This window comes from Polaribacter sp. P097 (assembly GCF_036864555.1).
Classification (GTDB): domain Bacteria; phylum Bacteroidota; class Bacteroidia; order Flavobacteriales; family Flavobacteriaceae; genus Polaribacter.
In genome coordinates this window covers 980,418-1,038,088 of the sequence record NZ_JAZETJ010000001.1, presented here as the reverse complement: position 1 = coordinate 1,038,088, position 57,671 = coordinate 980,418, and the positions used below count along the sequence as shown (strand labels likewise).

Genomic DNA, 57,671 nt, shown 5'->3' with positions numbered 1-57,671 from the left:
CTACTAAATAAGATTCTGCATCTGTAAGTTCGTTTATGGTTTTCATAAATGGAATAAGTGCTCCATTGATCCAAGTAACAAATCCGAAGATAAAAAATAGCCCTGCAATAATTATAATTGGAACTAGTGTACTGTTTTTTTGTGCTGAATTAGCCATATGTTTTAGATTGTGATTGATTGATTTTACGTGAGCTTATTTTTCTTTATCGTCATTAATATTAAAAATGCGCTCTTTAGTTTGTTTTACATAGTTTCTACCAATAGGAATTTTTCTATTCGAAATTTCTACAGTATTGCCTTCTAAAGCAATTACCTTGTTTACAGAAATGGTGTAAGACCTGTGAATACGTATAAAGTTAGATTGTGGTAATTCTTCTGTAATTGCAGTTAAAGATTTATGTACAACATAGTCTCCTATAGTAGTAATAACTTTAATGTAGTCTTTTAAGCTTTCTATGTAAAGAATATCATTAAGGTTAATTTTAATCAACTTTTTATTTACTTTTAAGAAGATGTGTGGCTCTTGTTGTAAAGTAACATCTGCTTTTGCGTTGTTTAAATATACTTGTTGATATACTTTGTTAATGGTTTTTAAAAATCGATTAAATGGTATTGGTTTTACTAAATAATCTAAAATATTTAGTTCGTAACTTTTTACAGCATACTCTCTATAAGCGGTTGTAATTACAATTAGTGGTTTGTAAGTTAGGTTTTCTATAAAGGTAAAACCTGTCATTTTTGGCATGTTAATGTCTAGAAAAATAAGGTCTATTTTTTCTTGCTCTAAAACACGATAAGCATTTAATGGATTATTAAATGTTTCTACGATTTCTATATGATCAAAATTTTTTAAATGATTTTCAATCACAGAAATTGCCAATGGTTCATCATCAATTATAATACACTTAATTTTCATTTAATGGGGATTTTTAAAAAAAGATTGTACGTATTTTCTTCAATTTGAGTCTCTAAAACATAATTATTAGAAAAGAGCAAATTTAATCGTCTTTTTGCATTTTCATTGCCAATTCCGTTGTTTGTTTTTAAAGAAATTTCTGGATTAAATGTATTGGAAATTGTAAACTCTAAATAATGGGTTGGTAAAATGGTAAAATTGATTTTTATTTCTAATTTATCTGTGCCTTTCATTCCATGTTTAAAGCAATTTTCTACAAAAGACAAAAACAATAATGGTGGTACATCTACATCTTCTATATCTCCTGTAATATCTACTTCTGCATCTACCCTGTTTTCAAAACGCAAGCGTTCTAAATCTATATAATTATTAATATGAATTATTTCCTCCAACAAATTGGCTTTGGTACTATTAACATCATACAAAATATACTGCATCATGTCAGATAATTTTATGACCAGCCTTGGAGCATTATCGCTCTTTTTAAGGGTTAAAGCATACAAATTGTTTAACGTGTTAAAAAAGAAATGAGGCTGAATTTGGGTTCTTAAATATTTAAGCTCTGTACTTAATTGTAGTTTTGCTAGCTCTTCATTTCTTCTTCTTTCTATAGACCAATCTATAACCAGTTTAATCGCAGTTACAAAACCAATTACATACAATTCACCCAATACAACTGCTATAATATGATTTACTACCATAAACTGAGCTGGGCTATCTGCCTCTGGCCAAATATCTTTAGTAACCAATAAATAATTTAAACCTGTTCTTACTAAATAAACCAAGGCTAACATTGCCACTAAAGACATAATGTACGTCCAATACTTTTTTCGTAAAATAAATTTAGGAATTAGGTAGTAAATATTGATGTATACAAAAATGATGTGAATAGGAAATTCTACTAAATTCGATTTTGTAGAATACCAATAATCGTTAAAATAACTACCCCATCTTAAAACATTAAATAAAAAATATCCCAACCAAAACATCACGTGATATTTGATTGCAAAAGCGTTTCTCGGTTTTTTATTAAATGATATGATAATGGTTGTATTAAATGGTTTTTTTTGCTAAAAATGCATTAAGTTGCGACAATATTAATAATATATTTACTATTTGACAATAAAATTGCCAATACATTATTTTAAGAAAAACGCTAATAGATAAAACAAAGTTGTTTGTCTGTAAAAAGATGTTGTTTAGATATTTTTTTTTAAAACAAATTTGATAATGAATAGTTTGGCTCAACTTAAAACATAAAATAATTAAATTATGAAACACAATTTACGATTACTTTTCTTGTTTTCTTTTTTAGTGTTATTTGCCCAAACTTCTTTTGCGCAAACAAAAGAAATTTCAGGAACTGTAACTTCTAAAACCGATAACATTCCACTTCCAGGAGTAACAGTTATAATAGAAGGTACAACTGTAGGTACAGAAACTGATTTTGATGGAAAATATACATTGAAAGCAAATGTAGGAGACGTACTAGTTTACTCTTACTTAGGAATGAAAAGCCTAAAGAAAACAGTTGCAAACCAAACAACCATTAATGTAGCATTAGAAGATGATGCAGACCAATTAGACGAAGTTGTAATTACTGCTTTTGGTATAAAACGTGAAGCAAAAAAACTGGGTTATTTAGTTCAAGAAGTAAATAGTGAAGACTTAACAGTAGCTGCAGATCCAAATATGGCAACAGCTTTAAGAGGTAAAATTGCAGGGGTAGAAATTAGATCTGGAGCAACAGGCCCTGGCTCATCTACAAATATTACTATTAGAGGTATTAGCTCTCTAAGTGGTAGTAACCAACCCTTAATTGTTATTGATGGTGTTGTAGTTAGTAATACCAACATTGGTCAAGGAGATTTTGCTGGTGGGTTCGATTTTGGAGATGGTTTCTCTAACTTAAACCCAGATGATATTGAAAGAATATCTGTTCTTAAATCAGGTAACGCAACTGCATTATATGGTTATAGAGGTGCAAATGGGGTAATCTTAATTACTACAAAATCTGGTAAAACTGGAAAAGTAAAAGTAGATGTTAGTTCTGCTGCTTCTTTTGATAATGTATTGGTTAGCCCTAAATTTCAAAACCAATATGGTCAAGGAAGATTTGATACTGCTACAAATACATTAGAATATAATATTATTGATGGTGGTAGTTGGGGTCCAAGATTAGATGGTACACAAAGAGTACGTTTTGACGGAGTTGGTACTGCAGAATATTCTGCAAATCCAGGAGACTTTAAAGACTTCTACAGCACTGGTACAACATTTACAAATAGTGTTATTGTATCTCAAGCAAAAAACGGAACAGACTTTAAATTATCTTATGGTAATTTATCAAATGAATCTATACAAAAAGGAGCTACTTTAAACAGACATAATTTTGGATTAAAAGCCGGAATTGATGTTAACGAAAAAATTAGAGTTTCTGGTAAAATAGATTATACTAGACAAAAAGGAGAAAATAGACCAGAGCTAACAGATGGCCAGTCTAATACTATAAAAGCCCTTTCTACAAAGCCTAGAAATATATCTAATAGTTTATTAGCTAATAACTTCTTAAAAGCAGATGGTACACCCAATAATTGGGCAGGTAGCTTTACCATGAACCCATATTATGCTACAAATACTTTATTAAATGAAGATGAAACTAACAGATATATTGGTTTAATTAGTTTAGATATAGACTTGTTAGAAGGTTTAAAATTAAATGCAAGAGCCTCTCAAGATTTATCATTCACAAATGCTTTTATTTATAGAGAAAAAGGTGCTTTTGATATTGCTCCTAATGGTAAATTAGATGAGTTTAACACTACATCAAAAACTACAAGTTATGATTTACTTTTAAACTATAATACAGAACTTAGTGATGATTTTTCATTAACAGCTGCCTTTGGTTTAAACCAAATTAACAGTAGTTTTAAATCGATTGTAACTGTAGGAGAAACTTTTGTACAAGACAATTTCTTTTCTTTCAACAATTTTAAATCTAAAAACATCAATCCGTCTTTAGTAAGAAGTAAATCAAATTCTGTTTTTGGTTCTGCAACTTTTGGCTATAAAAATTATGCCTTCTTAGAAGTTACAGCACGTAATGATTGGTCTTCTACTTTACCTATAGATGATGCCTCGTTTTTCTACCCATCTGTTGGTGGTAGTGTAGTACTTAGTGATGCTATACCAAGTTTGGTAGATAATAATTTTTTTAGTTATTTAAAATTAAGAGCAGGTTATGCAAAAACAGGTAATGCTACAGACCCTTATAATTTACAGAATACTTATTTAATTTCTTCATCAGAATACAACAACCAATTATTTTATTTCTTCGGCGTAAATGAAGAAGGTGCAGGTGCAGGTGCTTCTTTAAGAAACCCTAACTTAGTAGCAGAAATTTCTACCAATGTTGAGTTTGGTTTTGATACTCGTTTTTTTAACGATCGTCTAACATTCAATGCTACCTACTATAATATTGATACAAAAAATCAAATCTTAGAGCTTTCTTTACCACCATCAAGTGGTGCAAATCAGCAAGTAATTAATGCTGGTTTAATTAACAATAAAGGTTTTGAATTAGGCTTATCTGCAGATGTTATTAAAAGCAAAGACTTTAACTGGACTACCAATGTTAACTTCTCTAAAAACATTAGTAAAATAGAAAAATTAGCTCAAGGTATAGAAGTTCAAGTAAGAGAGCGTCAATTTAATGATGTTGTACAAGTTGGAGGTAAATTAGGAGACCCTCTTTGGTCTTTATTTGGCTCTACTTATGAAAGAGATACTAATGGCAACATTATGTACGATTCTAATGGTTTGCCAATGGTTGGTGGAATTGATAAAATAGGTTCTACAAATCCAGATGCATTAGCAAACTTAAGAAACACATTTACCTATAAAAACTTCTCATTATCTGTGTTATTAGATGCTAAGTTTGGTGGAGATGTATTCTCATTCTCAGATATGGTTCGTGCAACTTCAGGTACAGATGAAATTACTTTAGAAGGTAGAGAATATTTTACTGGAGGAAATGGAATTTTAGTACCAGATGGAGCTGTTATAGACGGAACTTTAGATCCTGATGTAGCTGCTAGAGGTGTAAATCCACAAGAATACTGGGGACGTTTAGGACAAATTTCAGAACGTTGGGTACAAGATGCAAGTTTTGTAAAACTAAGAGAGTTATCTATTAGTTACAACTTCCCTAACACAGTGTTAGACAAACTAAATATTTCTAGATTATCGTTAAGTTATTTTGGTAGAAATTTAGCAATCTTACATAAAAACACAGCAAATTTTGATCCAGAAACTGGGTTTAATAATAGCTTTAGTGGTGTTGAATATTTTGGATTCCCATCAACATCTAGTCATGGAATCAAATTAAATGTATCATTCTAAACTAATAAAAAGATGAAAATATTAAAATTTATAGCTATTAGTTTTATAGCATCAACACTTTTTTTGGGTTGTACAGATGGTTTTGAAGAAATCAACACAGACCCTTATAACCCAACAGAAGCACCTGTACAAGGTATAATGGCTGCTGTTCAGTATTATGAATTTGCAGAACCAAGGTTTCTTACTTGGAGAGGTAATTTAATTTACTCAAGTCAGTTTGCGAACCAATTTAGTTACAATTACGCTGGTGCTTGGTTTGGTGCAGATGCTTTTCAAAACAACCAAGGTTGGACAAATGCAATTTTTGACAACTCATATAAAAAGGTTACTCTAAGTAGCAGAAATCTTTTAAAAACCTACACAGAAACTAACGATGTTAATGGTGTAGCAGTTTCTAAAATTATGATGTCTTGGTTTTTTCAAAAAATGACAGACATTTATGGAGATATTCCTTACAGCGATGTTATTGGTGCAGAATTAATCTTAGAAAACCCTAAACCAACTTACGATTCTCAATCATCAATCTATAAAGGTATCATAGATGATTTAAAGGTTCAAATTGATGCAATTGGTAGTTCTACTACAATCATTGCAGGTGCAGAAGGAGATTATGTGTATCAAGGAGACCCTCAAAAATGGAAAACCTTTGCCAATACTTTAAGATTAAGAATGGCATTAAGAGGTAGAGATGCATTTATTGCTGATGGAGATCAGGCTTATATAGATCAAGTAATTTCAGAATGCTTAGCAAGCCCTTTAATTGACGAAACCAATCAAGCTCTTTTAAAGCGTTCAGAATCTGCTTTAATTTTATCATTCTTAGATGGTGGTTTTGAAGATGTGTATCATGGTTTTGGTGGTATTGGTTCCAAGTTTACCATCGCAAAAAGGTATCTAGATTTAATGGATAACAATAATGATCCAAGGTTAGAAAAAGTAGCAGTACCATCTGCTGTTGGTAACGCTTACCAAGGTTCAGCTATTGGTTCAAGAACTCAAATTGCCAGAGATGAATTGGTAACACCTTCATCATTAATTATAGGGAATTCTACTACTGAAGTAGCAGACATTGTCCCTGTAAAAGTATTATCTGCAAGTGAGTCTTATTTCTTACAGGCAGAAGCAGCAATGCTTGGTTATGGAGGTAATGCAAATACTTTATACCAAGAAGGAATTAGAGCCAGTATGAATTTTTGGCAAGTAAATGCTGCTGATGCAGCAGACTTTATTACTAACGAACCTATTGCAAATTTATCTGGTTCTAATGAAGATCAACTTAAAATGATCTGGAACCAAAGATGGTTAAATTCTTTAATGAATGGTTATGAAGCATGGGCTCTTGTTAGAAGAACCAACTTAATTCCAGATTTAACAGACAACACTAACTTTTGGGTTACACAACCTAATAATGGCGCTATTCCTAAAAGGTTACCATATTCAAGTACAGAAGCAGTTTCTAATGCAGATAATGTAAATGCTGCAATTACTGCTCAAGGACCAGATGAAATGACCACTGCAATTTGGTGGGATAGAAACTAAAACAATTATAATTTGTCTTTATTGATTTAGCAAACGGAGGACAACGTTTTTCGTTTGCTTTTATTAAAAACGTATTACCTATAAAATAGAATTATTGTGAAAGTTACAGATTGTAAAAGTATAGCTTACACTCCTGCAGGAAAATTTGAGGAAACTCGTTTCGAAAAAATACACAATATTATTTTCGAAAGTTCTGACAAAGCATCTATTCTTGTAGCGCAAGAAATAGCCAATTTAATAAGAGCCAAGCAAAGTAAAAACAAACCTTGTGTTCTTGGTTTAGCTACTGGTTCATCACCAATTAAGGTGTATGAAGAGTTAATAAGAATGCATAATGAAGAAAGCTTAAGCTTTGCTAACGTTATCACCTTTAACCTAGACGAATATTATCCTATGGATAAAAGTAACATTCAAAGTTATTTTTATTTCATGCATGAACACCTTTTTAATCATATAGATATTCTACCAGAAAACATTAACATTCCAGATGGTAATGTAAGTACAGAAGATTTATACCAATCTTGCATAGATTACGAAATGAAAATTAAGGCTTTTGGAGGGTTAGATTTTCAACTATTAGGTATTGGTAGAACAGGTCATATTGGTTTTAATGAACCAGGTTCTCATTTAAATTCTGGTACAAGAAGTATTACTTTAGATCATATTACACGTGTAGATGCAGCACCTGCTTTTTTAGGTATAGATAATGTGCCAAGAAAAGCAATAACTATGGGTATAGGTACTGTACTTGCAGCAAAAAGAATTGTTTTATTAGGTTGGGGTTCTAACAAAGCAAAAATTTTAAAAGAAACTATAGAAGGTGAAATTACCTCAGAAGTGCCTGCAACTTACCTTCAAAATCATAACAATACAACCTTTATTATAGATGAAGGTGCTTCATCCGAATTAACTCGTGTAAAAACACCTTGGTTAGTAACATCTTGTGTTTGGAATGATGCTTTAAAAATGAAAGCTGTGCTTTGGTTAGCAGAACTTTTAAATAAATCTATTTTAAAATTAACAGACAAAGATTATAATGATTATGGTATGTCTGGCCTTCTAACAGAAGAAGGTACATCTTACAATTTAAATATTAAGATGTTTAACAAGCTACAAAATACCATTACAGGTTGGCCAGGAGGAAAACCAAATGCAGACGATTCTAAAAGACCAGAACGTGCTAGTATACCTAAAAAACGAGTAATTATTTTTAGTCCTCATCCAGATGATGATGTAATATCTATGGGAGGTACTTTTGATCGATTAGTAACTCAAGGTCATGAAGTACATGTTGCCTACCAAACCTCTGGTAATATTGCAGTTTCAGATGAAGAAGCTTTAAAGTTTGCGGAAGTAACACAAACTCTTTGCCCAGATTGTAAAGAGACACAGAGCATTATTAAATTTCTAAAAATTAAAACAGAAAATGATATCGATTCTGAAGAAGTTAGAAATTTAAAAGGCTTTATAAGAAGAAGCGAATCTTTGGCTGCTACCAGGTATTTAGGCTTAGAAGATAAAAATGTACATTTTTTAGATCTTCCTTTTTACGAAACTGGTACTATTAAAAAGAAAAATATCTCAGAACAAGATATTAATATCATGTGTAATTTAATTGATGATATAAAACCTCATCAAATTTATGCTGCAGGAGATTTGGCAGATCCTCATGGCACACACAAGGTATGTTTAGATGCTATTTTTGAATCCCTAAACGTGCTAAAGCACCAGACATATATGAACGATTGTTGGGTTTGGTTATACAAAGGTGCTTGGCACGAATGGGAATCTTATCAAATTGATATGGCTGTGCCTATGAGTCCAGATCAAGTACTTAGAAAACGGCATGCCATATTTTTTCATCAATCACAAAAAGATGGAGTGATGTTTCAAGGAAGCGATTCTAGAGAATTTTGGGTTCGTGCAGAAGATAGAAATAGATTAACAGCCAAAAAATATAACGAACTAGGCTTGGCAGATTATGCTGCTATAGAAGCTTTTAAACGTTATCATTTTTAAATAAAAATCAGATGTTTTTGTTCTTGTTCAGTTTTTGAATTGTTGAATTATTAAATCATTGAATTAAGAGCAATTACATTCTGATAATTATCTAAAACTGCAAATGCACTTTTAGACCATCACCAAAAAATTACATAAAAAGTGAACTTGATTTCAATTAAAATTAAGTTCAGCAACAATCATATGAAAAAATTTATCATTATTCTTTTAATTGTACAGTGTTCAAATCTGTTTGTTCAGGCGCAAGATGTGCTCTCAAACAAATACGATTTAATGCCTTGGCCTAAAGAAATTACTGAGTACTCAGACCAATTTACAATAGATCAAAATTTAACCATTGCTATAAATTCAAAAAAATCTGAACGAGTTGATAAAGCTGCTGTTCGTTTTTTAAGAAGGTTGGCTCACAGAACTGGTGTTTTTTTAGATAAAGGCTTTCCTGTTTACAATCAAAAAGGAAATATTAATTTAATTTATGATACTGCAAGTGCGTTAAACTTAAACACAGACGAAAGTTATGTTTTAGAAATATCTAAATCTAAAATAGATATAACTGCAAAATCTGATGTTGGAATTTTAAGAGGTTTAGAAACCTTATTACAGCTTACACAATTCAACAAAAAAACATATTATTTTCCAAATGTAACCATTAATGATGCTCCAAGATTTGTATGGAGAGGGTTAATGATAGATGTTTCTAGGCATTTTCAGCCTATAGCTGTAATTAAAAGAAATTTAGAGGCTATGGCTTCTGTTAAAATGAATGTATTTCACTGGCATTTAACAGACGATCAAGGATTTAGAATAGAATCTAAGGTATATCCAAAATTACAAGAGTTTGCTTCTGATGGTCTTTTTTATACCCAAAATCAAATTAAAGATGTTGTCGCTTTTGCCAACAATTTAGGAATTAGAGTAATACCAGAAATTGATGTACCTGGACATGCATCTGCAATTTTAACAGCATACCCTGAGTTAGGCAGTAAAGACAACTACACCTATTCTATAGAGCGTTTTGCTGGTGTTTTTGACCCAACTTTAGATCCTTCAAAAGAAATTACTTATACATTTTTAGAAAATTTATTTACAGAAATTACACCCCTATTTCCTGATGAATATTTTCATATTGGTGGTGATGAAAATGAAGGAAAACATTGGAGTGAAAATGAAGAAATTAAAAAGTTTAAAGAAAAACATCAACTTAAAAACAACCACGAACTACAAACTCATTTTAACATCCGATTAGAAAAAATTCTAAATAAACTAGGTAAAAAATTAATGGGTTGGGATGAAATTTTAACCCCTAACATGCCAACCACAGCAGTTATACATTCTTGGCGTGGAGAAAATGAAGGTGTTGCAAATGGCGGCTCTTTAATTGAGGCTGCAAAAAAAGGCTATCAAACAGTACTTTCAAACGGCTTTTACATAGATAGAATGTTGTCTGTTGAACATCATTATGCAGTAGATCCTATTGGTGATATTAAATTAAGTAAAGAAGAACTTTCTAAAATTTTAGGTGGTGAAGCTACAATGTGGAGCGAGCTTGTTACACCACAAACTATAGATTCTAGAATTTGGCCTAGAACTGCTGCAATTGCAGAGCGCCTTTGGTCTACAAAAGATGTGAAAGACATACATAATATGAAAAAACGCCTTTCTGTAATCTCTTATCAATTAGAAGAATTAGGGCTAACTCATATTAAAAATAGAGATGTTATTTTAAGAAGTATTAGTCATAATCAAGACATTTCTTCTTTAGAAGATTTGGTTAAAATTTGCGAGCCTTTAAAAATTTACGCAAGAAATAAAGATGGTATAGAATACAAAACCTATTCTTCATTCAGCTTATTTGCTGATGCTTGTACTGCTGATGCCCTAGATGCTAATATCTTTAATAAAAAAGTAACAAACTTTCTAAAAGTACAAAACAGGTTAAATACAGCTAACATACTTTCCTTCTTAGAAAAATGGGCTAAAAACTACGATACTTTTTCTAAATTAGAGAAGAATCCGAAAATGAGTGTTTTAGAAGATTTGTCTAAAAACTTATCTACAGCTAGCACTATTCTTAAAGAAGCTATTGAAAGTAAAAAAATTAACAACGATAGTCTGCTGGTGCTTAAAGAAGCAATTGCCTATTTAAAATTACCAGTTGCAGATACAGAAGTCGTTATTGTAACTGCTTTAGAACAACTTGAAAAGCATTGCAAAGCAAATTATAAAAAGTAAAAAGTATGATTTTAGTTGCTGATAGTGGCTCTACAAAATGCGATTGGATTCTATACAACAACAAAGAAAGTAATCCTTTAAAAATTAGAACAAAAGGTTTAAATCCTGCTGTGCTTAATAAAAAGAATTTTCTAAAAATTGTGGCATCTAGCAAAGAATTAGAAAGCATTAAAGATCGAGTTCAAGAAATTAAATTTTTTGGAGCTGGTTGTGGCTCTAAGACTAATCAGCAAAAAGTAAATGAAATTTTAACATCTTACTTTACCAATGCAAAATGCACTAGCAAAGAAGATACAATGGTTGCTGTTTTAGCTACCACTATAGAGCCTGCTGTGGTTTGTATTTTAGGTACAGGTTCTAATTGTTGTTATTTTGACGGACAAAATATACACATGAAAACCCCTGCTTTAGGCTATTTATTAATGGATGAAGCTAGTGGAAATTATTTTGGTAAAGAATTGCTTAAAAGCTATTACTATTTAACCATGCCAAAAGAATTGGCAAGCCTATTTAATACAGAGTATTCATTAAATGAAAAAGATGTTTTAAAAGGCTTGTATCAATCTAAAAGACCAAACAAATATTTGGCTGGTTTTGCCCCTTTTTTATTTAAATACCAAGAACATAAATTTATAAATGATTTACTGTTAGATGGCTTTAGAACATTTGTAAATCATCATGTTTTAAAACATCGAGAGGCTTTAAAACATGTACCTGTTCATTTTGTTGGCTCTATAGCTTTCTATGGCCAAAAACAAATAAAACAAGTGTTAGCAGAAAGAGGAATTACAGGTGGTGTTTTTATAAAAAACCCTTTAGATCACATTGTGGAACATAAAATAAACATCCATTGAAAAAAGTAGAACCTCACTTTTTTACAACTCAAAAAACCTTTCAAAATAAAAGTGTTTATAAGCGTTTTTTAAATTGGTTGAGTGGTGAATTTGATTTGTATTTACAAGATAACTCAGATTGTTTTACAGTTTATTTTCCTTATAAAAAATTGTCTGTAACCCAACTAGAAAAGGCAGATAGCTCTTTTGTTGCTCAAATTAATGTAGAGGCAAAAATTAGTCAAGAAGGTGTAAAACTAATAAATGCAGTAGATTCTTTGTATTTGCATTTGTTAAAAATGAATAGCTAAACACAAAAGTTTAACTTATTTAAGGACTAAAACTTCACTGAAAAACAGAAAGTGGATATACCTATCTTTTAATTATTCTTATTGTAATTATCATAGAGATATAGTGGTAGTGCTAGAGAAAAGCCAACAATAAATAAAGAAACCAAATACTTTATAAATTGATTTTTTTTGATTGCTTTTACTCTTAATCTATAAATAAGAAAAATTAGAAAAGATGTAGCTGCAATAGTTAAATCCGCATTTAAAATATTCATTGCATAATTCTGGTTAATTTGTTCAAAAAATAGTGAAGTAGACCATTCCCAATTGTTTGTTTCAATAAATTTAAAAATGTAGTAATAAGGATAAACTATTCCTGCAATACATAATAAGGCAAAGACTTTTTTCATACAATAAATTATTTTTATTGGTTTAAATAAATTTGTGATATGAAAGATAAGCAATATTTAATTCTGACTCATAACTAATACTGTATATAAGGTTTATGTGTTTTCTTTTAATTATCTCGTGATAAAAAATCAGCAGTGCAATATAACAATGGTTAACAGGCAACAAATAGTGGAATTATAAAATCTCAAAAAAGATTAAAAAAGAGGATTTTATAGGGATAGAAACCAAATAAAAAACCTTAATAAGCTGATTAACAGCTAATTAAGGTTTCTAAAAGTGGTCCCACATGGACTCGAACCATGGACCACCTGATTATGAGTCAGGTGCTCTAACCAACTGAGCTATAGGACCAATAATTTAGGGTGCAAATGTACTATTAATTTTAAATTATTCGCAAATAAAATTAAAGAATAATTACACTGTTCTATTCATTAACCAAGTACCAAAGTTTCTTAGGTTTGTTTTGTTTGCTTCAGAAATATCCATTTGATCTAAAGTGTCAAATGCTTTTTGAGTGTATTTCTCTATTTCTTTAGACATAAGGTAGGGTATATCATTCATTTGATAAATTCGTGTAACCTCTACTACCTTAAAACCATTATCTTTTAATTTTTTTCTGTAGAAATACTTTAATTTCTTTTTGGTATCCTTATCTGCAACTTCCAATGTTTTAAGGTACAAGAAGGTTTTTTTGTTCTCCATGATATCTCCACCAATTTGTTTACCAAAAGATTCTGGATCTCCAAAAGTGTCTAAATAATCGTCTTGGAGTTGAAAAGCCAACCCTAAGTTTAAACCAAAATCATAAATAAGATCAGCATTTTTATCATCACTCTCAGCAACAATAGCTCCCATTTTCAAAGCTGCTGCAACCAATACAGATGTCTTTAGACAAATCATATTTAAATACTCATCTATAGTTACTTTTTTACGTGTTTCAAAATCAACATCCAATTGCTGACCATCACAAACTTCTAAAGCAGTTTTACTAAATAATTTGGCCAATTTTTGAAAAACTTCTGGCTTGTAATTTTCAAAATATTTGTAAGCCAAAATTAACATTGCATCTCCAGAAAGAATGGCTGTATTAATATCCCATTTTTCATGAACTGTAGCTTTACCTCTTCTAAGAGGTGCATCATCCATAATATCATCATGCACCAAAGTAAAGTTATGAAAAACCTCTACTGCTAATGCAGCTGGTAATGCTTTATTATAATCTGCTCCAAAAATGTCTGCAGCCATTAAGGTTAAAACAGGTCTAATTCGTTTACCCCCTAATTTTAAAATATAATCTACTGGTTCGTATAAATTTTTAGGCTCTTGAACCCAATCTTTAGATTCTAAATAGGATAAAAATTCTTCTTGATAATGCTTAATGTCCAAATCTTTAAATTTTTATGTAAAAATAATGTAAAGAATTCGTAGAAATTAAATGTTATGTTAAAAAATCATTAAAACTTTGGAAACTATTTTTGTTTCTAAAGTTTCCTGTTGTACTTTTGCACCCACTTTATGAAAGATAAAATTTTAGAAAAATCGCAAGAACTGTTCTTAAACCTTGGTTTTAAGAGCGTTACTATGGATGAAATAGCCAACTCCTTAGGTATTTCTAAAAAAACTTTATACAAGCATTACTCTAACAAAACGCAATTAGTAGAACAGGTTACAGATCATCTGTTTGATAATATTTGTTGTGAGATTGATAGTGTTTATGATTTAGACCTAAACCCTATTGAAGAACTTTTTGAGATAAAAAAAGTGGTTTTACAGAATTTGAAAGATGAAAAATCGTCTCCTCAATATCAACTTCAAAAGTATTATCCAAAAATATATCTTGAACTAAAAAACAAGCAATTTGGGGTTATGCAAGGTTCTATAAAAGAAAACTTAAGTACAGGCATAGACCTTAATTTATATAGAAATGATATAGATATAGAGTTTATTTCTAGGTTATATTTTCATGGTTTAGTTGGGGTTAGAGATAGAGATTTGTTTCCTCTTCAACAATACTCTATGAACGATTTAATTACCAACTACTTAGACTATCATTTAAGAGGAATTGCCACAGATAAAGGAATAGAAGAATTAGAAAATCAATTAAACAAACAATCCGTTATTTATGAATAAATATTTTTATGTATTCTGCTTTCTAGCGTTTACATTAAATAGTAAAGCTCAAGAAGGCCCAATTAGCCTTTCTTTAGATAAAGCCATAGAATTGGCTTTAGAAAACAGCTATAATACAAGAGCAGCTGTAAACGATATTGCTTCTGCAGAGAAAAAAGTTTGGGAAACTACCACTATTGGTTTGCCTCAAATTAATGGAGCTATCGATTATCAAAACTTTTTAAAACAACCAATTACTGTTGCAGATATTAATGGTGATGGTGTAGATGAAGAGTTTGTTTTTGGTACAAAGCAGAATGTAAATGCGTCTGTTACCTTATCTCAACTTTTGTTTGATGGAACGTATTTAGTGGGTTTACAATCTGCCAAAACTTTCTTAAAAATATCTGAACAAGCCAAAGAAAAAACAGAATTGGTTACTAGAGAAGCTGTTATTAATGCGTATGGTAATGTTTTAATATCCGAAAACAGTATTTCTATTCTAAAAAACAACATTAAAATTCTTCAAAAAAATTACGATGATGCTAAAAAAATCTATGAAAACGGATTGAATGAAGAAGAGGATGTAGAACAATTAGAAATAACTTTAGGAGATGTAAAAAATCAACTAAATAGCGTATTAAGACTAAATGAAATTGCATATCAAATGCTAAACCTATCTCTAGGTAATTCTATTGATACTGAATTGGTTTTAACAGACACTTTAGATTCTTTAACCGAAGAAAACATCTCTATAAATTTAGTAGGTGAAACCTTCTTAATAGAAAATCATATTGATTATAGAATTGCCGAAAATGATAGAGAAGCAAAGCGATTAATGATGAAATTAGAGCAAAGCAAAAACTTGCCAAGTTTAAGTGCTTTTGTAAACTATGGTACACAGGCTTTTTCTAACGAGTTTAGTTTCTTTAGAGGCAGTCAAAGATGGTTTCAATCTTCATTGTTAGGTGTTAGTTTAAAAGTGCCAATTTTTAGTAGTTTGGGTAGAAGCTCTAAAATTGCACAAGCAGAAATTGCTTTAAACACGGCAGATTTAAGGTTAGAAGAAACCAAACAGCGTTTAGAATTACAAGCTAAAAAAGCAAAAAGCGATTACCAACTAAGTATAGAAAGCTATCAAACAGCAAAGAAAAATTTAGGGTTAGCAGAAAGAATAGAAAAGAAACAGCGAATTAAGTTTTTCGAAGGTATTTCTTCTAGCTTTAACTTACTACAAGCACAAACGCAATTATACACACAACAACAAAATTACATTCAATCTATGCTTAACGTTATTACTAACAAAGCAGCATTAGAAAACGCATTAAACATACCTATTAAATAATTAACCAAGATGAAAAAAATATATTCATTAGTACTTACAACCCTAATTTTATTTTCTTGTGGAGATAAAAAAGAGCAATCTATAGATAATGTAATTGCAACCAAAGACATTAAGCAAATTCGTACTAAAAAAGCTGAATTAGATCAAAAAGTGCAAGCACTTTCTAACGATATTAAAAAACTAAACACAGAAATAGAAGCGTTAGATACTATTAAAAGAGTGCCTTTAGTTACTGCAATTACTATAAAAAATGAAGTGTTTACACATTTCTTAGAATTACAAGGAAACGTAAAAACTAAGCAAAATGTCTTGATTTACCCAGAAATGCCAGGAACTTTAGAAACTGTTTTGGTAAAAGAAGGCCAAAAGGTGTATAAAGGACAAGTTTTAGCAAGAATCGATGATGGAGGTTTAGCGCAACAAGTAGCACAGCTAGAAGCAACAACTGCATTAGCAAAAACTACCTATGAGCGTCAAGAGAAATTATGGAACCAAAAAATTGGCTCAGAAATTCAATTTTTACAAACTAAAACTAACTACGAAGCTACAAAAAGCCAGTTAGCACAATTAAAAAAGCAGCTAGGCAAATCTACAATTAGAGCACCTTTTGCTGGTGTTATAGATAACGTATTTAAAGATCAAGGAACTGTAGTTTCTCCTGGTCCTGGTTCAGAAGTTTTTAGAATTGTAAACTTAGGTAATATGTTTATTGAGGCTGATGTGCCAGAATCTTACATTTCAGATATTGTACCTGGTAAAGAAGTAGAAATAGAGTTTCCTGTTTTAGGAACTACATTAGATACTAAAGTACGTCAAACAGGTAATTTTATAAATCCTGCAAACAGAACTTTTAGAGTAGAAATTGGTGTGCCAAATCAAGATAGAAGCATAAAGCCAAACTTAACTGCAAAACTTAAAATAAACGATTATACTAGCCCAGAAGCTATATTAATTCCACAAAGTATTATTTCAGAAAATGCAGAAGGTGAGCAATATGTTTACAAAATAACAGACTTAAACAACGAATTTGGAACTGCAAAACAAGTAGTTGTAAAAACAGGGAAAACACAAGGTGATGTTATAGAGATTTTAGAAGGTATTACTGTTGGTGATAAGCTAATAAAAGCAGGTGCTAGAAGCGTTAAAGATGGACAAGAAATTAAAATTTCTAAATCTTAATTAAAAAGAAGATGAATAAAAATCAACAAAATAAAACAGATAAAGAATTTAAGCTTTCTTCGTGGGCCATTAACAATAAAACCACAATGTATGTAGCTATTTTCTTGATTCTTGTGCTTGGTATCTCTGCCTACTTTAGTATGCCTAGAGAAGATTTTCCAGAAATTAAGGAAACAAAAATTTACATCAGTACTTTATATCCTGGAAATACAGCAGAGGATATAGAAAAGTTAATTACAGATCCGCTTGAAGATCAATTAAAAGGGTTAAGTGGTATTGTAGAAATAACCTCTACCTCTCAAGAAGATTATTCTATGATCATTGTTGAGTTTGATGATGATATGGATGTAGAAGTTGCTAAGCAACGTGTAAAAGATAAGTTAGATACAGAAAAAGCCTCTGAAGACTGGCCAACATTTAATGGTGCAAAAGTAGATCCTAATGCGTTCGATTTAAGTATGTCTGAAGAAATTCCATTTTTGAATATTAATATTTCAGGAGATTATCCACTTCAAAAATTAAAAGAATTTGCAGAGTATTTACAAGATGATATTGAAGATTTATCTGAGGTAAAACAAGCAGATATTAGAGGAGTACAAGACAAAGAAGTAGAAATTGCTGTAGACATCTATAAAATGATGGCTGTAGAAGTTAGTTTCGATGATATTACAAGTGCCATTCAAAGAGGTAATGTTACATCATCTGCAGGTAATTTAATTGCAAGTGGCCAAAGAAGAACTATTAGAATTCTAGGTGAGATTGATAAGCCATCAGACTTAGAAAACTTTGTTATAAAATCTGAAAGAGGTAATTCTATTTACCTAAAAGATGTTGCAACTGTAACTTTTAGAGAAAAAGACAAAACTACGTTTGCCAGAAAAGAAGGGAAACAAGTAGTAATGTTAGATGTTAAAAAACGTGCTGGTAAAAACATGGTTGCTGCTGCAGAAGAAGTAAAAGTAATTGTAGAAGAAGCCAAAGCATCATATTTTCCTTCTAACTTAGATGTAACCATAACCAATGATTTATCTGATAAAACTATTGGTCAAGTAGATGATTTAGTAAACAACATCATTTTTGGGGTTATTCTAGTAGTTATCGTTTTAATGTTTTTCTTAGGCTTTAAAAATGCACTATTCGTTGGTTTTGCAATACCAATGTCTATGTTTATGTCTCTTATGATTTTAGGAGCATTAGGTTATACACTAAACACCATGATTCTTTTCGGATTAATTATGGGGCTAGGAATGCTGGTAGATAATGGTATTGTGGTTGTAGAAAATGTATATCGTTTAATGGATGAGGAAGGTATGAGCAGAGTTGAAGCTGCCAAAAAAGGTATTGGAGAAATTGCTTACCCTATTATTATTTCTACTGTAACAACAGTTGCAGCCTTTGTTCCTTTAGGTTTATGGCCAGGATTATTTGGTCAATTCATGATATATTTCCCTATTACTTTATCAGTAGTTTTAGGTTCTTCTTTAGTAGTTGCAATTTTCTTTAACTCGGTTTTAGTATCACAATTCATGACTACTGAAGACAAAGAAATGCCACTTAATAAAATAATAAGAACCTCAGTAATAGTTGCAGGAATTGGAATTATAATTTTAATTTTTGGTGGTGCTTATAGAGCTTTAGGTACAGTAATGATTTTTACTGCTATTATGCTTTGGGTATACAGATTAATTCTAAGAAAAGCTGCCAATTATTTTCAAAGAAACACCCTAGTTTGGCTAGAAAATTTTTACGAAAAAATGTTGAAAGGAGCTTTAAAAGGCTGGAAACCTGGTTTAATTACAATTGGAACATTCTTACTCTTATTTGCTGCTTTTGGTGGTTTTGGCTGGTCTCTTTCAACGCAAAGAACAAAAGTGGAATTCTTTCCAGATAACAAACCAAATCAGGTTGTTGTTTATATTGAATATCCAGAAGGAACAGATATTTACGAAACCAATAAAATTACGAAAGAAATAGAACAACGTGTATACAGTGTTCTAAATCAAGATATGTATATGGATGGTGATCGTAACTTTATGGTAGAAAGTTCGGTTTCTCAAGTGGGTGAAGGTGCAGGAAATCCTCAAACAGATGGTGGTTCTGCTGCAGAAATGCCACATAAAGGTAAAATTACAGCTTCAATGCGTCAGTACAAATACAGACGTGGTTTAGATAGTGAAGAATTGCGTCAAAAAGTACAAGAAGCACTAACAGGTATTTATCCTGGAGTATTAATATCTGTAGAAAAAGACGCAAATGGCCCACCAACTGGTGCGCCTATTAACATTGAATTAGAAGGTAACAATTATGAAGAATTAATTGCTACTGCAGAAAGAATGCGTGCATTTGTAAATACTAGAAATGTACCTGGAATAGACGAATTAAAAATAGATGTGAATAAAGATAAACCATCTATGAAAGTAATTGTAGATCGTAAAAAAGCTGGTGAGCTAGGTGTTTCTACTGGGCAAGTTGGCCAACAATTACGTAATGCAATTTTCGGTGCAAAAGCTGGTATTTACAAAGAAGATGGAGATGATTACGATATTAACGTTCGTTTTGAAGAAGACATCAGGTATAATAAATCTGCCTTATTCAATCAAAAAATCACGTTTAGAGATATGGCTTCTGGCCAAGTAAGAGCAATACCTGTATCTGCTGTAGCTTCGCAAACCAATAGTTCTGGGTTTAGTGCCATTAAGCACAGAGATACCAAACGTGTGGTTACTGTTTACTCTCAATTAGCACCTGGTTATGTAGATGCTGCTGCTGTAGTAAATCAGATTAAAGAAGAAATGAAAAACTTTGAGGGTAAACCAGAAAACATCAATATAGATTATACAGGTCAAATTGAAGAACAAAATAAGCAACAAGCCTTTTTAGGTGGAGCATTCTTTAAAGGTTTAGCCTTAATTTTCTTTATTTTAATTTTCCAATTCAACTCGGTTTCAAAACCAGGAATCATTATGATTGCTATTTTCTTAAGCTTTATCGGAGTTTTTGGAGGTATTGTTTTAACAGGTTCTTCTTTTGTTATTATGATGACAATGATGGGTATTATATCTTTAGCTGGTATTGTAGTAAACAATGGAGTTGTACTATTAGATTATACACAACTTTTAATTGATAGGAGAAAAGAAAAATTAGGTTTAGAAGACAATGCTTACCTACCTAAAAAAGACTTGTTAGAAGCAGTAGTTAAAGCTGGTAAAGCAAGGTTAAGACCAGTATTGTTAACAGCAATTACCACTATTTTAGGTTTAATTCCTTTAGCAATTGGTTTAAACATAGATTTCTTCTCGTTATTTAGCGAGTTTGATCCTAAAATTTATATGGGAGGTGATAATGTTATTTTCTGGGGACCATTAGCTTGGACAGTTATTTACGGTCTTTTTGTAGCAACCTTCTTAACATTAATTGTTGTTCCAATTTTATTTTACTTAATTACCCAATTTAAAATGTGGTTAAGAAAGAAAACAGCAAATAATGAAGAAAAGGCTGAATTGGCTTATACAGAAAATGTAAGAATTGATGAGAAAAATCAAATCTAAACACTTATAATATTATATAAAAAATGGCTGAAGTTAAACTTCAGCCATTTTTTATTTCCCTGTTTTACTACCAATCCAAATGTTGCCTATTTTTTGAAAGTAGGTAGTTTCTCCTTCCTCATTTTCAAAAGTTCTATAAGACGATTTTATTCTACGTTTAAAATGCTTTAATAATTCGTTACTATCTCCTTCATTCACAAATTCAATTTCATCTTGTACATCTGTAGATGTAAAATAACCTTCTTCATGAGCATAAATCCAGTTAAAATCATCTAATTTATCTGCCAATTTCCCAAAATTTTGTAGCGGAATTTTTTTCTGTTTTTCTGGTCTATAAAAAGAAATCTTATAAAAATCTAATAAACCATCAATGGCACAAACTACTTGAGAGCGTTCTAAATTATTCTCAAAAAGCCATAGCACTATATGATAAGGTTTGTTTAATGTTTTAAGTTGAGCATCCCAAGCATCAAAAATTTCTATAAAACTTTCGATAATTTTAGTACGAATTTTTCCTTTTGGGGTTGGTATTTCTGAGCCAGTAACAGAAATATCACAAAAAGGACTAACATAAAACTTACTATAATATCTTTTATGATGCTCTAATTGCTCTAAATCTAATTCTTTATGATAATCTTTCCATGCATCTATTTGCTTAAAAATTTTGGCATGCCCTCTAACCTTTCTGTATCTAATCATATCAACAAATCTGTGTCTTCATGTAAATATATTTATTAAATATTAAAATAAACACGATTTTGTTTTTCGTAATTTTGATACATGTTTAAACCACAAAAAAAATCGTTTACTGTAGATGAAATTAAGCGCAAAATCGAGCAATTTTGTGTGTATCAAGACAGGTGCCATAAAGAGGTTGAACAAAAAATGCGCGATTATGAGCTAATTCCTGAGGCTAGAGAAATGATTTTGCTTAGCCTTATGCAAGATAATTTTTTAAACGAAGAGCGTTTTGCAAAAAGTTTTGCTAGAGGTAAATTCAGAATTAAAAACTGGGGAAAACAACGTATCATTAGAGAACTTAAGTTTAGAGAAATTTCTGCCTACAACATAAAAACAGCACTCAAAGAAATTGATGAACAAGAATATTTAGATACAATTTATAGAATTACAGAAAAAAGAAGTCAGTCTATTTTAGAGACAAATAGCTACAAAAAAAAGAAAAAACTTATCGATTTTTTAATGAGAAAAGGTTTTGAAAACGAGCTTATTTTTAAAACCGTAAATGATATTCTAGAAGAAACTAATTAAATGAACTCTGAAAAATAGAATCATTTTTTCTTTTAGCCATAATTACTTCTTTAATATCTTCATTAGGTATTGCCACAGATAAAATATAGTGTTTTAACGTCCATCCGTTTTCATTTCTTTCTAATACTCCAGAACCTCTACATGCACCCATCCAAGTTTTTAATAATTCATCAAACCAAGCTATAGAACCATCTTCATTAAAGTACACATTACGTTCTAAACTTTTAAAATCCCAAGCTTTACCTTTATCAAAATAAGGTTTACTAAACCCTTCAAACTCATCTTTTGTCCAATTTTCTGAGGCATCTGTACCAATAAATATTGATGTAGAATCTAATTTAGAGAAGTAGTTTTCATAATTGGCCTCAGTTGCTGCCAAATGCCAATCATCCATAAAAGTATTTACAGCTTGTTTATCTTTCGTAAAATTTACTTCAATAGTTGGCTTATTGTCCTTGGTTTTACAAGCAAATAAAATTACGAATGCAACAAAGTAAAAAGCTAGTTTTCTCATTGGTTTTTGGTTTTTTCTTCTAATTTTCGCTGTAAATTTTCATTGATTGATTTTTTAGAAACACTATCTATTTTAGTAGAATCTAAGCCAATATATTTAACATCAATATCTATGGCATCTTCAAACCTTTTCTTAGATAAAATGGTGTTTATTTTATCGTTTACAGCAGAAAATGAATTTATTATTTTTTTAGTTTGTTCATCAACTTCAGTGGCTGTAATTGCAGGTATATCTCTCATATCTACAAGCCTCAAGGTTTCATTGTGCAAAATATTTAATCGAGCTTTAAAAGAAGGTATATTAAACATTTCTGGTTTCGATTCTTTTTTTAAAGAGGCAACCAAACCCTCTAACTCTATAGAATTACTCAAAATTTCTTTTGCAGATACATTTTGAAATCGACCTAAAAATTCATCTACAGCCTTAAGTTCAGCCCAATCCTTGGTTTCTTCTTGGTAAATTGGAGATATTTTTTTTGCGGTGGCATATTTACGCACAATACTCATTGAAGGTTTGTCTTTATTTTCAACAATGGTATCTTCTTTAGTTTCATTACAAGAAATGATACAAAATAAGCCTAAAACGTAAATTATGTTTTTCAAAAGAATAAATTTGATTTGTAAAAATAAACAAATTTTAATGGTATAAATTATATAAAAATTAATAAAGTTGAGTTAAAATAATTGCGGATTTATCAGCACAATAAACGTTTAAGATATTCTATTTACGAATAACAAAATTAAGTACCTTTGTTGTTGAGAACTATTCAATTTTAAACAATGAATCCTGTAATTTTAGTTTTAGGTGCAAGTGGCCAAATTGGTACAGAATTAACGCAGAAATTGCGTAAAATTTATGGCAACACAAATGTTATTGCTTCAGATATTAGAAAAGGTAGTGATGAGCAAATGTCTTCTGGTCCTTTTGAAATTATTGATGCTACAGACAAACAAACCATTTTAGAAACAGTTATTAAATACAAGGTTACTCAAGTGTATTTATTAGCTGCAATGCTGTCTGCTACTGCAGAAAAAATGCCACAAAAAGCATGGAATCTAAATATGAATTCTCTTTTAGCTGTATTAGATTTAGCGAAAGAAAAACACATTGAGCAAGTATATTGGCCAAGTTCTATAGCTGTTTTTGGGCCATTAACCCCTAAAGAAAATACGCCTCAACAAACAGTAATGCAACCTTCTACAGTTTACGGTATAAGTAAAGTTTCTGGAGAGTTTTGGTGCAACTATTATCATGAAAAATTTGGGGTAGATGTAAGAAGTTTACGTTATCCAGGTATTATTTCTTGGAAAACAAAACCTGGAGGAGGAACCACAGATTATGCTGTAGACATTTATTTTAAAGCATTAGAAGAACAAAAGTTTGAGTGTTTCTTATCAGAAAATACACGTTTACCAATGATGTATATGAACGATGCTGTAGATGCAACCATACAATTAATGCAAGCAAAACCAGAAGATGTAAAAATTAGAACTGCTTATAATTTATCTGCCATAGATTTTACGCCTCAAGAAATTGCAGAAGAAATTAAAAAGCACATTCCTAATTTTGAAATTTCTTATAATCCTGACTTTAGACAAGCAATTGCTGATAGCTGGCCTTCATCTATAGACGATTCTGAAGCTAGAAAAGACTGGAATTGGAAACATAACTTCGACTTAAAATCTATGACAGAAGATATTCTTAACAACTTAAAAGAGCAGTAATTATTTGCTGTAAGATTTAAAAGAAATTTCGTCTAAAAAAGTGAAATTAGCACAAAACGAAATGAAAGAAATTATAACAAAAAGTCTAGAAAATACATACACTTATTTAGAATATAAAAATTTGGTTAAACACCTTTTGGCTGAAGGTAAATCTACGGGTCCAAATCAATCTGAAGCGTTAACAAATTACAGTTTGTTAAACGATAAGAGAATGAAACGTTTAGATAAAACCATAAAACTTACAGAAAACACGCAATTAGAAATTGCTAAAGTTACAGCACCACAAACTTGGCTTGTAATTACAGAAGGTTGGTGTGGAGATGCAGCACAAAACTTACCAGTAATTGCTAAAATGGCTAGTTTAAACTCTAATATTGAGCTAAAACTTGTATTAAGAGACGAAAACCTAGAGTTGATGGATTTATTCCTTACAAATGGTGGTAGGTCTATTCCTAAATTAATCATTTTAGACAACGATTTAAATGTATTGAACACTTGGGGTCCAAGGCCAAGTATTGCTACAAAAATGGTAGCAGACTATAAAGAAGAACATGGAGTTTTAGATGCCAATTTTAAACAAGACCTACAGGTTTGGTATAATAAAGACAAAGGCAAAAGCACACAGAATGATTTCGTAGAAATGATACAAAAATCATTTGTAAAAGAAGCCTAACATTTTTAAAAACCGCAAACTAAAATTAATAAGTTTGCGGTTTTTCTTTGCTTATCTTTGCAAAAAAAAGAACCATGTTTGTTGATTATACTGATATTTCTGATGATGCCAAGGTTTGGATCTATCCTTCTAGTAGAAAATTTTACAACACAGAAATTGAAGAGCTTGAAAATAAAATAAAGTCTTTTATAGATAGCTGGCAAAAAGAAGATGAAAACTTTAAAGCCTCTTACCAATTTTTACACAATAGGTTTATAGTTTTGGTTGTAGAATACAATGAAACAGCAATTTCTAACTCAGCAATGGATGCTTCTGTTTCCTTTATATTACAGTTGCAAGAAACCTACAAAGTAGATCTTTTAGACAAGATGAATGTGTGTTTTAAACAAGGTAAATTTGTACAGTATAAAGAGTTAAAAGACTTTAAAAAACTACTAAAAAATAAAGCTTTAACTGGTAAGTCAATAATTTTTGATAACCTAGTTAACAATAATTACGATTTCAAAAATTTCTGGGAAATGCCAATTGAAGATAGTTGGTACAGTCGATTTTTATAACATTTATGCTACTAGTAAATCAAATCTCTTTCAGTTATTCTAAATCTAAAATAGTTTTAGATAATTTTAATTTTACCCTAAAACAAGGAGAACATCTTTGTGTTATGGGAGAAAGTGGTTGTGGTAAATCTACCCTTTTAAAAGCTATTTATGGTTTGCTAGATTTAAATAAAGGCAACATTTATTGGAATAATGAACAAATTCTAGGGCCAGAATTTAATCTTGTGCCAGGTTTTGAGCGTTTTAAATACGTAGCCCAAGACTTTGATTTAATGCCTTATATCTCTGTATCAGAGAATATAAAAAAATACTTATCACGTTTCTATCCTGAAGAAAGTGAACGCAGAACGCAAGAGCTTTTAGAAGTGATAGAAATGAAAGCTTTCGAAAATACCAAGGTTAAAAATTTAAGTGGTGGGCAAAAGCAAAGAGTAGCTATTGCTAGAGCATTAGCTAAAGAACCTGTTCTTTTGTTGCTAGACGAACCTTTTAGTCAAATAGATAACTTTAAGAAAAACACGCTTCGAAGAAATTTATTTACCTATTTAAAAGAAAAAAATATTGCTTGTATTGTTGCTACTCATGACAAAAATGATGCGCTCTCTTTTGCTGATTTTTTAATGGTAATTAAAAACAATACCATTTTAGTAAATAATAATCCAGAAGAAATTTATAAGAATCCGAAAGAGAAATATGTAGCTTCTCTGTTTGATGACGTAAATGAATTAACTATTAACAATAACAAACAGTTACTTTATCCTCATCAAATAAAAATTGTTGACAAATCTGACTTGTTAGCTGTAGTTACCAATGCTTATTTTAAAGGAGAATTTTGGTTGATAGAAGTTGAACATAAGAACCAAACACTTTTTGTAAATCACTTACAATCAATTGCAAAAGGCACAACTGTTTATTTAGGCACAAAAAAAGTCACCTAAATATAAAATTAAGGTGACAAAAATTATAAACGATTCCATAATGACCCCTTAAAAAATTTACACCTTATGAAAAAGTTGGGGGATTATAATTTTTTCAAATTGGTATTACTACAAAATTAATAGGTTTCCCTATTCAGAAAATGTAATTCTTTGATTATTAACTGTAAAAATGGGAAAAAATTAAACTTTCTCTGTTTTTTTAAAGGTTTCTGGAGTGTAAGAAGTATGTTTTTTAAAGTACTTATAAAAGTTAGCAGGATCGTTAAAACCAAGCTTAAATGCCACCTCTTTTGCAGACATATTTGTATGAAGTATGTTCCTTTTAGCCTTTATAATAACTACCTCGTCTATGAATGCTTTTACTGGTTTATTGCTAATAAAGTTAACAATGCTATTTAATTTTTTTGATGAAAAACCCATCATATCTGCATAATCTTCTACCTTTTTTGTTTTATGGTAATTCTTTTCCACCAAGTTTTGAAACTTGATAAACTCTTGTAAATTATTATTAAGCTCTACTTTGTTAAAACCTCTAGATTTAATTCTGTGCACTAGTGATAATAATACATGCAACAAACTTCTATTAATTCTATTTGAATATTCGTCTGAAATAAAGGTAGCTTCCATTTCTAAACCCTGAGCTAATTTTATAATTTCAACCAATTCTTGATTTTCTATTTGCGTTTTTGGCGATGTTAAAAGCTCATTAAACGCTTGTATAGATTGTGCAACTTCAGCATCATTTAAATACCTGTTTAAGAAATCTTCTTTAAAAAATATTAAGTACCCTTTAGCATCACTTTTATAAAAACGATGCACTTGATTTCTTCTAATGGCTAAAAGTGTTCCTTTAGAATATTCGTAATCTGTATAATCTATATTGTGTTTTCCTTTACCCTCTGTAATTAACAATAATGTATAGTAATTTAGACTATGAAAGGTAGTCATTGTTTCTAATGGAGGATGCTTAAAAAGCTCTTGTAATCTTGCTGTACAAAAGTTTGGCTCAGTATGTACAGCACAATATTTATTAGGTAATTGTGTAATTGGCATAGTTGGGGGAGTTTACTATTAGTATAAAAGTACAAATTATTTAATAAATACTATTTCTACAGTTTTATTATTAAAAGAAAAATTCTCTTTTTCAGCTTTTCCAAGCAACATTTTACCAATAGGTGATGAAACCGAAATTGCAAAATAATCTTCTTTATCTACAGAAATTTTACCTGCAGAAATGCTTAAGAAATAGTTTCCAATATTGGTAAAAACTAAGCTACCTAAATGTGCAACTTTGGTAGATTTATAAATATCAATCTTAGATAAAATAGTATTCATTTCAGAAATTCCTGCTAATTGCTGACTCGCTTTTTCCATTTCTAATTGCAACATGGCTCTACCTGTTTCATGCTTATCGCCTGCAGAACTTTTTGCTTCAGAAGTTAACGCTTTTTGGTTTGATGATATGGTTTCTTGTACAGTTTGTAACCTATTGTTTACAAACGTATTGCAAGATTCTAAAAGTTGTTCTTTAAGTTGCATTATAGATGAAGTATTGCATAAGCACCATAATTTCCATGATGAGCTGTAGAAATAGAGGTTGGCAGTTTTTTGTTCGATTTTGTAAGATAAGGTATCCCTATTTCATTTTTATTGATGCTAATATCATCAGTAAAATTAGCCAATAAGCTTTGATTAGTTATTGTTGATTGTTGGCGTTCATCAGCAATAAAAAATGCTTTCTGAATAAGGTTTTTAGACGTTTTTTGCACAACCCAAGAATGGATGTAATCTATAGTAATAATGTAGTTTATTCTAAATTCTACATCTAAAAATTTAACCAAGGCTTCATTCTTTGAGGTGATACAACAATTAAATTTTTTAGGCGCAAAAAAGCGTTTATTATTACTTTTTATATAAGATTTGTAAGCAGCTTCTTTCATGCTCCAAAAAAGCCAAACCAACTCAAATGGTTTTTCTGAATTTCGAATTGCTTTTATTTCAGAAGCTGAAAACTGTTTCTCTAAAAACCCTTTACGTTGCCAATTGCTTTGCTTTTTTGCAAGCTTTAGATCTACGATATCATTCCCTATCATTTTGCGGCTAGCTTGGCCTCTATAATTTCAATTGCAGCTTTTACAGATAGCATTTTTTCCATAGAATCATTATCTATTTCAATATCAAATTCATCCTCTACATCTAAAACAACATCAACTAAATTGGCCGAATTTATTTTTAAATCTTTAATAAAATCTGTGTTCTCAGATAAATTGTTAAAAGCAGCTTCATCTTGCACGTAAGGCTTTACAATTTCTTTCAATTTTGCAATAAGTACTTCTTTTGTCATGGATTAAAATCAAGAATATTTTTTAAAGATAACACAAGCATTTACATCGCCAAAACCAAAACTTGCTTTTGCTATAATATTTAGTTCTTTATTTATGAATTTTGTGGGTATTTTTTCTGTGGATATTAAATTGGATATTTCAGGATGCACATCTTCACAATTGATATTTGGAAACACAAATTGATTTTTAATTTGTAAAACGGAAGCCACAGATTCTATGGCTCCAGAAGCAGCTAAACAATGCCCAATTTGTGACTTTAATGAGTTGATAAAAGGAAAATCTTGCCCTTTTCTTTGCAGTGCTTTGGTCCAATTTTCTATTTCTAAACTGTCTTTACTTGTAGCAGTTAAATGCCCATTTATAGCATCAATATGCCTTGCAGAAATAGAAGCATCTGTTATAGCATCCTCTATACATTTTTGAACGGCATCTGCATTTGGTGCAGTTAAAGTACCACCATTTCTTTGTCCTCCAGAATTAATATTACCACCTAAAACCTCTGCATAAATGGGTGCATTTCTTTCTAAAGCACTCTCTAATGATTCTAAAACTAAAGCTCCTGCTCCACTTCCTGGCACAAAACCAGAAGCTGTTTCACTCATGGGTCTAGAGCCTTTTTCTGGAGTTTCATTGTGCTTAAAGGTCATCACTCTCATCGCATCAAAACCTCCCCAAGAATACAAAGAACTATCACTTGAACTACCTACCAACATTCGTTTTGCTTTGCCTGTTTTAATGCGTTCAAAACCCATTAATAAAGCTTCTGTACCTGTAGTGCAAGCAGATGAATTTGTAGTTACTTGGTTTCCAAAACCTAAAATTCCACCTAAATAAGCCGAAATTCCACTTGCCATAGTTTGCACAACAGAAGTGCTTCCTAGTCGTCTAACTTTTTGCTCATCAATTTTGTAAATTGATTCTCTAAATTTCTCAATACCCGAAGTTCCAGTTCCAAAAATAAGTCCAGAATCATAATCTAAATAGGTATTTTCATCCACTAAAAAACCTGCGTCTTTCCAAGCATCAATTGCAGCCATACAACCATATAAAATAGAGGTACTGTTAAAGCCTCTTAATTGTAAAGCAGTTAAATATTCAAGCTTTTGTTCTTCTGTAACCTTAGGAATACCACCTATACAACAAGAAAAACCTTTCTCTTTTAGGTGTGGATGAAACTCTATACCAGACTTACCATTTTTAATAGCTTCTGTAAATTGGCCTAAACCAACTCCATTTGGAGCTACAACTCCTAAACCAGTAATTACAACTCTGTTATTCATCTTATTTTGCTATTATCATTCCTGCTATAGTTCCTCTACAAATCAACTCATTCTTGTCATTAAACATTTTAACTTTGCATTTCAATTTACTAAATCTAAAATATTCTTTTTCTGAAATTACAGTAACTTTCTCATTAGGTAAAACTGGTAAAAAGAAATCAATTTGATTTGAAGTTAGTGCAATTTGTGGTTTTTTCTCTGATGAAATTTTATCTTTTAACAAGTAAATTCCTAAACAAACTAAACCAATTTGAGCCATAGTTTCAGTAAGAATTACACCTGGAGTAATGGGATTATCTTTAAAATGACCTTCATAAAAAGATTCATTTTTTTGAAATGTGTAATTTCCTGAAATTCCATTTTCTGAGATTTCAATAAGCTCATCAACAAACAAGAACGGTTTTTGATAGGGTAATAATTCGATTATTTCTTTAAATTTCACGCTAATACATGGTATTTGGATTTGCTGATTTTTTTGGTATTTGCTGTATAGCATCCCAATGTTCGCAGATTTTACCTTTATCATCAAATCTGAAAAAATCCATTGATACATATTCATCATTTTCTGGCCAAGTTTGATGTGTATGTAGCGCAACCAAATCGCCTTCTGCAATGCATCTTACAAACTCAATAGATTTTTTAGGATATTCTTTTTGCATTCTATAGAAATAATGGATAAATCCTTCTATACCATCTGCAACATCTGGATTATGCTGTATATATTCATCTCCAACAAATTTTTCCACAGCTAATTTTGGGCTACCTAAATATGCTGTTTTGTAAAAAGCTATTGCATTTTTCTTGTTTTCTTCTAAACTCATAATCTAATTTAAACTTTCTCCTCCATCAACTTTAAGAGTAGTACCATTAATCCAAGAGGCTTCGTCTTTGCACAATAAATACACCACATTTGCAACATTCTCTGGTGTTGTTAGCTGTTGAAACGGATTTCGTTTTAACGTGTGTGCTTTAATTTCATCACTATTTGGAATTCTATTTAATGAAGCAGTGTTTGTAACTCCTGCTTGTATGCAATTGGCTCTAATACCAAACTTTGCAAATTCTAAAGCAATGTTTCTAGAAATAGCTTCTAATGCCACTTTAGCAGCAGAAACTGCAGCGTAATTTTGCCAAGGCTTGGTATTACCTTCACTTGTAAAACTGATGATTCTTGCGTCTTCTGCAAACAAATTTTTATCAAAAATGGCTTTAAACCAATCCCACAAGCTAATAGCCATAGCATTTATGGTGATTTGAAAATCATCATTCTGTAAAGTTTGACTGTCTTCTGAAACCATAGGCTTTAAATTGCCTTTTGCTATAGAATGAACCAAGGTTTTCACCTTACCTTTTTGACCTAGTTTGTCTTGTAAACTTGCTAAAACAAGATCTCTTTTATTTGTATTTAAAGCATCGATATTAAAGCTTAAGAAGTGAACATTCTCATTTTTTATTTCTTGAAATTGATTTTCAATCTCTTCTTTTTGAGACCTTGAATTTCTATGCACAACGCAAATATGTAAACCGTGTTTTGCTAGTTTTTTGGCTGTAGCTAAACCTAATCCACTAGAGCCTCCTAAAACTAACGCCCATTCGTTTTTATGTTCAAATTCTCTATTCATTTTATTTATTTTATGAGATGCTTAAACAAGTTCAACATGACAAAAATATCTTTTGTCACCATTCTAACAATATTCTTTGTGCTGAAAATCCTGGGCCAAAACTTAGCATAATTCCACGTTCGCCTTTTGCTGGATTTCTGTCCATGAATCGTTCTAAAACGTATAAAACAGTAGCACTAGACATGTTACCATACAAACGTAAAACTTCTTTTGTATCGTTTATATTTTTGCCTAAAACACCAAATAATTCTTCTACGGTTTGTACAATTTTTTTTCCTCCAGGATGAAAAATTAAGTGATCTATATTTTGAATCGTTAGGTTGTTTCTTTCTAAAAAAGGATGTATAATTTTAGGGAAATGATCTGCAATTTTTTGAGGTACTTCTTTGTCTAAAATCATTTGTAAACCAGAATTTACGAGTTTAAAACCCATCATATGTGTAGCATCATAAAAATGATACATAGCTTCATCTACAATTTTAGGGCCTTTATCTTCATCATAAGAAGATAAAATTACTGCTGATGCTCCATCACCAAAAATTGCAGCACTTACAATGTTAGTCATGGAATAATCTTCTAACTGAAATGTTGCTGTAGGTGCTTCTACTGCAACTACTGCAGCCCTCTTATTTGGGTTAGATTTTAGAAAGTTCTTAGCATAAATAATACCAGAAACACCAGCTGCACAACCCATTTCTGTAACAGGTAAACGCACAACATCTTGCTTCATTTCTAGAGAATTAATCAAATAAGCATCCATAGAAGGTATCATAATACCAGTACAACTTACAGTAATAATGTAATCTAAATCTGTAGCGTTTAAATTGGCTTTTTCTAATGATTTTTTTAAAGATTGCTCTGCTAGTTTTACAACTTCTCTAGCATAAATATTGTTTTTTTCTTCAAAAGAAGTGGCTGTAAACACTTCTTCTGGATCCATAATTGAATATCTTTTGTCTACTGCTGCACCTTCAAAAAGTTTAATTACTTTTCGCTGAAAACGCGTGTCTTGATCTTGCATCCATAGTTTTACAAAAGGAATAATATCTTTGGTTTCTCTGTAATATTTTGGAAGTTGCTTTGCAACCGAAGTTATTTTTACTGCCATTTATCTTTTTAAAATCCATAAATAACGAAAAGCCCATTTCCAACTAATATTGGGTTTTACGTTAATTTTATGAGACATTTTAACTAAATCTTTTCTCTTAAAACCTCTTAGAACTGAGGTTAAACCATCTTCAATAATCATTTTATTGCTAATGAAAATTGATAACAACATAAATAAATAATACGCTAATTTATGCCTGTGCAAATCATTTACAACTACCCCAATCTTTGTCTGATTTAAGGTATTATCTAAAAAAGAAATTAACTCCTTTTCTTTAAAGTGATGTAAAAACAAGGTTGCTAAAACAACATCAAACTTCTTGGCTTTAAAATCATCAGAAAAAATATCTTGAGTTTCGAAAGTTAGTTCTGGATATGCTGCAGATAATTCATTGGCATATGCAATTGCTGTTGGGTTTGCGTCTACACCAATCAATCTAAATTTAAAACTATGTTTTCTTCCAAATTTTGCAACATCTCTTAAAATATCTCCATGGCCACAGCCAATATCTACAATGGTTATTTCTTGCTCTTTTGAATGATTTTCTAAAATCTTTTTTAAGCCATTAATAGTTACTTTATTGCCTCCTAACCATCTGTTTATATTTTCTAATTTATCTAAAGTATCGCGTAATAAATCACCTCCAATAGAAAAATCGTCCATCAATTCTTCTTTGTCTGTTCTTTGTTTTGTACTGATAAAAAAGTCCATTATAATTTTATTGGTTTTCCATGGGTTTGTTTAATAATAATGGGCAATAAAAACGGAATTTTTCTTACCACATGTAATAAAAAATTAGCCATTTTATCATTTCTAAACAACATTGCAATAAAATGACCTGCTTTTAAACGCCATTTAAATTGTTTATTCCACTTTGAAATATACTCGTTTTCTAATTGTTTTCTTGATAAAATTTGCCCATCTAAATAATTTAGAATGAGTTTAGATGCAATTTGTGCAGATTGTATAGCCATACTCATGCCATTGCCACACAAAGGATGAATCATTCCTGCAGAATCACCACTCATAATCATATGGTTTTCTACTGGATTTTTAGTTTCAAAAGAAATTTGACTAATAGATAAAGGCTCATCAAAAATTGGTGTTGATTGTTTAAAAATAGCTCTTAAAAATTCATTCTTAAACACTTCATTTTCTTGAAAATCAGCAATATTTTTATACTTTTTAAAAGAGGAAAAGTTAGTTATATAACATAGGTTAATCACGTCTTTTTCTACTTTAGAAACGCCACAGTAACCACCTTTAAAATTATGCAGTGCCACTTTATTTGCATCGAATTTACCTCTTACATGAATTTTAACACCTAAGTAAGGTGATTTCTTTTTAATAAAATCGCGTTCTAATTTTACATCTAATAAAGAACGCTTACCAAAAGCACCAATGGCAATTTTACTGTAAAAATTCTCACTATTCTTAGTTTGAACCTCAAATATATCGTTATTAAAACGAGTTGATACAACAGTATCTTGCAGCACAATGACTCCATTTTCTTTTGCTTTTTCAGATAATATATAATCTAGTTGATAACGTGAAATTCCAAAACCTCCTAAAGGCAATTTTGCAGAAACAAGCCTGTTATTGGTTGTAGATAGCTGAAAATTATTGATTTTAACTGCTCCAAAATCAAAAGGATTGATACCTAAAAAAGACAAATAATGCAGTACTTCATTAGAAATATATTCGCCACAAACCTTGTGTTTTGGATAGCTGTTTTTTTCTATCAACAAAACCGATTTTCCAAATTTTGAAAGATGAATAGCATTGCATAGGCCTGCTAAACCACCACCAATTATAATTGTATCAAAATTTTCTGGGGTTTGTTTCATTCCTCTAATTTAACCAATAAGAAGAAAAAATGCTTGCTATTCCAATATTATTCTTTGATAAATTTGGTAGAAATTGAATTTCGTTTAATAAAATATATGCCTTTGGCTAATGGTGTTACATTTAAAGTTCCTTGACTTGAAGTAATTTTTTTACTTAGAATTCTTTTACCCTTTATATCAAAAACCTCTATTGTTCCGATTTCTTTATTCGCTGTAATTTGTAACAAATTCGAAGTTGGGTTTGGATAATATTGAACTTGATTATCAACTAAATTAATGTCTTCCAATGAAAGTGAAGCACAAGAATCATTACCAAAAATTTGAACCTCTTCATAACTATTCCAACCACTACCTTCTGAGTTGCCATAACCAAAAATTCGAATAAATTGTACTTCTTGAAAAGGTGAAAAATCGAAATCTTCAAAACCTACTGTGGTTCCTGAACTTGTAAGTATCCCTGTAACATCTGTAAAATTTGTACCATCAACAGAAGTTGCAATTTTAAAAGAAGATGTTCTTGAATCGCCTTTATGAAAGTAAATTTTTACACTAGTTACCGTTTTTTTACACTGTAGATTATAGGTCAAATATGCAGAACCATTAGATGAATTTGCAGACCATCTTGTAGAATCATCTCCATCTAAAGTGTTTTCTGGAATATTAATTCCACCTTCTTGTGTACCAACACCTGTAACTGTAATCCCTGTAAGTACAACAGCGTCATTTGCACTAAAAGTACCATCAGATTGTGAGACATTAATTGTTTGATTTAAAGTACCACCAAATTCAGAAATGGTGATAATTGCAGATCTTATTGAACCAGTTGTATTATTTGTTGTGGTAGCTGCAACCGTTTGTGAATTGACGCCATCAATAACGTTTAAAGATAACCAATCTGCATTTTCTGAAATGGTCCAATTTACATTCGCACTTACGTCAAAATTTAGATTTCCTCCAGAAATTGAAAAATTCAATTCATTTGTAGAAGTATTTAAAAATGGTGAAGGAGAAGATAAAAAGCCAATTTTTACACCAACATCATCTGCTATATATGGTAATTTAGATCCATTAGCGCCAAACTCTTCTGCACCAGCATCAATAGTGGCGTCTCTATTACCACCTAAAACGTCTTCAGTTACAAATGAATAAGCACCAATACTTGCATCAATAGGTGCACTACCAACTTTTATCCTATGAAAATTATCATCATCAACCATATCTGAATTAGACAAATTGGTTAAGTTGCCTTCAGAAACAAAGTTTCCTGATGGAGTTGTATTAATTTGATATGCATTTATGCTTGTATTGTACATGATATTATTAGCAACCGTTAAATTAACTGGTTCTTCTGTACCTCCTAAAGAGGTTCCAATTCTTATAGCATAATCACAGTTTACAAAGGTGTTATTTACAACTTGAGCATTTTTTACCTGATAATACTGGTTTAATGCTGAGTTTGTAACACCATTCATTACATTTATACCACCTGTTACATTAGAAGATGAGCCAGTTGGTTTAAAAGAGTTAATACCTTCTATGTAATTGTTATATACCTTATGATCTTCTCCAATAATTCTAATACCTCCAGTAAATGAGTTATTATTTGCAAAGAAATAATTATTAAAAACTTCACAGCCATTTCCATGCCTTAAGGTTAACGTTCCTTGATAATCTCTAAAAGTATTGTTGTAATATTTGTTTTTTCCGCTCTTGTTAGATATAATTTCTACCTCTCCAGACCAATTGTAGAAATAATTATCATAAACTTCTGAATAGGAATCTGATAAAGAAGTGGTACTAGTTCCAATTCGAATAGCATCTTGATCATTTAACCCGTTAATATCATTATCTACAGGTACTCTATCTGCAAAATAATTATGATGAATTTTTAAATAATCTTCATTTGAATTACTTCTGTTGTCATTGATAATACTGCCAACACCATATTTACCAATAAAAGAATTGTGCGAAATTTCGTTGTACTGACCATCAATGATGTAAACCCATTTAAACTTTAATGTTTTTTGAGCATCTGTGCCATTATAAGCATCAATCTTATTGTTTGTTACTGTACAATTGTCACATTGATTTAATTCAAAAACGGGTTCAATTGTATTTCCATTTTCTATTAAATTTGATGGATTTTGGAAGATTAAACCAGAAACTGTAATGTAAGTTCCTCTCATGTAAACACGAGAATTACCTGTTAAAAAAACAGAACCTGGATTCTGAGCTTTAACAACAATAGGTGAAGAGTTGGTTCCGTTTTTATTAATATTTACAAATACATTGTTGTAACTACCATCTTTTAAAATAATTTCTGAACCTGCATTGGCATTAGAAATTGCAGTTTCTAACTCAGCATTTGTAGAAACCAATTGCGCATTTATTGAAATTGACCAAAATAGAGAAAGAAAAATTATAGGAAAAAACTTTTTATTTGATATCATATACATACAAATTAAATTGGTTAACCAATTTTAGGTTTGTAAATATAGATATTTTAAATTGGAAACATTCTGCATTTAATCAAGTAGTTCTGCTAATTCTTTACCTACTAAACTACCTATTGCAACACCCATTCCTCCTAAACGAATACCACAGAAAACATGGTTAGATATTTGTTTAACTATGGCCTTTTTTTGACTTCCAACACCCATAATTCCACTCCATCTATGTTCTATTTCAAAAGCTGTATTTGGCAAAATAGTTTCTTTTAAAATTTTTTCAAGTTCATTTTGAATAATTTTGGTTTTACCAAACTCTGTTGTTTCTTCTGTTTTAAAATCTAAATTTCTACCTCCACCAAAAAGAATTCTATTGTTAATATTTCTAAAATAATAATAGCCTTTGTCTAAATGAAAAGTACCCTGAATATGTAAATTTTGAATTGGCTTTGTAATTAACACTTGTGCTCTGGCTGGCTTTATATTTTCTTGTATTAATTTATTAGAAAATCCGTTAGTAGCAAATAGCAATTTATTTGTGTAAAAATCTAATCTGTTGGTTTTTACAATAACATTAGTGGAGTTTTCTTTATAATCTTCAACACAAATAGAATTTAAAATTTTAACACCTAGTTTTTGTGCTTTTACCAGCATTTGAGACATCATTTTACCTGTGTCTAATTGACCTTCAAAATTGTTTACAATGTACTTTGAATGTATATTTTGAAACTTAAAAGTATTATCACAAGTTGTAAAAACATTAGCTTTAAAAATGGGTTGTAACAGCTCGTTTATTTTATCTTTTTGGGTTATACACTTTTCAAAAAAATCTTCAGAATCGCATAATTCAAAGCCCTTGTTTTGCTGAAAGTCAATTGCATTATCGCCTAAATTTTCTCTTAAAAATTGCAACCCTTTCCAACGTTTATAAACCAAATTATAAACCTCTTGTTTTGTATGAGAACTTAAATCATCTATTAATTCAGATAGGCTACCAAAACAAGCAAAACCAGCATTTTTAGTACTTGCTCCTTGAGGTAAAGTGCCTTTTTCTAAAACTAAAATTTTAGCATTTGGGTGCTTTCTTTTTAAGGAAATTGCGCAATTTAAACCCACAATTCCACTACCAACAATTGTAAAATCGATGTTAGAAAACCATTCTTTTAACTCCCAATAACTATAATTCATCTACAATACTTTTTTAAAGCAAATACTATTTTTCATATTCGCATATTGCCCATAATTAGGTATTACTTTGTATTTACATTTATGGTAAAATTTTACAGCCTCTACTTGTCTTTTACCTGTTTCTAAAATACAATTTTTGTAGCCCAATTCTTTTGCCCAATCCTCTAACTCTTGCAAAATTTCTTTTGCAAAACCTTTACCTCTAGCTTCTGGAGTTACAAACATTCTTTTTACTTCTAAAGAATTTTCATTGAAATATTTAATAGCTCCACAACCTACAGGTTGCTCTTTGTAATAAGCTATAACCACATATTTAATTACATCAATATTATTAAATTGATTGTAAAAATCATGTTCATCTTGGTCTGTAATTTTTAAATAAGCATCTAACTCTTTTACCAAGTTGATAAAATCATTATGTTCTGAATTGGTTCTTACTATTTTCATATTACTTTTTATACAATGCAGTATCAAGTTCTGCATTAATAGAAACAACAGTTCAATTAAAAATCAAATTGCAATTGCACCCAAACTGGTTCTTGTATATTATTGTTCAAATTACTGAAAGACAACCCTAAAAGACGTACTGAATTTTCTAATTTTTCTTGATAAAGCAACTCTTTTACAATCGGAAAAAACTCTTTTTTCTTACTTATAAACTGCCCAACAGTTTTACTTCTGGTTTGTTGTGTAAAATCTGAATACTTAATCTTTAAAGTAATCGTTTTACCTTTTGTATTGCTCTTATGCATACGTTTCTCAATCTCATCTGCTATATCATTCAACTTATCTAACATGTAAATTTCTGATGAAATATTCTCCCTAAAAGTTCTTTCTGCACCTACAGATTTACGGATTCTATTGGGTTTTACCTCACTTTTATGTATACCTCTAACTATGTTGTAATAATGTAACCCAGATTTACCAAACAACTGCGTTAACTCTTCTAAAGATCTTTTTTTTAAATCATTACCAACAAAAATACCTAGGTTGTACATTTTTGCAGCTGTAACTTTACCCACACCATAAAACTTATTTACAGGAAGTTCTTCTAAAAACTGAATAACTTCTTCTGGATGAATGGTTTTTTGACCATTTGGCTTGTTGATATCTGAAGCTACTTTTGCTATAAATTTATTAATAGAAATACCTGCTGAAGCTCTTAAACCAGTTTTATCGTAAATTTTTTGACGAATTTCTCGAGCAATTTCGTTTGCAGACGGATTGTTTTTTTTGTTGTTGGTAACATCTAAATAAGCTTCATCCAAAGAGAGTGGCTCTACCAAATCTGTATATTCAAAAAAGATTTCTCTAATTTGAGCAGAGAGCTCTTTATATCTTGCAAAATCTGATTTCACAAAAATAATGTGAGGGCATTTTTGCTTTGCAAGCACATTGCTCATGGCAGATTTAACACCAAATTTTCTTGCTTCATAACTTGCTGCAGAAACTACACCTCTATCACCTCCACCACCAACAGCTATAGCTTTGCCTCTTAACTCTGGGTTATCTAATTCTGCTACAGATGCATAATAAGCATCCATGTCTACATGAATTATTTTTCGAAAAGGGGGCTGCAATTCCATACCTCTAATTTACGAAGTTCACTCTAAAAATTACCAATTAGAAAAAGCAATTTCTATGTTAAAAAATCAATACTTAATTGTGTTACTTCTGTAAGCTCTTTAGAAAGCTCCTCCTTTTGCCAAGGATGAGAAACATTAAAAACATGATCTGCATTTTTTATAATTTTTAAATCACTATTGGTTTCCCAGCTATGAATTTGATGTGCTTCTTTAATATCTATAGAACTATCTTGATCACCATGAATAATTAATAATGGAATCTTTAAACTTCGAACAGCCTGTTGAATATTTAATCGAGACTCATTGGCTTTAAAGTTTTCATAAAATTGATAAAAGTGTGGCATTTGTTGCTTGGTTCTGCCATTAACAACATATTTTACACCTTCTTTTTTCCACTTTTCTAAATCGCCAATAGTAGAACTTCTAGAGCCAAAATCTGAAACAGCAGCAAGCGTAATTACTCGTTTTACTCTATGATCTTCATTGGCTTTAAGTAATACAATTCCTCCACCTCTACTATGACCAATAATGGTAATATCATCTAAATTTACTTCATTATTGTAATTAGAGTTTGTAGAAATCCAATCTAAAATACTTTCTAAATCGTCTAATTCTTTGGTGTAGTTATTATTTCCAAAAGCCTCCAAATCTGGAAAATCGATTGGGTTTTCTGCAGTACCTCCATTATGTGAAAAGTTGAATTTTATAAAAAAGAAACCTGCTTTTGCGAAAGCTTCCGCCATTAAATTCCAAGCTCCCCAATCTTTAAAACCTTTATATCCGTGACAAAAAATTATTACTTTTTTTGGTTGATTTGTTTTCTGATAAAAAACATCTGTTACAATTGGTTTGCTGTGTTTACCATCAACAATAAGATTTTTTTCTACAATCATAATTGTACTTTTTAAAGTAAATATAAAGCATTTAAAATAGCTATAAATCCAATTAAAATGAAGTATAAAGCTTCTTTTCTAACACTTTTAATACTTATTTTAACTATAGTTAAGTTTAGCATGCTAGGCATAATACTTCGTAAAATAAAGTAGATTAAAAAATTCTTTTAAAACTATAAAGGTTAGGACAATAAATATATGGCATTCCCAATGGCTAAAATACCTGTTAATGCACCTAAAATAAAATCCATTTTACTGGCTATATACGTAAGTTTGTGTTCAATTCTTTTTGATAGAATTGCATATAAAGTATACAACGTAAAAGACCCAATTGTAGAACCTATAGAAAAGTACAATGCATTATACATGTTGTACTCAAAATAATCCATCCCAATTAAAATAGAAATAAATGTGAAGTAAAAAGGAATAGCCATTGTGTTTAATGATGACATTAAAATACCATGCAAATAAGCTTTGGATTTTGGTATTTCTCCTGATTTCTTTTTTTCTTTTTTCGAAAAATAAATTCTGAAAAAATTGATAGAAAGTAAAAACAAGATACCTGTTCCTATTTTTTGAATTAAGGTAATATACTCTGAGTTTTTCATCAAAACACTTGACAAATAAGCGCCAATATTTGCTTGAAAAAACAAAACAGTTGCATAACCACCAATTAAGTATAAAGCAGACTTTACCCCATTTCTTAAACTGAATTTAACTACAGTTAGGTTTAAAAAACTTGGAGTTATACTACCCATAGAAGCAATAATAAAACCAAAGAAAATACAGTAAAGAATGTTCATATTTAAAATTGTATACACAAATAAACAAAAAAACGCATCAAATAATTGATGCGTTTCATAATATTAATAGCTCTTATCGTTTTTAGATAACACCTTGTGCTAACATTGCATCTGCTACTTTTACGAAACCTGCAATATTTGCTCCTTTAATGTAATCTATAGATCCATCTTCTTGCTCTCCATATTCCACACAAGAATCATGAATATCTTCCATAATATCTTTTAATCTGCTATCTACCTCTTCTCTAGACCAAGAAATTCTTAGTGAGTTTTGAGACATTTCTAAACCAGAAGTTGCAACACCACCAGCATTAGAAGCTTTACCAGGAGCAAATAAAATTTTAGATTTTGTAAACTCATGAATTGCTTCTGGTGTAGAAGGCATATTTGCACCTTCAGAAACACACATACATCCGTTTTCGATTAATGTTTTTGCTTCATCTCCATTCAATTCATTTTGAGTTGCACAAGGTAATGCAATGTCGCATTTTACAGACCAAGGTCTTTCTCCTTCTACGTATTTAGCATCTGGATATTTATCTACATACTCACTAATTCTACCACGTTTTTCATTTTTAATATACATTACGTGTTTTAGTTTTTCTGTATCAATACCAGCTTCATCAAAAATATATCCTCCAGAATCAGATAAAGTTAAAATTGTAGCACCTAATTCAATGGCTTTTTCTGCAGCATATTGTGCAACGTTTCCAGAACCAGAAATAACTACTTTTTTACCTTCAAAAGAATCTCCTTTGCGCTTTAACATATTGTCTGCAAAGTATACGTTACCATACCCTGTTGCTTCTGGTCTAATTAAAGAACCTCCCCAAGATTGTCCTTTACCAGTTAAAACACCTGTAAATTCGTTCTTTAGTTTTTTATACATACCAAACATAAACCCAATTTCTCTTGCACCTACACCAATATCTCCTGCAGGAACATCTGTATTAGGGCCAATATGTCTGAATAATTCGCTCATAAAAGCGTGGCAAAAACGCATAATTTCATTATCTGATTTTCCCTTAGGATCAAAATCAGAACCACCTTTTCCACCACCCATAGGTAATGTAGTTAATGAGTTTTTAAACACTTGTTCAAAGGCTAAAAACTTTAATATACTTGCGTTTACAGTTGGGTGAAAACGTAACCCACCTTTATAAGGTCCAATAGCAGAATTCATTTGAATTCTATATCCTCTATTTACTTGTATTTCTCCATCATCATCTACCCAAGAAACTCTAAATGATATTAAACGCTCAGGCTCTACCATTCTAAGTAAAATATTTTTACCATGATAAATATCATGATTTACAATATATGGTATTACAGTTTCTGCTACTTCTTGAACAGCTTGTAAGAATTCTGGCTCATGGTTATTTCTTGATTTAACCATATCCATAAACTCATTTATTTTTAACTCTATATTATTAGACATAATTATTTATGAATTTTATAAAAATTTAACGCCACAAAGATAGTTAATTTCTTTATTCGCAAATGCAAAAAAAAATATTAACTATTTGTTAATGTATTGATTTCAATCGATTTCGTTGGGTATTGTTCTTTTCTTGACTTTTATAATATTAAACTCTTTAAAAAAGTTTAAATTTGCGCTATCAATTTTTGATGAGAATGTTAGATAAAGTAAAGGAATTAATTGGTGAAGTGCAATCTTTTAAGGCAACCACCAAAGACGAAGTTGAGTCATTTAGAATTAAATATTTAGGAAGCAAAGGTTTGTTAAAAGATCTTTTTTCTGAATTTAAAAATGTAGATGCTGAATTGCGTAAAGATTTTGGACAAGCATTAAACAACCTAAAAAAATCTGCAGAAAGCAAAGTTGCTGAACTAAATGATGCTTTAGAAAGTGCTGTTGAAGAAAAAGGCATTTATGGAGATTTAACAAGACCATCTGAACCAATTGAGTTGGGTTCACGTCATCCAATATCATTGGTTAGAAATCAAATTATTGAAGTTTTTAATAGAATTGGTTTTACTGTTTCTGAAGGGCCAGAAATTGAAGATGATTGGCATAACTTTACTGCCTTAAATTTACCTGAATATCACCCTGCAAGAGACATGCAAGACACGTTTTTTATAGAACAAGATCCAGATATTTTATTACGTACGCACACTTCTTCTGTGCAAGTACGCTACATGGAAAATAACGAGCCACCTATAAGAACTATTTCTCCAGGAAGAGTATTCAGAAATGAAGATATTTCTGCTAGAGCACACTGCATTTTTCATCAAGTAGAAGGTTTGTATATTGATACTGATGTTTCTTTTGCAGATTTAAAACAAACGCTTTTATACTTTACAAAAGAGATGTTTGGGAAATCTAAAATTAGATTAAGACCTTCTTACTTTCCGTTTACAGAGCCAAGTGCAGAAGTAGATATTTACTGGGGATTAGAAACTGAAACCGATTACAGAATTACAAAAGGTACTGGTTGGTTAGAAATTATGGGTTGTGGAATGGTAGACCCAAATGTGTTGAAAAACGCAAACATAGATCCTACAAAATATTCTGGTTACGCGTTTGGAATGGGTATAGAACGTATTGCAATGTTGTTATATCAAATACCAGATATTAGAATGTTTTATGAAAACGATAAGCGTTTCTTAGAGCAGTTTAAGAGTATAATTTAATTTGTAAAAATTTTAGCTTTTGAAAAAAGACATTCAAATACCAGAAGTAGAAGGTGTAGAAATGGCTGTGGTTTATGAATACAATGATATTTATAAAACCGATGATTGGAATGTGTACATCATTAATAAAAAAGCTATTGATTTAGAAATGCTGGTAATTGTTTCTCAAGGTTTTTCTGAGACTAAAACCACTTCTTTACTACGTAAAAAATTAGAAAAACTACCTGCAAACTCATTTGCTAAAATTGAATTGATTCAGCCTGAATTATTCAAATTAAATAATCGTTTTCAAGTTACTTTTTTTGAAGGAAATACTTTGTATGAAAAAACATTCATCTTCGAAGCAAACTCCATTAAAGAAGGTGCTTTACGTATGATAGATGATCTTAATAAACGAGGAGTTTTAGCTAAATAGGTTAACTCGTAAATCCAATTATTAAATATAAAATGGTGGTAATTGCACCACCAACTAAAGCATAAGGCAATTGTGTTTTTACGTGGTCTATATGATCGCTTGCAGAAGCCATTGATGATATTATTGAAGTATCTGAAATTGGTGAACAATGGTCTCCAAAAATACCTCCTCCTAGAGTTGCAGCAACAACAATAGTAATATCTGCTCCATGAATATTAGCCATTGGCACAGAAATAGCTAACATAATAGCAAAGGTACCCCAAGAAGTTCCTGTAGAAAATGCAATAAAAGAACTCACCACAAAAACTACAGCTGGTAATAACTCTGGAGACAACCAACTTTCTGTAATATTGGCAACATAATTACCTGTATCTAACACTTTACAAGCATCACCAATAGCAAAAGCCAACAACATTAACAAAGCCAAAGGCATTAACTCACTTATACCTTTAAGCGTTAAATTTACAGCTTCTTTTAGCTTTAAAATACCTTGAATAAAATACATGGTAATTGCCACCAAAATTGCAGATATTACTGCATATAGCACAGAAGATGATCCTGAGCCCTCTCCAATAGCTTGTTTTATATGATCAAAAGTAGATGTATAGTTTTCTACGTTATTCCAGCCAGTATAAACCAAATTAATTGGCATCATAAAAACCATTACCAATAAAGGAACAATCATATTATAAGCTCTTGCAGGAATATTCTCTTTTGGCGGAAAAGATGTTACCTCATCTGAAACCATAGGCTTAGAACCTTCGTTCATTAATAAGCCTGTTTCTTTGGTTCTTTTTTCGGCTTTTTTCATCAATCCAAAATCTTTTCTAGATAAGATGATAAAGAATAAAATTCCGATTGCTAAAAGTGGGTAAAAGTTATATTTGATGGAAGCAATCATTACAGAAAACGGTTTTTCTATTCCCTGTGTTAATAACAAACCCATTATAAATGCACCCCAAGCATTAAAAGGTATTAATATAGATGATGGTGCAGAACTACTATCTGCAATGTAAGCTAGTTTTTCTCTTGGTATTTTTAATTTATCAAAAATAGGCCTGTATAAAGTACCTACAGTTAAAGAAGAAATACTTGTTTCTACAAAAAGTAACAATCCTGTAAAAGTTGCTAAAATTTGAACCATAATTCTAGCATAACCAGATTTCTTATTCTCTAGCTTTACCAGTCTTTTATTAATGATATTTATAAAACCTTCTACACCTCTTGAATATTGAATAAATACCAATAAAGAACCCACTAAAGCACTAAAAATGATGGTTCTTGTGTTTCCTTTAGATTGAAAAACATTTACCATTCCTTCAATCATAGCTAAAGTTCCTTCTAAAGGATTCCATCCTTTTACAATTAGCCAAGAAAACCAAATTCCAAAAAGCAAAGCAATATAAACTTGCTTGGTTCTTAACGCTAAAATAATTGCAACAATTGGTGGTATCACAGACAAGAAACCATACTCCATAATAAAGAATTTATTTTGCTAAAGGTAATAATTTATATGAATGATATTTTGTAAATTTGAATTCATCTCTTCTTAAATGTCAAAAAAATATATTTTAGCTTTAGATCAAGGCACAACAAGTTCTAGATCTGTTATTGTTGATGAATTGGGTGAAATAATTGCCATTGAACAACAGGAGTTTAGACAAATTTTTCCAAAATCTGGTTGGGTAGAACATGATGCTTTAGAAATTCTAGAAACACAATTAATTACTCTGAAAAAAGTAATTAAAACAGCTAAAATTAACGTTAAAGATATTGTTGGTTTAGGTATTACCAATCAAAGAGAAACTACAGTTGTTTGGAATAAAACTACAGGAAAACCAATATATAATGCTATAGTTTGGCAAGATAAAAGAACTGCAGATTATTGCAAGGAATTAAAGAAAAGAGAGCTAGAAGAATATGTAAAAAGAAATACAGGTTTAGTTATCGATTCTTATTTTTCTGGTACCAAAATTCATTGGATTTTACAAAATGTAAAAGGTGCAAAAGAAGAAGCTGAAAAAGGTAATTTACTTTTTGGAACGATAGATACTTGGTTAGTTTGGAATTTAACCAATAAAGAAGTGCATGCAACAGACTATAGTAATGCCTCTAGAACCATGCTTTTTGATATTAAAAATCTATGTTGGGATGATAGTTTGTGCGATGAATTAGACATACCCAAAAGTATGTTGCCAAATGTAAAACCATCATCTTATCATTTTGGAGATTTTGAGTTTGAAAACCACACTATTCCTATTGCAGGTATTGCTGGAGACCAACAAGCAGCTTTGTTTGGACAAGCATGCTTTAAAAAAGGAAATGCTAAAAACACCTATGGTACAGGCTGTTTTTTGTTGATGAATACTGGTACAGAAATTCAATATTCTAAAAACGGATTATTAACTACAATTGCTTGGGGTTTAAATGACAAGGTATACTATGCTCTAGAAGGTAGTGTTTTCGTGGCTGGCTCTGCAATTCAATGGTTAAGAGATGGTTTAGAAATTATAAAATCTGCAGAAGAAAGTGAATTATTTTCAGAAGAAGTAGATGAAGAAAATCCTGTAATTGTGGTCCCTGCTTTTGCAGGTTTAGGAGCACCTTATTGGGATATGTATGCAAGAGGTGCCATTTTTGGTTTAACTAGAGATACAGGAAAAAGTCACTTAATAAAAGCAACTTTACAATCTTTAGCCTACCAAACCAAAGATTTACTAATTGCAATGGAACATGATGCAGAAACCCAATTAACTGCGCTTAAAGTAGATGGTGGAGCATGTGCTAACAATGTTTTAATGCAATTTCAAGCAGATATTTTAAATACAGCTGTAGACAGACCAAAAAATACGGAAACAACAGTTATGGGTGCTGCATACTTAGCAGGTATTTGTGTTGGCCTATGGAAGCAAGAAGACATTGAAATTGATAAAAAAATTGATAAGGAGTTTGTACCTAGCTTTACCAAAGAAAAAAGAGATAGGTTATATAAAAAGTGGCTAAAAGCTGTAGAGCGTTCTAAAGATTGGCTAGATTAAACAAAGAAAACAACATTAAAAATGTCTAAATTTTATAAAAAAATTACTTCAAGGTTGCATAAGTTTATCGATCAACAAAAGATATTTTTTGTAGCTACTGCTCCAACTTCTGGTAGAATAAATTTATCACCAAAAGGTATGGATTCATTTAGAGTTCTCTCTGAAAATAGAGTTTTGTGGTTAAATGTAACTGGCAGTGGAAACGAAACTGCAGCTCATTTATTAGAAAATAATAGAATAACCATAATGTTTTGTTCTTTTGAAAAAGCGCCTAACATTTTGCGTTTGTATGGCTCAGGAAAAGAAATTAAAGAAGGTGATGCTTCTTGGAACGAACTTATTGAGTTGTTTCCAGAAACTCCAGGAACTCGTCAAATATTCGATATTAAGGTAGATAGTGCACAAACATCTTGTGGTATGTCTATACCTTATTACGAATATAAAGGTGAAAGAAACGATTTGAATAATTGGGCAGCAGAACAAGGCAAAGAAGGCATAAAACAATATTGGGAAGATAAAAACCAGACGAGTATAGATGGTTTACCAACAAAAATAATGGATTAAGATATGAGTAGTTTTTCTAATAACAACAGAGCAGAAATAACCAAAAACCTGCAATCTACAACGTTTGACTTATTAATAATTGGTGGTGGAATTACTGGTGCAGGTATTGCCTTAGATGCAGCTTCCAGAGGCATGAAGGTTGCCCTTATAGAAAAAGGAGATTTTGCTTCTGGTACTTCTAGTAAATCAACAAAATTAATTCATGGTGGTTTACGCTATCTAAAACAATTCGATTTTTGGTTAGTGAAAGAAGTTGGTACAGAAAGGGCTATTGTACACAAATTAGCACCTCATCTAGTGGTACCAGAAAAAATGATTTTACCTTTAATAGAAGGTGGTACTTATGGTTCTTGGTTAACTTCTGTTGGTTTAAAAGTATATGATATTTTAGCTTCTGTAGAAGGTGATGATAAACGTAAAATGTTATCTGTAAAAAAGGCTTTAAAAAAGGAGCCTTTGCTACCTAAAAAAATCTTAAAAGGTGCTGGCTATTATGCTGAATATAGAACAGATGATGCCAGATTAACCATCGAAGTTTTAAAAACGGCTGCAGATTATAATGCACAACTTATTAATTATACAGAAGCTACAGAATTCATCTATGAAAATGATAGAGTTGTTGGTGCTAATGTAACTGATGCAATTACTAACGAATGTTATGCTATAAACGCAAAATATGTAGTTAATGCCTGTGGACCTTGGGTAGATGAATTACGCCAAATAAACAACTCTAAAATTGGTAAACAATTGCATTTAACAAAAGGGGTACATTTGGTTGTAGATCATCATAAATTGCCTGTAAAACAATCTGTTTATTTTGATGTTCCAGATGGCAGAATGATGTTTGCCATTCCTCGTGGAAAAGTTACCTATTTTGGAACAACAGACACTAATTATCAACAAGATAAAGACGATGTAAACACAAGTTTGGTAGATGCAACTTACTTAATATCTGCTGTAAATAATATGTTTCCAGATATCAACATCAGTTTAGATGATGTAGAATCTTCTTGGGCAGGCTTACGTCCATTAATTCATGAAGAAGGAAAATCGGCCTCAGAATTATCTAGAAAAGATGAAATCTTTGTATCTAAAACAGAACTGATTTCTATTGCAGGAGGTAAACTTACTGGTTATCGTAAAATGGCAGAACGTATTGTAGATTTAATTGATAAAAAATACAAACGTAGATTTGAGAAATCTTTTGATGAAATAAAAACCAAAAATCTCATTCTTAAAGGTGGTGATTTTAAAAATTACGATGAAGTTAAAAGCTACTCAGATGCAATTTATAACAGAATTGCAGAGGTAGATTTTAATCAAAAAGATGCAGAATATTTAGTGCATAATTATGGCAAACAAACCGATTTAATTTTAAAGAAATTCGATGAACTATCAGATGAAAATCAGCAAGCAAAAATGATTAAAGCAGAGGTTTGGTTTAGTATAAATCATGAAATGGCTTGTACACCAACCGATTTTTTTATGCGTAGAACTGGTCGTTTGTTTTTTGATCCTAAAAGTGTAACAAAGTATAAAGAGTATGTTTTAGAATTGTTCACATCTCATTTTTCTTGGGATGCAGACACAGCCAAAAAACATAAAAAAGAACTGGAGCATCATGTAAAAATGGCAACCACATTTAATTAATTACACGCCTTCTCTAAGTAAACTTTTGTATGTTTTTCTAAGGTTATTTGGGTGAACCCCAAATTTGTATTTTAGAAAAACATAACCATTAATCAAATTAACTTTTAACCAAGAATTGTGCTTGTATTTTCTTGCACTAACAGTGGCTTTAGACTGTATAATTGTAAACGAAATTTTTTGTTTTCTAATTCTTGTCATCATTTCAAAATCTTCCATGATGCAAAACTCTTCATTATAGCCTTTTAATTCTTGAAATTGTTCTTTGGTAAAGAAATGGCATTGATCTCCACCACCAGCAAATAAGCCGTCTTTAGTAGTGAATTTGCTATTGAAGTTTAAGAACGCAGAATCATTATCAAATTGATAGGCAAAAAAACCAAAAGTATAGTTATTAGAAATTGCTTTTTCAATTTGAGTATAAAAATCTTCTGGCAACATAACATCTGCATGCAAAAAAAGTAAAACATCACCTTTCGCCTTTTCTGCTGCAAAATTCATTTGAGCAGCTCTACCTTTTTTTTCGCTTCTTAAATATGTAACTTTACTAAAGTTTTTACACACACTAGAACTATCGTCTGTAGTTTCTGGCGAGTTAGAAATGATGATTTCTATAGAAAACTTGTTAGCTTGTTCACATAAAAACGACAATCTTTTTACAAGATTTTCTTGTTCATTATAAACAGGAATTATAACACTTAATAACATACTTAAACTTACGTAATTTTATATGAAAAAGTTTTTACTAACCATCGTTTTTTTCACTACACTTTCTACTGTGTCACAAAATAAGATAATTTATAGTGATGTGGCTCAAGATTTACTTGAAAATATAATAGCTAAAAAATCTTACGAAAAACAAGTAAAAATTCTGGCAGAAAGCACGTTAGAAGACTTAACTTCTGAGCTTAAGACAGATACACAGAAACTCGCATTTTGGCTAAACGTTTACAATGGTTTTATACAAATTTCGCTGATGGATAATCCTAAAGAGTATGAAGATAGAGGTGCTTTTTTTAAAAAACCACGTGTAAAAATTGCGGGCGAAACTTTATCTTTTGATGATATAGAGCATGATATTATGCGCAAATCTAGAGTTAAAATTAGCTGGGGTTATTTGCGTAAATATTTTCGTCCAAAGTGGGAGCGTAAATTAAGAATTGACGGCGATTTAGAATGGCGAATTCATTTTGCTTTAAACTGTGGTGCAAAAAGTTGTCCTCCAGTTGCCATTTACTCTGCAGAAAACTTAAATAGCGAGTTAGATTTTATGACAACTAAATACTTAAATGAACAAACTACTTATAATTCAGAAACAAAAACAGCAACTTCAGTATCTTTATTTTCTTGGTTTAGAGCAGATTTTGGTGGCCTTTGTGGGGCAAGACAAATTCTAGCAGATTATAAGATTACACCAGAAAAACCTAAAAAATTAGCGTTTAAAAATTACGATTGGACCTTAAGTTTAGGAAATTTTAGAACAATTCCTAACTAGTCTTCTTTTTCATTTTCTTCAATATCTTCTGTAAGGTCTAAATTTCTAATAGTTGGACTCACAATAGCTGTTGTGGCTACAGTAATAATTGTCATTGTCCCACCAAAAACCACGGCTGTAACTGGGCCTAAAATTTTTGCAGCCAAACCACTTTCAAAAGCACCTAACTCATTTGATGAACCTACAAACATAGAATTTACAGAGGATACTCTACCTCTCATTTCATCTGGAGTTTTTAACTGCAATATTGTTTGACGAATAACCATAGAAATACCATCTGCTGCACCACTTACAAACAAGGCTAACAAACTTACCCAAAAGATAGATGATAAACCAAAAGCAATAATACTAAGTCCGAATATGAAAACAGATATCAACATTTTTTTACCTGTATTTTTATTGATAGGTATATAGGTTGTTAATAACATGGTTACAATACTACCAATAGAAATAGAGGCGTTTAATAAGCCAAAACCTTCTGGACCTACCTTTAAAATATCTTGAGCAAACACAGATAAAATAGCAACTGTACCACCAAATAAAACTGCAATCATATCTAAAGTTAAAGCTCCTAAAACTGCCTTATTGCTAAACACAAATTTTACACCTGCCTTTAAACTTTCTGTAATTGGTTCTCCTATTTTTTTGTTTAAAATCGGCTTCTTTTTAATTAAAAAAGTAAAAATTAACGATAGAATTACTAGAATAAAAACCAATAATAAAGTGTTGTCAACATCTATCCAACTAATAAAAAAACCTCCACATAAAGCACCGGAAACAGAGGCTGTTTTCCAAGTACTAGTGCTCCAAGTTGCAGCATTATGATATATTTTTTTGGGTACTAATAACGCCACTAAAGAAAATATAGTTGGGCCAAAGAAAGAGCGTAAGAAACCACCAAAAAACACCAAACCATAAATACAATACAAAATAGAATTTGTAGACCATAGCTTTACAACTTGGTCAGAAGTTAATAAAAACAAACCTAAACTTATTAAAGAAAAAGCTGCTGTACATAAAGCTAATAGGTTTCTCTTTTCTTTTTGATCTACGATATGACCAGCAAACAAGGCCATAGAAAAAGCAGGAATAATTTCCATTAAACCAATAATACCTAATGAAAGAGGGTCTTTAGTAATTGAATATACTTGCCATTCAATAACTATAAATTGCATAGACCATCCAAATACTAAGAGAAATCTTACAAATAAAAATATATTAAATTCTCTAATTCTTAGAGCTGCATATGGATCTTGCTTGGCCATCTTTTAGTTTAATTTCATATCCATTAAAATGGCAAATGTTTGGTTAATATCTTCTTCATTAACCACAATTGTCATTTCGTTAGTAGTGGAAATAATTTCTTGTAAAGAGATATCTGCCCAAGCCAATTGCTTTAAAATAAAGTAATAAATACCTGATTGTTCTAAATTTTCTTTTGGCAACTTTATAGTAATAGAAGCCAAATCTAACATACTGTTTGTAAGTGTTTCTTGATCGAAAATTTCTTCTACAAAAGGTCTTAAATTTTTACTTGTTACAATATTTGTTTCGAAAATACCTTGAGAAACCGTTAAAAAATAGTCTGAACTTTCTGATGATTTTGTAAGTATTTTCGCAATTTCTTTTAATAAAGAAGGTGTGTTTTTAAATGTAAAATCGCACAAATCAGAACGTACAATTACATCACCCAAATCTAAAGCAAGTTTTTTAATATTTTTTCGAATACGTAATTCACTTGCAGGAGAAAGCCTATTAATAGCCATCATAACTGCACCTACTTTAACCTCTTTCTTTAAAACTTTAGAAACTTCTGGTAAAATAATTCTGGCCAAAGAAGAAACGTTTATTAACTTTTCATGCAAAGCCTCTTCTATAAATGGTGTTTTTCTGATGGTGCTTTCAACAACTTCTTGTATTGTTTTCATAATAATTGTTTAATACATTACAATAATGTTCAAAATTAAACAATTAATCCAACTTATCAGTTAACTTTTTAAATTCTTTTTTAGGATTTTTATTTTCATACAAAATGCTGTAAACAGTATCTATAATTGGTGTTTTTGCTTTTTTATCTTGCTTAATTTTATATGCACTTTTAGTTGCATAATAACCTTCTGCAATCATACTCATTTCGTGCTGAGCAGAAATTACAGTGTAGCCCTTACCAATCATATTACCAAACATTCTGTTTCTACTAAATACAGAATAACCAGTTACTAACAAATCGCCCAAGTATGCAGAGTTGTTTATGTTTCGTTTCATTTTGTGCACTTTTTTAATAAAGCGTTTCATTTCACGAATGGCATTACTCATAAGTACCGATTGAAAATTATCTCCATAACCCAAACCATGGGCAATACCTGCAGCTACAGCATAGATGTTTTTAAGCATTGCAGCATATTCTGTACCAATAATATCATCAGAAATTTTAACTTTTATGTACCAACTTTGCAAAGCTTTAGCCATAAATGATGCTTTAGCTTCATCTATACAAGCAATAGTTAGGTAAGATAAACGCTCCATAGCCACTTCTTCTGCGTGACAAGGTCCTGTAATTACACCAATGTTTTCTAAAGGAATATTAAACTTCTCGTTAAAATGTTCACCAATAATTAAGCCTGTTTCTGGCACAATACCTTTAATTGCAGAAAAAATGGTTTTACCTTCTAAAGACTCAGATAGTTTATTTAACTCGCTTGTTAAAAAGGCAGAAGGCACTGCAAAAATTAAAATACTATAGTTTTTAACGATGTAATTGATATCATCAGATAAATCTAAAAAGTTAGCATCTAATTCAGCCGAAGATAAATACTTTGGGTTGTGATTGTTTTTTTTAATATGTACAATAGAATTGGTGTTTCTCATATACCAACCTATTTCACTTACATTCTCTGTGAGCATTTTAACAATTGCAGTTGCCCAACTTCCTCCACCAATAACAGCTATATTCTGTTCGTTTACCATATTCATTAATTTGCTGGTCAAAAATAATAAAACTATTAGCTTATAAAAGAAAGGGGTCTCATTTATTATATTTGTTTAATAATCTACCTTTATGAACAAGTCCTTTTTTATTGTTTCAGTATTATTTCTTTTAACCATTGGTTGCAAGACTGCAGAGGTTAAAAAAGAAGTTAGAGCTGAGGTAAAAAATGAGAAATCTACTAGAACTAATAATATTCAAATCTTAGAAAAAGAATTTATTATTAATGGTTTAAATGAGAAATCTCATAAAGTTTGGGTGTATTTACCACCAAATTATACAACAACTTCAAAACGATTTCCTGTAATCTATATGCATGATGCTCAAAATTTATTTGATGCTGAAACTTCTTATGCAGGTGAATGGAATGTAGATGAGACCTTAAACAAATACTACCAAGAATCTAAGAAAGGATTTATTGTTGTTGGTATAGAGAATGGTGGAGATAAACGAATAGAAGAATACACACCTTGGCCAAATAAAAAATATGGTGGAGGAAAAGGCGCTATTTATATCGATTTTTTAGTGAATGATTTAAAACCTTTTATTGATAAAAATTACAGAACCAAAAGCAAAGCAAAACATACAGCAATAATTGGTAGCTCCTTAGGTGGTTTAATTTCTTTTTATGGCGGATTTAAATATCCTGGTGTATTTGGTAAAATAGGTGCATTGTCTTCTTCTTTCTGGTTTTCTAACAACATATATGCTTTTGCTTCTAGAAATAGCGCTTTGAAAAACACAAAATTATATATGTTAATTGGTGAAAAAGAAGGTGGTTCTATGGTTGCTGATACAGAAAAAATGGAAAAATTATTAATAGAGAAAGGTTTCCCAAAAGACAATTTAACTACCAAAATAGTTGCTGATGGTAAGCACACAGAATCCTTTTGGCGAGACGAATTTTTAGAAACAATATTATTCTTATACAACTAACTTTTATGAACGTACAAATTACTAACAAATCTAAACATGCAACTCCTAATTATGAAACTGAAGGAGCTGCTGGTATGGATTTAAAAGCAAACATAGATGCAGCAATCACGTTAAAACCATTAGAAAGAGCAATAATTAAAACTGGTTTATTCATTGCTTTACCTATAGGTTTTGAAGCTCAAGTAAGACCTAGAAGTGGTTTAGCTGCAAAAAAGGGTATTACTGTTTTAAATTCTCCAGGTACTGTAGATGCAGATTATAGAGGTGAAATTGGTGTTATTTTAGTGAATTTATCTAATGAAGATTTTGTGATAAATGATGGTGAAAGAATAGCTCAATTAGTTATTGCTAAACACGAGCGCGTAAACTGGCAAGAAGTTAATGTTTTAGATGATACTGAACGTGGTTCAGGAGGTTTTGGTAGCACAGGAGTATAAAAATAAATTAAAGCTTTTTATAAAGCTGACTCATTTTTTTAACCTCATCGAACATCAAATCAAAGGGTAAAAATATATGTGAATGGTATTGATAGCCTAGCTTTTTATAGAATTGGAAGGCTTGTTGTTTAGCATCCATAGCATCTAGCCAAATTGCATTGTACCTTTTGGCGATAGCTTGTTTTTCTAACCATAACATTAACAATTTTCCTACGCCTTTTCCTTGTACTTTTTCATCTAAATACAGTCGATGTAATTTTACTTGATTTTCTATTTGAAGGTTACTTAGGTTTTCATCCCAAACAATTCTAAAATTGCCTACAATTTCATTGTCTACTAAAACAAAATAGTAGTCAGCATTTAGTTGTTTAAGCTCTTTTAATATGTTGCTTTTAGAGTATTGCTGATGAATATACCAATTGCCTTTATCTGGCCAAAGAAAGCTATAAGCTGCAGGATATATTTTGCACATTAACTGATACAAAACTGCTACATCTTGCTCAGTAATTGGTTTTAGTGTTATATTTTTTGAAACTGATATCATCTTTATAAAAAAACTGCTATAGATTGATTACTTCTACAGCAGTTTTAATAATTGTTAGAACTTTTAAATAAACTTATTCTTGATTTTCGATAGCATCTTTTATTTTCATTTCTAACTCTTCCATCAACTCAGGATTATCTTTTATTAAGCCTTTAACAGCATCTCTACCTTGCCCTAATTTGGTATCACCATAACTAAACCAAGATCCACTTTTCTTTACAATTCCTAACTCTACACCAATATCTAAAATTTCACCAACTTTAGAAATTCCTTGTCCATACATAATATCAAACTCTGCAATTTGGAAAGGTGGAGCTACTTTGTTTTTTACAATTTTTACTTTTGTACTGTTACCAATAACCCTATCACCATCTTTAATTTGGGTTCTTCTTCTAATATCTAAACGAACTGAAGCATAGAATTTTAAAGCATTACCACCAGTTGTAGTTTCTGGGTTACCAAACATAACTCCAATTTTTTCTCTTAACTGGTTAATAAAAATAACTGTACAGTTTGTTTTAGAAATAGTACCTGTTAATTTACGTAAGGCTTGAGACATTAAACGTGCATGAAGACCCATTTTAGAGTCACCCATTTCACCTTCAATTTCAGATTTTGGTGTAAGTGCTGCAACAGAATCTATTACAACAATATCTATTGCACCAGATCTAATTAAATTGTCTGCAATTTCTAATGCTTGCTCTCCATGATCTGGCTGAGAAATAATTAAATTATCTATATCTACACCTAAATTTTCTGCATAAAATTTATCAAATGCATGCTCTGCATCAATAAAAGCTGCTATACCACCTGCTTTTTGTGCTTCTGCAATTGCATGTATAGTTAACGTAGTTTTACCTGAAGATTCTGGCCCATAAATTTCAATAACTCTTCCTCTTGGGTAACCTCCAACTCCTAATGCTAAGTCTAACCCTAAAGAACCAGATGAAATAGCATCTACATCTTCTGTTACTACATCTCCTAATTTCATTACAGAACCTTTACCATACGTTTTATCTAGCTTATCTAGAGTAAGTTGTAATGCTTTTAGTTTTGCTGCTTTTTCTTTATCTGCTGCCATAAATCTTGCTAATATTAATTTTAAAAATAGTGTCACAAGTTACGAAAAACTCTTCTCAATTACCTAACAAAATAAGTGCATTTTATGTTATTTTTACTAAAATTTAGTTAAGATGAAATCGATAATTGTTTTAGAAAATAGCAACAGTAAAGTAAGTATAGAAAATGGCGAATTAATTAGTTTTATTTTTAAAGGTGATGAGTATGTGCACCAAAAAGGAAATAAAGGTTGGCGAAAATCTGATGATGAAATGTTTC

The 57,671-nt window shown here is 30.8% G+C and carries 57 protein-coding genes and 1 tRNA gene (2 of these 58 cut by a window edge); 24 read left to right on the top strand and 34 right to left on the bottom strand.

The annotated features are described in order from the left end of the window. The 3 genes in view from V7R38_RS04895 to V7R38_RS04885 are tightly spaced (at most 36 nt apart) and all read right to left on the bottom strand, a layout consistent with a single transcriptional unit that may run on beyond the window. Positions 1–157: the beginning of a sugar MFS transporter gene (locus V7R38_RS04895; protein WP_334056285.1), read on the bottom strand. The gene continues 1,163 nt to the left of window position 1, outside the view; the window shows 157 of its 1,320 coding nt (coding positions 1–157); it begins with the start codon at positions 155–157; its stop codon lies beyond the left edge, outside the window. A 36-nt stretch (positions 158–193) separates the two neighbouring features. After that, positions 194–916, bottom strand: a complete 723-nt coding sequence (locus V7R38_RS04890; protein WP_015481442.1) for a LytR/AlgR family response regulator transcription factor — start codon at positions 914–916, stop codon at positions 194–196. After that, on the bottom strand, positions 913–1,905 hold the full coding sequence (locus tag V7R38_RS04885) for a sensor histidine kinase (protein ID WP_334056282.1): 993 nt from the start codon (positions 1,903–1,905) through the stop codon (positions 913–915). Before V7R38_RS04885 ends, V7R38_RS04890 begins: the two co-directional genes overlap by 4 nt. 283 nt (positions 1,906–2,188) lie before the next feature. Between V7R38_RS04885 and V7R38_RS04880 the strand changes: the two genes are divergently transcribed. The 6 genes from V7R38_RS04880 to V7R38_RS04855 all read left to right on the top strand — a co-directional run bounded on the left by V7R38_RS04880 (position 2,189) and on the right by V7R38_RS04855 (position 12,251). Further along, on the top strand, positions 2,189–5,317 hold the full coding sequence (locus tag V7R38_RS04880; RefSeq protein WP_334056279.1) for a SusC/RagA family TonB-linked outer membrane protein: 3,129 nt from the start codon (positions 2,189–2,191) through the stop codon (positions 5,315–5,317). Positions 5,318–5,329: 12 nt separating this feature from the next. Beyond that, a complete protein-coding gene (locus tag V7R38_RS04875) occupies positions 5,330–6,856 on the top strand; it encodes a SusD/RagB family nutrient-binding outer membrane lipoprotein (protein ID WP_334056278.1) in 1,527 nt (508 codons plus the stop codon). 96 nt (positions 6,857–6,952) lie between these two features. After that, on the top strand, positions 6,953–8,875 hold the full coding sequence (nagB, locus tag V7R38_RS04870; protein ID WP_438825587.1) for a glucosamine-6-phosphate deaminase: 1,923 nt from the start codon (positions 6,953–6,955) through the stop codon (positions 8,873–8,875). A 183-nt stretch (positions 8,876–9,058) separates the two neighbouring features. Beyond that, positions 9,059–11,107, top strand: a complete 2,049-nt coding sequence (locus V7R38_RS04865) for a beta-N-acetylhexosaminidase (protein WP_334056277.1) — start codon at positions 9,059–9,061, stop codon at positions 11,105–11,107. Positions 11,108–11,112: 5 nt separating this feature from the next. Beyond that, entirely contained in the window at positions 11,113–11,961 is an 849-nt protein-coding gene (locus tag V7R38_RS04860) for an N-acetylglucosamine kinase (RefSeq protein ID WP_334056276.1), read from the top strand. Further along, positions 11,958–12,251 (top strand): hypothetical protein, encoded by a 294-nt coding sequence (locus V7R38_RS04855; protein WP_015481449.1) that lies wholly within the window; start codon positions 11,958–11,960, stop codon positions 12,249–12,251. The genes V7R38_RS04860 and V7R38_RS04855 overlap by 4 nt, the downstream gene beginning before the upstream one ends. A gap of 68 nt (positions 12,252–12,319) precedes the next feature. Here the strand turns inward: V7R38_RS04855 and V7R38_RS04850 are convergent, their stop codons facing one another. The 3 genes from V7R38_RS04850 to V7R38_RS04840 form a co-directional block, all read right to left on the bottom strand. Further along, on the bottom strand, positions 12,320–12,640 hold the full coding sequence (locus V7R38_RS04850; RefSeq protein WP_334056275.1) for a DUF2834 domain-containing protein: 321 nt from the start codon (positions 12,638–12,640) through the stop codon (positions 12,320–12,322). Positions 12,641–12,918: 278 nt separating this feature from the next. Then, positions 12,919–12,992, bottom strand: a tRNA-Ile gene (locus tag V7R38_RS04845). Positions 12,993–13,055: 63 nt separating this feature from the next. Continuing rightward, positions 13,056–14,027, bottom strand: coding sequence for a polyprenyl synthetase family protein (locus tag V7R38_RS04840; protein WP_334056274.1), 972 nt, complete (start codon positions 14,025–14,027; stop codon positions 13,056–13,058). Between the two features lie 129 nt (positions 14,028–14,156). Here V7R38_RS04840 and V7R38_RS04835 point away from each other — a divergent pair, with 129 nt between their 5' ends. From V7R38_RS04835 to V7R38_RS04820, 4 genes are read left to right on the top strand one after another with little or no spacing between them, the layout of a single operon-like run. After that, a complete protein-coding gene (locus tag V7R38_RS04835; protein WP_334056273.1) occupies positions 14,157–14,771 on the top strand; it encodes a TetR/AcrR family transcriptional regulator in 615 nt (204 codons plus the stop codon). Continuing rightward, on the top strand, positions 14,764–16,095 hold the full coding sequence (locus tag V7R38_RS04830; RefSeq protein ID WP_334056272.1) for a TolC family protein: 1,332 nt from the start codon (positions 14,764–14,766) through the stop codon (positions 16,093–16,095). Before V7R38_RS04835 ends, V7R38_RS04830 begins: the two co-directional genes overlap by 8 nt. Before the next feature lie 9 nt (positions 16,096–16,104). After that, positions 16,105–17,274, top strand: a complete 1,170-nt coding sequence (locus V7R38_RS04825) for an efflux RND transporter periplasmic adaptor subunit (protein WP_334056271.1) — start codon at positions 16,105–16,107, stop codon at positions 17,272–17,274. A gap of 11 nt (positions 17,275–17,285) precedes the next feature. Next, a complete protein-coding gene (locus V7R38_RS04820; RefSeq protein WP_334056270.1) occupies positions 17,286–20,822 on the top strand; it encodes an efflux RND transporter permease subunit in 3,537 nt (1,178 codons plus the stop codon). Between the two features lie 51 nt (positions 20,823–20,873). Here the strand turns inward: V7R38_RS04820 and V7R38_RS04815 are convergent, their stop codons facing one another. Next, complete coding sequence (locus tag V7R38_RS04815) at positions 20,874–21,521, bottom strand: hypothetical protein (protein WP_334056269.1); 648 nt, start codon at positions 21,519–21,521, stop codon at positions 20,874–20,876. An 81-nt stretch (positions 21,522–21,602) separates the two neighbouring features. On the opposite strand from V7R38_RS04815, the gene V7R38_RS04810 reads away from it, so the two are divergent. Continuing rightward, positions 21,603–22,091 (top strand): regulatory protein RecX, encoded by a 489-nt coding sequence (locus V7R38_RS04810; protein ID WP_334056268.1) that lies wholly within the window; start codon positions 21,603–21,605, stop codon positions 22,089–22,091. Here V7R38_RS04810 and V7R38_RS04805 read toward each other — a convergent pair. Both V7R38_RS04805 and V7R38_RS04800 read right to left on the bottom strand, forming a co-directional pair. Next, complete coding sequence (locus V7R38_RS04805) at positions 22,084–22,605, bottom strand: nuclear transport factor 2 family protein (protein WP_334056267.1); 522 nt, start codon at positions 22,603–22,605, stop codon at positions 22,084–22,086. The genes V7R38_RS04810 and V7R38_RS04805 overlap by 8 nt on opposite strands. Further along, on the bottom strand, positions 22,602–23,207 hold the full coding sequence (locus V7R38_RS04800) for a hypothetical protein (protein ID WP_334056266.1): 606 nt from the start codon (positions 23,205–23,207) through the stop codon (positions 22,602–22,604). Before V7R38_RS04800 ends, V7R38_RS04805 begins: the two co-directional genes overlap by 4 nt. Before the next feature lie 177 nt (positions 23,208–23,384). Between V7R38_RS04800 and V7R38_RS04795 the strand changes: the two genes are divergently transcribed. From V7R38_RS04795 to V7R38_RS04780, 4 genes are all read left to right on the top strand, one after another. Next, a complete protein-coding gene (locus V7R38_RS04795; protein WP_334056265.1) occupies positions 23,385–24,329 on the top strand; it encodes an NAD-dependent epimerase/dehydratase family protein in 945 nt (314 codons plus the stop codon). A gap of 61 nt (positions 24,330–24,390) precedes the next feature. Next, on the top strand, positions 24,391–25,002 hold the full coding sequence (locus V7R38_RS04790; protein WP_334057114.1) for a thioredoxin family protein: 612 nt from the start codon (positions 24,391–24,393) through the stop codon (positions 25,000–25,002). A 74-nt stretch (positions 25,003–25,076) separates the two neighbouring features. Continuing rightward, on the top strand, positions 25,077–25,559 hold the full coding sequence (locus V7R38_RS04785) for an ABC transporter ATPase (protein WP_334056264.1): 483 nt from the start codon (positions 25,077–25,079) through the stop codon (positions 25,557–25,559). A gap of 5 nt (positions 25,560–25,564) precedes the next feature. Beyond that, on the top strand, positions 25,565–26,497 hold the full coding sequence (locus tag V7R38_RS04780; protein WP_334056263.1) for an ABC transporter ATP-binding protein: 933 nt from the start codon (positions 25,565–25,567) through the stop codon (positions 26,495–26,497). Positions 26,498–26,677: 180 nt separating this feature from the next. Here V7R38_RS04780 and V7R38_RS04775 read toward each other — a convergent pair whose 3' ends face one another. The 18 genes from V7R38_RS04775 to gdhA form a co-directional block, all read right to left on the bottom strand. Then, the gene (locus tag V7R38_RS04775) at positions 26,678–27,550 is read right to left on the bottom strand and encodes an AraC family transcriptional regulator (RefSeq protein WP_334056262.1); all 873 of its coding nucleotides are present in this window, start codon (positions 27,548–27,550) and stop codon (positions 26,678–26,680) included. Between the two features lie 36 nt (positions 27,551–27,586). After that, positions 27,587–28,036 (bottom strand): 3-oxoacyl-ACP synthase, encoded by a 450-nt coding sequence (locus tag V7R38_RS04770; protein WP_334056261.1) that lies wholly within the window; start codon positions 28,034–28,036, stop codon positions 27,587–27,589. Further along, positions 28,036–28,590, bottom strand: coding sequence for a 4'-phosphopantetheinyl transferase family protein (locus tag V7R38_RS04765; RefSeq protein ID WP_334056260.1), 555 nt, complete (start codon positions 28,588–28,590; stop codon positions 28,036–28,038). The genes V7R38_RS04770 and V7R38_RS04765 overlap by 1 nt, the downstream gene beginning before the upstream one ends. Then, positions 28,587–28,841, bottom strand: coding sequence for an acyl carrier protein (locus V7R38_RS04760; RefSeq protein WP_015481467.1), 255 nt, complete (start codon positions 28,839–28,841; stop codon positions 28,587–28,589). The genes V7R38_RS04765 and V7R38_RS04760 overlap by 4 nt, the downstream gene beginning before the upstream one ends. A 9-nt stretch (positions 28,842–28,850) precedes the next feature. Next, positions 28,851–30,122: a beta-ketoacyl-[acyl-carrier-protein] synthase family protein gene (locus tag V7R38_RS04755; RefSeq protein ID WP_334056259.1), complete on the bottom strand. Its 1,272-nt coding sequence runs from the start codon at positions 30,120–30,122 to the stop codon at positions 28,851–28,853. Position 30,123: 1 nt separating this feature from the next. Further along, positions 30,124–30,564, bottom strand: a complete 441-nt coding sequence (locus V7R38_RS04750) for a 3-hydroxyacyl-ACP dehydratase FabZ family protein (RefSeq protein ID WP_334056258.1) — start codon at positions 30,562–30,564, stop codon at positions 30,124–30,126. A 1-nt stretch (position 30,565) separates the two neighbouring features. Beyond that, a complete protein-coding gene (locus V7R38_RS04745; RefSeq protein ID WP_334056257.1) occupies positions 30,566–30,943 on the bottom strand; it encodes a nuclear transport factor 2 family protein in 378 nt (125 codons plus the stop codon). 3 nt (positions 30,944–30,946) lie between these two features. Beyond that, a complete protein-coding gene (locus V7R38_RS04740; protein ID WP_334056256.1) occupies positions 30,947–31,744 on the bottom strand; it encodes an SDR family oxidoreductase in 798 nt (265 codons plus the stop codon). 55 nt (positions 31,745–31,799) lie between these two features. Next, on the bottom strand, positions 31,800–32,852 hold the full coding sequence (locus V7R38_RS04735) for a type III polyketide synthase (protein WP_334056255.1): 1,053 nt from the start codon (positions 32,850–32,852) through the stop codon (positions 31,800–31,802). Next, positions 32,853–33,563, bottom strand: coding sequence for a methyltransferase domain-containing protein (locus V7R38_RS04730; RefSeq protein WP_334056254.1), 711 nt, complete (start codon positions 33,561–33,563; stop codon positions 32,853–32,855). Next, the gene (locus tag V7R38_RS04725) at positions 33,563–34,699 is read right to left on the bottom strand and encodes an NAD(P)/FAD-dependent oxidoreductase (RefSeq protein WP_334056253.1); all 1,137 of its coding nucleotides are present in this window, start codon (positions 34,697–34,699) and stop codon (positions 33,563–33,565) included. The genes V7R38_RS04730 and V7R38_RS04725 overlap by 1 nt, the downstream gene beginning before the upstream one ends. Before the next feature lie 47 nt (positions 34,700–34,746). Beyond that, entirely contained in the window at positions 34,747–37,149 is a 2,403-nt protein-coding gene (locus V7R38_RS04720) for a chondroitinase-B domain-containing protein (protein WP_334056252.1), read from the bottom strand. Positions 37,150–37,224: 75 nt separating this feature from the next. After that, positions 37,225–38,334, bottom strand: a complete 1,110-nt coding sequence (locus V7R38_RS04715) for an NAD(P)/FAD-dependent oxidoreductase (RefSeq protein ID WP_334056251.1) — start codon at positions 38,332–38,334, stop codon at positions 37,225–37,227. Beyond that, positions 38,335–38,781 (bottom strand): GNAT family N-acetyltransferase, encoded by a 447-nt coding sequence (locus V7R38_RS04710; protein WP_334056250.1) that lies wholly within the window; start codon positions 38,779–38,781, stop codon positions 38,335–38,337. Positions 38,782–38,837: 56 nt separating this feature from the next. After that, the gene (gene dinB, locus V7R38_RS04705) at positions 38,838–39,920 is read right to left on the bottom strand and encodes a DNA polymerase IV (protein WP_334056249.1); all 1,083 of its coding nucleotides are present in this window, start codon (positions 39,918–39,920) and stop codon (positions 38,838–38,840) included. 53 nt (positions 39,921–39,973) lie between these two features. After that, positions 39,974–40,813, bottom strand: coding sequence for an alpha/beta hydrolase family protein (locus V7R38_RS04700; RefSeq protein WP_334056248.1), 840 nt, complete (start codon positions 40,811–40,813; stop codon positions 39,974–39,976). Positions 40,814–40,995: 182 nt separating this feature from the next. Then, entirely contained in the window at positions 40,996–41,616 is a 621-nt protein-coding gene (locus V7R38_RS04695) for a LysE family translocator (protein WP_334056247.1), read from the bottom strand. Positions 41,617–41,698: 82 nt separating this feature from the next. Beyond that, complete coding sequence (gene gdhA, locus V7R38_RS04690) at positions 41,699–43,054, bottom strand: NADP-specific glutamate dehydrogenase (RefSeq protein WP_015481481.1); 1,356 nt, start codon at positions 43,052–43,054, stop codon at positions 41,699–41,701. 197 nt (positions 43,055–43,251) lie between these two features. Here gdhA and pheS point away from each other — a divergent pair, with 197 nt between their 5' ends. Together pheS and V7R38_RS04680 are read left to right on the top strand one after the other, a co-directional pair. Continuing rightward, positions 43,252–44,271, top strand: coding sequence for a phenylalanine--tRNA ligase subunit alpha (gene pheS, locus V7R38_RS04685; RefSeq protein ID WP_334056246.1), 1,020 nt, complete (start codon positions 43,252–43,254; stop codon positions 44,269–44,271). A gap of 19 nt (positions 44,272–44,290) precedes the next feature. Beyond that, entirely contained in the window at positions 44,291–44,686 is a 396-nt protein-coding gene (locus V7R38_RS04680; protein WP_334056245.1) for a hypothetical protein, read from the top strand. 1 nt (position 44,687) lies between these two features. Here V7R38_RS04680 and V7R38_RS04675 read toward each other — a convergent pair whose 3' ends face one another. Then, positions 44,688–46,163, bottom strand: coding sequence for a Na+/H+ antiporter NhaC family protein (locus tag V7R38_RS04675; RefSeq protein ID WP_334056244.1), 1,476 nt, complete (start codon positions 46,161–46,163; stop codon positions 44,688–44,690). A 76-nt stretch (positions 46,164–46,239) separates the two neighbouring features. On the opposite strand from V7R38_RS04675, the gene glpK reads away from it, so the two are divergent. Genes glpK through V7R38_RS04660 form a run of 3 tightly spaced genes read left to right on the top strand, consistent with a single transcriptional unit; the run spans position 46,240 to position 49,938 of the window. Continuing rightward, positions 46,240–47,724, top strand: a complete 1,485-nt coding sequence (gene glpK / locus V7R38_RS04670) for a glycerol kinase GlpK (protein ID WP_334056243.1) — start codon at positions 46,240–46,242, stop codon at positions 47,722–47,724. 21 nt (positions 47,725–47,745) lie between these two features. Beyond that, a complete protein-coding gene (locus V7R38_RS04665; protein ID WP_334056242.1) occupies positions 47,746–48,288 on the top strand; it encodes a pyridoxamine 5'-phosphate oxidase family protein in 543 nt (180 codons plus the stop codon). Positions 48,289–48,291: 3 nt separating this feature from the next. Then, positions 48,292–49,938 carry a glycerol-3-phosphate dehydrogenase/oxidase gene (locus V7R38_RS04660; RefSeq protein ID WP_334056241.1) on the top strand — a complete coding sequence of 549 codons (1,647 nt, stop codon included), beginning with the start codon at positions 48,292–48,294 and terminating at the stop codon, positions 49,936–49,938. On the opposite strand, the gene V7R38_RS04655 is transcribed toward V7R38_RS04660, so the two are convergent. Continuing rightward, positions 49,939–50,643 carry a TIGR04283 family arsenosugar biosynthesis glycosyltransferase gene (locus tag V7R38_RS04655; protein WP_334056240.1) on the bottom strand — a complete coding sequence of 235 codons (705 nt, stop codon included), beginning with the start codon at positions 50,641–50,643 and terminating at the stop codon, positions 49,939–49,941. 22 nt (positions 50,644–50,665) lie between these two features. Between V7R38_RS04655 and V7R38_RS04650 the strand changes: the two genes are divergently transcribed. After that, positions 50,666–51,430: a DUF547 domain-containing protein gene (locus V7R38_RS04650; protein WP_334056239.1), complete on the top strand. Its 765-nt coding sequence runs from the start codon at positions 50,666–50,668 to the stop codon at positions 51,428–51,430. Here the strand turns inward: V7R38_RS04650 and V7R38_RS04645 are convergent. From V7R38_RS04645 to V7R38_RS04635, 3 genes are read right to left on the bottom strand one after another with little or no spacing between them, the layout of a single operon-like run. After that, positions 51,427–52,695 (bottom strand): MFS transporter, encoded by a 1,269-nt coding sequence (locus tag V7R38_RS04645; protein WP_334056238.1) that lies wholly within the window; start codon positions 52,693–52,695, stop codon positions 51,427–51,429. The two genes, V7R38_RS04650 and V7R38_RS04645, sit on opposite strands and share 4 nt — an antisense overlap. Before the next feature lie 3 nt (positions 52,696–52,698). Continuing rightward, positions 52,699–53,358 (bottom strand): hypothetical protein, encoded by a 660-nt coding sequence (locus V7R38_RS04640; protein WP_015481491.1) that lies wholly within the window; start codon positions 53,356–53,358, stop codon positions 52,699–52,701. A 43-nt stretch (positions 53,359–53,401) separates the two neighbouring features. After that, positions 53,402–54,397 (bottom strand): NAD(P)H-dependent glycerol-3-phosphate dehydrogenase, encoded by a 996-nt coding sequence (locus V7R38_RS04635; protein WP_334057111.1) that lies wholly within the window; start codon positions 54,395–54,397, stop codon positions 53,402–53,404. A 91-nt stretch (positions 54,398–54,488) separates the two neighbouring features. On the opposite strand from V7R38_RS04635, the gene V7R38_RS04630 reads away from it, so the two are divergent. After that, positions 54,489–55,352, top strand: a complete 864-nt coding sequence (locus tag V7R38_RS04630; RefSeq protein ID WP_334056237.1) for an alpha/beta hydrolase — start codon at positions 54,489–54,491, stop codon at positions 55,350–55,352. A gap of 5 nt (positions 55,353–55,357) precedes the next feature. Beyond that, positions 55,358–55,789, top strand: coding sequence for a dUTP diphosphatase (gene dut, locus V7R38_RS04625; protein ID WP_334056236.1), 432 nt, complete (start codon positions 55,358–55,360; stop codon positions 55,787–55,789). 7 nt (positions 55,790–55,796) lie between these two features. Here the strand turns inward: dut and V7R38_RS04620 are convergent, their stop codons facing one another. Together V7R38_RS04620 and recA are read right to left on the bottom strand one after the other, a co-directional pair. After that, a complete protein-coding gene (locus V7R38_RS04620; protein ID WP_334056235.1) occupies positions 55,797–56,333 on the bottom strand; it encodes a GNAT family N-acetyltransferase in 537 nt (178 codons plus the stop codon). A 73-nt stretch (positions 56,334–56,406) separates the two neighbouring features. After that, entirely contained in the window at positions 56,407–57,414 is a 1,008-nt protein-coding gene (gene recA / locus V7R38_RS04615; protein WP_015481496.1) for a recombinase RecA, read from the bottom strand. A gap of 112 nt (positions 57,415–57,526) precedes the next feature. On the opposite strand from recA, the gene V7R38_RS04610 reads away from it, so the two are divergent. Next, positions 57,527–57,671, top strand: partial view of an aldose 1-epimerase gene (locus V7R38_RS04610; RefSeq protein ID WP_334056234.1) — the 5' portion only. It continues 647 nt past the right edge of the window; the window shows 145 of its 792 coding nt (coding positions 1–145); it begins with the start codon at positions 57,527–57,529; its stop codon lies off the right edge, out of view.

What these genes read in the sequence shown, in the direction of transcription:
- V7R38_RS04890 (WP_015481442.1), bottom strand. Translation starts at nt 916, where the DNA reads ATGAAAATTAAGTGTATTATAATTGATGATGAACCATTGGCAATTTCT.
- V7R38_RS04885 (WP_334056282.1), bottom strand. Translation starts at nt 1,905, where the DNA reads ATGTTTTGGTTGGGATATTTTTTATTTAATGTTTTAAGATGGGGTAGT.
- V7R38_RS04880 (WP_334056279.1), top strand. Translation starts at nt 2,189, where the DNA reads ATGAAACACAATTTACGATTACTTTTCTTGTTTTCTTTTTTAGTGTTA.
- V7R38_RS04875 (WP_334056278.1), top strand. Translation starts at nt 5,330, where the DNA reads ATGAAAATATTAAAATTTATAGCTATTAGTTTTATAGCATCAACACTT.
- V7R38_RS04865 (WP_334056277.1), top strand. Translation starts at nt 9,059, where the DNA reads ATGAAAAAATTTATCATTATTCTTTTAATTGTACAGTGTTCAAATCTG.
- V7R38_RS04860 (WP_334056276.1), top strand. Translation starts at nt 11,113, where the DNA reads ATGATTTTAGTTGCTGATAGTGGCTCTACAAAATGCGATTGGATTCTA.
- V7R38_RS04850 (WP_334056275.1), bottom strand. Translation starts at nt 12,640, where the DNA reads ATGAAAAAAGTCTTTGCCTTATTATGTATTGCAGGAATAGTTTATCCT.
- V7R38_RS04835 (WP_334056273.1), top strand. Translation starts at nt 14,157, where the DNA reads ATGAAAGATAAAATTTTAGAAAAATCGCAAGAACTGTTCTTAAACCTT.
- V7R38_RS04830 (WP_334056272.1), top strand. Translation starts at nt 14,764, where the DNA reads ATGAATAAATATTTTTATGTATTCTGCTTTCTAGCGTTTACATTAAAT.
- V7R38_RS04825 (WP_334056271.1), top strand. Translation starts at nt 16,105, where the DNA reads ATGAAAAAAATATATTCATTAGTACTTACAACCCTAATTTTATTTTCT.
- V7R38_RS04820 (WP_334056270.1), top strand. Translation starts at nt 17,286, where the DNA reads ATGAATAAAAATCAACAAAATAAAACAGATAAAGAATTTAAGCTTTCT.
- V7R38_RS04815 (WP_334056269.1), bottom strand. Translation starts at nt 21,521, where the DNA reads ATGATTAGATACAGAAAGGTTAGAGGGCATGCCAAAATTTTTAAGCAA.
- V7R38_RS04810 (WP_334056268.1), top strand. Translation starts at nt 21,603, where the DNA reads ATGTTTAAACCACAAAAAAAATCGTTTACTGTAGATGAAATTAAGCGC.
- V7R38_RS04805 (WP_334056267.1), bottom strand. Translation starts at nt 22,605, where the DNA reads ATGAGAAAACTAGCTTTTTACTTTGTTGCATTCGTAATTTTATTTGCT.
- V7R38_RS04795 (WP_334056265.1), top strand. Translation starts at nt 23,385, where the DNA reads ATGAATCCTGTAATTTTAGTTTTAGGTGCAAGTGGCCAAATTGGTACA.
- V7R38_RS04790 (WP_334057114.1), top strand. Translation starts at nt 24,391, where the DNA reads ATGAAAGAAATTATAACAAAAAGTCTAGAAAATACATACACTTATTTA.
- V7R38_RS04785 (WP_334056264.1), top strand. Translation starts at nt 25,077, where the DNA reads ATGTTTGTTGATTATACTGATATTTCTGATGATGCCAAGGTTTGGATC.
- V7R38_RS04780 (WP_334056263.1), top strand. Translation starts at nt 25,565, where the DNA reads ATGCTACTAGTAAATCAAATCTCTTTCAGTTATTCTAAATCTAAAATA.
- V7R38_RS04775 (WP_334056262.1), bottom strand. Translation starts at nt 27,550, where the DNA reads ATGCCAATTACACAATTACCTAATAAATATTGTGCTGTACATACTGAG.
- V7R38_RS04770 (WP_334056261.1), bottom strand. Translation starts at nt 28,036, where the DNA reads ATGCAACTTAAAGAACAACTTTTAGAATCTTGCAATACGTTTGTAAAC.
- V7R38_RS04765 (WP_334056260.1), bottom strand. Translation starts at nt 28,590, where the DNA reads ATGATAGGGAATGATATCGTAGATCTAAAGCTTGCAAAAAAGCAAAGC.
- V7R38_RS04760 (WP_015481467.1), bottom strand. Translation starts at nt 28,841, where the DNA reads ATGACAAAAGAAGTACTTATTGCAAAATTGAAAGAAATTGTAAAGCCT.
- V7R38_RS04755 (WP_334056259.1), bottom strand. Translation starts at nt 30,122, where the DNA reads ATGAATAACAGAGTTGTAATTACTGGTTTAGGAGTTGTAGCTCCAAAT.
- V7R38_RS04745 (WP_334056257.1), bottom strand. Translation starts at nt 30,943, where the DNA reads ATGAGTTTAGAAGAAAACAAGAAAAATGCAATAGCTTTTTACAAAACA.
- V7R38_RS04740 (WP_334056256.1), bottom strand. Translation starts at nt 31,744, where the DNA reads ATGAATAGAGAATTTGAACATAAAAACGAATGGGCGTTAGTTTTAGGA.
- V7R38_RS04735 (WP_334056255.1), bottom strand. Translation starts at nt 32,852, where the DNA reads ATGGCAGTAAAAATAACTTCGGTTGCAAAGCAACTTCCAAAATATTAC.
- V7R38_RS04730 (WP_334056254.1), bottom strand. Translation starts at nt 33,563, where the DNA reads ATGGACTTTTTTATCAGTACAAAACAAAGAACAGACAAAGAAGAATTG.
- V7R38_RS04725 (WP_334056253.1), bottom strand. Translation starts at nt 34,699, where the DNA reads ATGAAACAAACCCCAGAAAATTTTGATACAATTATAATTGGTGGTGGT.
- V7R38_RS04720 (WP_334056252.1), bottom strand. Translation starts at nt 37,149, where the DNA reads ATGATATCAAATAAAAAGTTTTTTCCTATAATTTTTCTTTCTCTATTT.
- V7R38_RS04715 (WP_334056251.1), bottom strand. Translation starts at nt 38,334, where the DNA reads ATGAATTATAGTTATTGGGAGTTAAAAGAATGGTTTTCTAACATCGAT.
- V7R38_RS04710 (WP_334056250.1), bottom strand. Translation starts at nt 38,781, where the DNA reads ATGAAAATAGTAAGAACCAATTCAGAACATAATGATTTTATCAACTTG.
- dinB (WP_334056249.1), bottom strand. Translation starts at nt 39,920, where the DNA reads ATGGAATTGCAGCCCCCTTTTCGAAAAATAATTCATGTAGACATGGAT.
- V7R38_RS04700 (WP_334056248.1), bottom strand. Translation starts at nt 40,813, where the DNA reads ATGATTGTAGAAAAAAATCTTATTGTTGATGGTAAACACAGCAAACCA.
- V7R38_RS04695 (WP_334056247.1), bottom strand. Translation starts at nt 41,616, where the DNA reads ATGAACATTCTTTACTGTATTTTCTTTGGTTTTATTATTGCTTCTATG.
- gdhA (WP_015481481.1), bottom strand. Translation starts at nt 43,054, where the DNA reads ATGTCTAATAATATAGAGTTAAAAATAAATGAGTTTATGGATATGGTT.
- pheS (WP_334056246.1), top strand. Translation starts at nt 43,252, where the DNA reads ATGTTAGATAAAGTAAAGGAATTAATTGGTGAAGTGCAATCTTTTAAG.
- V7R38_RS04675 (WP_334056244.1), bottom strand. Translation starts at nt 46,163, where the DNA reads ATGGAGTATGGTTTCTTGTCTGTGATACCACCAATTGTTGCAATTATT.
- glpK (WP_334056243.1), top strand. Translation starts at nt 46,240, where the DNA reads ATGTCAAAAAAATATATTTTAGCTTTAGATCAAGGCACAACAAGTTCT.
- V7R38_RS04665 (WP_334056242.1), top strand. Translation starts at nt 47,746, where the DNA reads ATGTCTAAATTTTATAAAAAAATTACTTCAAGGTTGCATAAGTTTATC.
- V7R38_RS04660 (WP_334056241.1), top strand. Translation starts at nt 48,292, where the DNA reads ATGAGTAGTTTTTCTAATAACAACAGAGCAGAAATAACCAAAAACCTG.
- V7R38_RS04655 (WP_334056240.1), bottom strand. Translation starts at nt 50,643, where the DNA reads ATGTTATTAAGTGTTATAATTCCTGTTTATAATGAACAAGAAAATCTT.
- V7R38_RS04650 (WP_334056239.1), top strand. Translation starts at nt 50,666, where the DNA reads ATGAAAAAGTTTTTACTAACCATCGTTTTTTTCACTACACTTTCTACT.
- V7R38_RS04645 (WP_334056238.1), bottom strand. Translation starts at nt 52,695, where the DNA reads ATGGCCAAGCAAGATCCATATGCAGCTCTAAGAATTAGAGAATTTAAT.
- V7R38_RS04640 (WP_015481491.1), bottom strand. Translation starts at nt 53,358, where the DNA reads ATGAAAACAATACAAGAAGTTGTTGAAAGCACCATCAGAAAAACACCA.
- V7R38_RS04635 (WP_334057111.1), bottom strand. Translation starts at nt 54,397, where the DNA reads ATGGTAAACGAACAGAATATAGCTGTTATTGGTGGAGGAAGTTGGGCA.
- V7R38_RS04630 (WP_334056237.1), top strand. Translation starts at nt 54,489, where the DNA reads ATGAACAAGTCCTTTTTTATTGTTTCAGTATTATTTCTTTTAACCATT.
- dut (WP_334056236.1), top strand. Translation starts at nt 55,358, where the DNA reads ATGAACGTACAAATTACTAACAAATCTAAACATGCAACTCCTAATTAT.
- V7R38_RS04620 (WP_334056235.1), bottom strand. Translation starts at nt 56,333, where the DNA reads ATGATATCAGTTTCAAAAAATATAACACTAAAACCAATTACTGAGCAA.
- recA (WP_015481496.1), bottom strand. Translation starts at nt 57,414, where the DNA reads ATGGCAGCAGATAAAGAAAAAGCAGCAAAACTAAAAGCATTACAACTT.